This is a genomic window from Pseudoalteromonas sp. NBT06-2, from assembly GCF_002276045.1.
Taxonomy (GTDB): Bacteria; Pseudomonadota; Gammaproteobacteria; order Enterobacterales; family Alteromonadaceae; genus Pseudoalteromonas.
In genome coordinates, this window is record NZ_NQMR01000004.1 from 115344 (window position 1) to 156142 (window position 40799).

General features: G+C 34.3%; 34 protein-coding genes and 1 pseudogene (1 of these 35 only partly in view). 15 read left to right on the forward strand and 20 right to left on the reverse strand.

Features of this window, described 5'->3' with window-relative positions; translation table 11 throughout:
- The 9 genes from CJF42_RS01495 to CJF42_RS01535 form a co-directional block, all read right to left on the reverse strand.
- On the reverse strand, positions 1-106 hold the beginning of the coding sequence (locus tag CJF42_RS01495; protein ID WP_095364965.1) for a hypothetical protein. The gene continues 1181 nt to the left of window position 1, outside the view; 106 of the gene's 1287 nt are visible here — the first part of the coding sequence; it begins with the start codon at positions 104-106; the stop codon falls past the left edge of the window.
- On the reverse strand, positions 107-919 hold the full coding sequence (locus CJF42_RS01500) for a MotA/TolQ/ExbB proton channel family protein (protein ID WP_095364966.1): 813 nt from the start codon (positions 917-919) through the stop codon (positions 107-109).
- Between the two features lie 13 nt (positions 920-932).
- The gene (locus CJF42_RS01505; protein ID WP_095364967.1) at positions 933-1208 is read right to left on the reverse strand and encodes a hypothetical protein; all 276 of its coding nucleotides are present in this window, start codon (positions 1206-1208) and stop codon (positions 933-935) included.
- 11 nt (positions 1209-1219) lie between these two features.
- Positions 1220-3301: a PEGA domain-containing protein gene (locus CJF42_RS01510; RefSeq protein ID WP_170940429.1), complete on the reverse strand. Its 2082-nt coding sequence runs from the start codon at positions 3299-3301 to the stop codon at positions 1220-1222.
- A 4-nt stretch (positions 3302-3305) separates the two neighbouring features.
- The gene (locus CJF42_RS01515) at positions 3306-4823 is read right to left on the reverse strand and encodes a tetratricopeptide repeat protein (RefSeq protein ID WP_095364969.1); all 1518 of its coding nucleotides are present in this window, start codon (positions 4821-4823) and stop codon (positions 3306-3308) included.
- Positions 4824-4979: 156 nt separating this feature from the next.
- A complete protein-coding gene (locus tag CJF42_RS27120) occupies positions 4980-6158 on the reverse strand; it encodes a hypothetical protein (protein ID WP_095364970.1) in 1179 nt (392 codons plus the stop codon).
- A 5-nt stretch (positions 6159-6163) separates the two neighbouring features.
- Positions 6164-7150: a hypothetical protein gene (locus tag CJF42_RS27125; RefSeq protein WP_095364971.1), complete on the reverse strand. Its 987-nt coding sequence runs from the start codon at positions 7148-7150 to the stop codon at positions 6164-6166.
- A 14-nt stretch (positions 7151-7164) separates the two neighbouring features.
- On the reverse strand, positions 7165-8415 hold the full coding sequence (locus tag CJF42_RS01530) for a tetratricopeptide repeat protein (protein ID WP_095364972.1): 1251 nt from the start codon (positions 8413-8415) through the stop codon (positions 7165-7167).
- A gap of 510 nt (positions 8416-8925) precedes the next feature.
- Positions 8926-10140, reverse strand: a complete 1215-nt coding sequence (locus tag CJF42_RS01535) for a M24 family metallopeptidase (RefSeq protein WP_095364973.1) — start codon at positions 10138-10140, stop codon at positions 8926-8928.
- A gap of 157 nt (positions 10141-10297) precedes the next feature.
- On the opposite strand from CJF42_RS01535, the gene CJF42_RS01540 reads away from it, so the two are divergent.
- The 8 genes from CJF42_RS01540 (at position 10298) to CJF42_RS01575 (ending at position 18386) form a co-directional block, all read left to right on the forward strand.
- On the forward strand, positions 10298-11194 hold the full coding sequence (locus CJF42_RS01540) for a cation diffusion facilitator family transporter (protein WP_095364974.1): 897 nt from the start codon (positions 10298-10300) through the stop codon (positions 11192-11194).
- A gap of 93 nt (positions 11195-11287) precedes the next feature.
- Positions 11288-11563: a hypothetical protein gene (locus tag CJF42_RS01545; RefSeq protein ID WP_095364975.1), complete on the forward strand. Its 276-nt coding sequence runs from the start codon at positions 11288-11290 to the stop codon at positions 11561-11563.
- A gap of 98 nt (positions 11564-11661) precedes the next feature.
- A complete protein-coding gene (locus tag CJF42_RS01550) occupies positions 11662-12363 on the forward strand; it encodes a DUF599 domain-containing protein (protein ID WP_095364976.1) in 702 nt (233 codons plus the stop codon).
- A 126-nt stretch (positions 12364-12489) separates the two neighbouring features.
- On the forward strand, positions 12490-12864 hold the full coding sequence (locus CJF42_RS01555) for a hypothetical protein (protein WP_095364977.1): 375 nt from the start codon (positions 12490-12492) through the stop codon (positions 12862-12864).
- A gap of 152 nt (positions 12865-13016) precedes the next feature.
- Positions 13017-13256: a hypothetical protein gene (locus CJF42_RS01560; protein WP_141235456.1), complete on the forward strand. Its 240-nt coding sequence runs from the start codon at positions 13017-13019 to the stop codon at positions 13254-13256.
- 102 nt (positions 13257-13358) lie between these two features.
- Complete coding sequence (locus CJF42_RS01565) at positions 13359-14465, forward strand: efflux RND transporter periplasmic adaptor subunit (protein ID WP_095364979.1); 1107 nt, start codon at positions 13359-13361, stop codon at positions 14463-14465.
- Between the two features lie 75 nt (positions 14466-14540).
- Complete coding sequence (locus CJF42_RS01570; protein ID WP_095365005.1) at positions 14541-17669, forward strand: efflux RND transporter permease subunit; 3129 nt, start codon at positions 14541-14543, stop codon at positions 17667-17669.
- A gap of 141 nt (positions 17670-17810) precedes the next feature.
- A complete protein-coding gene (locus tag CJF42_RS01575) occupies positions 17811-18386 on the forward strand; it encodes a thymidine kinase (RefSeq protein WP_095364980.1) in 576 nt (191 codons plus the stop codon).
- Positions 18387-18471: 85 nt separating this feature from the next.
- Here the strand turns inward: CJF42_RS01575 and rlmF are convergent, their stop codons facing one another.
- On the reverse strand, positions 18472-19413 hold the full coding sequence (gene rlmF, locus CJF42_RS01580; RefSeq protein ID WP_095364981.1) for a 23S rRNA (adenine(1618)-N(6))-methyltransferase RlmF: 942 nt from the start codon (positions 19411-19413) through the stop codon (positions 18472-18474).
- Between the two features lie 140 nt (positions 19414-19553).
- Between rlmF and CJF42_RS01585 the strand changes: the two genes are divergently transcribed.
- The gene (locus CJF42_RS01585) at positions 19554-20462 is read left to right on the forward strand and encodes an alpha/beta fold hydrolase (RefSeq protein ID WP_095364982.1); all 909 of its coding nucleotides are present in this window, start codon (positions 19554-19556) and stop codon (positions 20460-20462) included.
- Positions 20463-20555: 93 nt separating this feature from the next.
- On the opposite strand, the gene CJF42_RS01590 is transcribed toward CJF42_RS01585, so the two are convergent.
- The 3 genes from CJF42_RS01590 to CJF42_RS01600 form a co-directional block, all read right to left on the reverse strand.
- The gene (locus tag CJF42_RS01590) at positions 20556-23090 is read right to left on the reverse strand and encodes a TonB-dependent receptor plug domain-containing protein (RefSeq protein WP_095364983.1); all 2535 of its coding nucleotides are present in this window, start codon (positions 23088-23090) and stop codon (positions 20556-20558) included.
- Between the two features lie 421 nt (positions 23091-23511).
- Positions 23512-26139, reverse strand: a complete 2628-nt coding sequence (locus tag CJF42_RS01595) for a TonB-dependent receptor plug domain-containing protein (protein ID WP_095364984.1) — start codon at positions 26137-26139, stop codon at positions 23512-23514.
- Positions 26140-26336: 197 nt separating this feature from the next.
- Positions 26337-26483: an oxidoreductase-like domain-containing protein gene (locus CJF42_RS01600; RefSeq protein ID WP_095364985.1), complete on the reverse strand. Its 147-nt coding sequence runs from the start codon at positions 26481-26483 to the stop codon at positions 26337-26339.
- Positions 26484-26597: 114 nt separating this feature from the next.
- On the opposite strand from CJF42_RS01600, the gene CJF42_RS01605 reads away from it, so the two are divergent.
- Positions 26598-26972, forward strand: a complete 375-nt coding sequence (locus tag CJF42_RS01605; RefSeq protein ID WP_095364986.1) for a hypothetical protein — start codon at positions 26598-26600, stop codon at positions 26970-26972.
- A gap of 74 nt (positions 26973-27046) precedes the next feature.
- Positions 27047-28411 (forward strand): leucyl aminopeptidase family protein, encoded by a 1365-nt coding sequence (locus CJF42_RS01610; RefSeq protein WP_095364987.1) that lies wholly within the window; start codon positions 27047-27049, stop codon positions 28409-28411.
- Positions 28412-28555: 144 nt separating this feature from the next.
- Here the strand turns inward: CJF42_RS01610 and CJF42_RS01615 are convergent, their stop codons facing one another.
- From CJF42_RS01615 to CJF42_RS01635, 5 genes are all read right to left on the reverse strand, one after another.
- Positions 28556-29626 (reverse strand): ketoacyl-ACP synthase III, encoded by a 1071-nt coding sequence (locus CJF42_RS01615; protein ID WP_095364988.1) that lies wholly within the window; start codon positions 29624-29626, stop codon positions 28556-28558.
- Between the two features lie 103 nt (positions 29627-29729).
- On the reverse strand, positions 29730-29969 hold the full coding sequence (locus CJF42_RS01620) for a MotA/TolQ/ExbB proton channel family protein (protein ID WP_095364989.1): 240 nt from the start codon (positions 29967-29969) through the stop codon (positions 29730-29732).
- 8 nt (positions 29970-29977) lie between these two features.
- Positions 29978-30226 carry a MotA/TolQ/ExbB proton channel family protein gene (locus CJF42_RS01625; RefSeq protein ID WP_170940430.1) on the reverse strand — a complete coding sequence of 83 codons (249 nt, stop codon included), beginning with the start codon at positions 30224-30226 and terminating at the stop codon, positions 29978-29980.
- Positions 30227-30292: 66 nt separating this feature from the next.
- Entirely contained in the window at positions 30293-30505 is a 213-nt protein-coding gene (locus CJF42_RS01630) for a MotA/TolQ/ExbB proton channel family protein (protein ID WP_095364991.1), read from the reverse strand.
- Between the two features lie 9 nt (positions 30506-30514).
- On the reverse strand, positions 30515-31381 hold the full coding sequence (locus tag CJF42_RS01635) for a flagellar motor protein MotB (protein WP_095364992.1): 867 nt from the start codon (positions 31379-31381) through the stop codon (positions 30515-30517).
- 165 nt (positions 31382-31546) lie between these two features.
- On the opposite strand from CJF42_RS01635, the gene CJF42_RS01640 reads away from it, so the two are divergent.
- Both CJF42_RS01640 and CJF42_RS01645 read left to right on the forward strand, forming a co-directional pair.
- On the forward strand, positions 31547-32770 hold the full coding sequence (locus tag CJF42_RS01640) for a sensor histidine kinase (protein WP_095364993.1): 1224 nt from the start codon (positions 31547-31549) through the stop codon (positions 32768-32770).
- Positions 32771-32787: 17 nt separating this feature from the next.
- Positions 32788-33315 (forward strand): response regulator transcription factor, encoded by a 528-nt coding sequence (locus CJF42_RS01645; protein ID WP_095364994.1) that lies wholly within the window; start codon positions 32788-32790, stop codon positions 33313-33315.
- 3 nt (positions 33316-33318) lie between these two features.
- Here CJF42_RS01645 and ppsR read toward each other — a convergent pair whose 3' ends face one another.
- Entirely contained in the window at positions 33319-34128 is an 810-nt protein-coding gene (gene ppsR, locus CJF42_RS01650; protein WP_095364995.1) for a posphoenolpyruvate synthetase regulatory kinase/phosphorylase PpsR, read from the reverse strand.
- A 284-nt stretch (positions 34129-34412) separates the two neighbouring features.
- Here ppsR and ppsA point away from each other — a divergent pair, with 284 nt between their 5' ends.
- Positions 34413-36788 carry a phosphoenolpyruvate synthase gene (ppsA, locus tag CJF42_RS01655; RefSeq protein ID WP_095364996.1) on the forward strand — a complete coding sequence of 792 codons (2376 nt, stop codon included), beginning with the start codon at positions 34413-34415 and terminating at the stop codon, positions 36786-36788.
- Between the two features lie 161 nt (positions 36789-36949).
- A complete protein-coding gene (gene ydiJ, locus CJF42_RS01660; protein WP_095364997.1) occupies positions 36950-40003 on the forward strand; it encodes a D-2-hydroxyglutarate dehydrogenase YdiJ in 3054 nt (1017 codons plus the stop codon).
- 42 nt (positions 40004-40045) lie between these two features.
- Here the strand turns inward: ydiJ and CJF42_RS01665 are convergent.
- Positions 40046-40786: pseudogene (locus CJF42_RS01665) on the reverse strand (tyrosine-type recombinase/integrase); the annotation flags it as partial.
- Between the last annotated feature and the right edge of the window lie 13 nt (positions 40787-40799).

Here is a 40799-nt window from a genome sequence, read left to right on the forward strand (position 1 = left end):
CTACCTGATCTTTTTCAATATGTGCATATGCGCATTGTTCGAAACTATATTCACCGTCATGCACTGTAATTTGAAAATCATTAATTTCAATCACAATTAGATTCATTTAAATCTCCCCAGAGCCTTCGGTTTTTAAGTGATTTAATAAATTCTCATCGCAATAGTCTTGGGTATTTTGCACATGTCTTTCTTGAAATAGCTGAAGCTGGTGAGTAAAAAACATGATAAAAATACTAATAATTAGTGCAATAAATGTTGAATTAAAAGCAACACCCAAACTGTTAGTTACACCTATAATATCACCTTCTACGGCTTTGTGAGCTTGACCTAGCGCTTCGCCTATCCCTCGTACAGTTCCAATAAAACCAATAGAGGGAATAGCCCAAGATATATACCTGATCATTGCTAATTCGCTGTCTAATCGGTCCGCTTCAGAATCACAGGTATCTTTTATAGCTGTTGCCACAGCTGCTATATTTTCTGTCGCAATAAAACGTTTAAGTGCTACTAATATTGTTCTAGGCAATAATAATATTTGTTTGTCTTTTGGTAAGTTCTGAATTGGTCGGCACAAACTGTTTGCATCTTCAGGTAAAACCTTGGTGCCTTGCTGTATATTTAAAACAGACAAATGCAACATCGAGGTTTCATGAACGGTTGTTTTGGCTTTATATGCCATTATCATTAAAACCCAAAACATTAATATAAAACATGTTTCTTGTTCATAATCTTTTAATACAATATAGAGTGATCTTTGAGTGCTAATTTCACTCCCCGCTTTTTGTTGCGCTTCTTGTTGTTGTAAAAGTACTTCTGCGTTGGGTCTAATGACAGCAACATAAACAGCATGCACTATCAGTATTGAAATTAATAAAGAAAATATTTGGTATATAAATTCACTGCCAGAACTTCTTTTCATTATGAATTTCCTTTTAAATATCAATGGGAAACGGAACAGATAAGTCTTCAGAAATAGACTCTGTTGGTATGAACTTTTGATCTTTTTTCGTTTTTTGTACTTTATTTTTATCGATTATATTTTCTATTTTAGATAAGCTAAAAACCCGCTTAGGCTTTTGAGTGATTAACTCTATAGCGCTGCTTATTTTTTTTACTTGTTTATTTGAAATACGATTATCTGTGTTTTCATTAGATAAACTTGATGTTGTTAAAAGTGATAACAAACAAATGCTCAGTTTCATAATCATAAACTAACCTCTTAATTTGCATACTTAGCAATTCTAAAGCCAAGATCTTGCCTCTTACTATTGCCATAATCTCTAAATGAAAGCCTTAATTCAGTTCTTGTTCCATGTGCCCAACTGGAACCTCTAATCACATGATAATCTCCAGTAAGTGGCCCCATAGGGTCAACTTGTATTTTTGAAGACAATCCGGTTTGTATTTCATAGAGATCATGACTCCATTCAGCGACATTACCGGATAAATCATATATCCCTTTTTTATTTTTATTAAATGACGCAACTGGTGCGGATACAGGATAGTTGTCATTATATTTAGCTTGTACATTCCCTAAAATAGCTGCTCCTGAAATGTCAGCAAAGTTCCCTGATTTTTTAGTGGGAGGTAAAGAATCTCCCCATGGGTATTTCAACATTTGGTCATCGATAAATCTTGAGGACCAAATCCATTCAGCTTCTGTTGGTAACCTATAACCTTTTGCTTTTTCATCAAATGAAATCAGTTTATTATCTTTTATGTTATATACATTTTTTAGTTTTTCTTTTAATGAAAGCCAATTACAAAATAAAGCTGCTTGTATCCAAGTTATATTTACAACTGGTTGGTCAATACCATTTAAACTTTTTCCTTTTACATGGCCTGATGAATGCTCACTTTCAAATTGTTTAAATTGTTTGTTGGTCACTTCTGTAAAACCTAAATAAAAAGGGCGAGATAAACTTAAAGTACGTTTAATTTCGTTTGCTCTGCGGCCTTGTTCGCGGCGAGATGCTCCAGCATAAAATATTTTTTTAGGTTTAAATAATTTTAATTTCCCACCCGATGGATCTGAAATAATAGACTTCATATTATCCCATTTAGCTTGTTCTAAAGTTTTAAGTTTGATGTTAAAAGTTTGTGCTAATGTTGCGTTTGGCAGTATGTTTTTCTGATAAGTGACATATCCTGACTTTTCAATTTTTATATTTTGTTGCTTAACTGATAGCGTCAGATCTTGAGAAGCTCGCCCCATAAATATATCATTTATATAAATTAAAGCATCTGAAGGGGTTACTTTAAATTTAACTTCTCCAAGAATAGGTGATAGTGTGATATTTCTTATTACTTTAGTACCTGAACCTACTTTCAACTTTTGATTTTGTTGTTGATAACCTTCTTTAAATATCAATAATGAAGCACTTATATCCGGAAGTACATGCGCTATTATAGGTGTTGTGCCAAGAAACTCTTCACCAAACGTAACACTCGCACCACTAGGTTTGCTTGTGATCTGTAATTCACCTAATAACTTTTCAAGATGGATGTCAGAAATGGTTTGTTTTGTTAATGCTATTACATCAACATCCCTTTCAACATGTTGATAACCTTGCTTTTTAAATATGAGTGAGTGAGTACCTTCTAGTAAATCAAGAGTAATCGGGGTTTTACCTAAAAGCTTACCATTTTCGATGATCTGAACCGCAGAAGGGCTTGAATCGAATGAAATACTAGCCCAAGCAGGGGAGAGTGCAATTGACAGTTTTTGTAGTTGCTGTTTTCCTTTAATAGATAACCTGGTTTTAAAATCGAAAAATTTATCTGATGACACTAACAGTGTATGCTCACCTGCTGAAATATTTGAGATAACCCCATTTTTAATATTGACTGGTTCTGAGTCAATTTTGACTTTTATTTTTACATTTGGATTGACTATTAATTGAAGATCACCAGGCAATTTTAAAAACTTAAAATTAAACTCCTGATTTTGCTTTTGTGTTACTTCAAAACTTTTATTCAATGGATAATAACCTGCTTTGTCAGATTTAAGGGTATAGTTGCCAGGAAGGAGCAAGTAATAATCCGACATTTTAAAATGAAATCCTCCTTCTAAACTGATTTTATTATATTCAGGGCTCGTTTTGAATGTGACTGATTTTGCCGTAAAAACATAAAGTAATGCGATAAAGCTCACACACAATAAAGCTGTTAATATGATATATTTTCCTTTTAATTGAACTTTTTTATCTATGACCGTTTCATTTGCAGGAACGAATTTTAAAGGTTCAATAATATTTTCTATTTGATAATTGCTCTGTTGTTCGTTATTATTTTTATTCATACCATCACCCATTATTCACTTTCTCAATGCACTTAACATGAATTTTATTATTTTGACTTCCAGGTATTAAAGTGACTACTTTTCTAATATCTCTATATCCACTCCTAGAGCCTATTAAAGTATATTCACCGGGTTTTAGTGAAAGGTGTTTATTTGTAAAATGACCTATATCACCTACTCGATAAATTGTTACCGAAGTTAAATCATCAGATAATATTTCGATATCTATTGGCAAGCTACTTTTCTCTAAAAGTTGTTCAACAACTGCAATTTGACTCGCAAGATTCTTATCTGGGTTTTGAATTTTTATCGCGATGTTGTAGGTGTTTTTTGCTTCTTGATATACATTATTATTTGATAACCTCATTGGGTTGTTAATAATATAATTTAGTTTATTTTCTAAATCGGCCTTGGATTTAGTTCTTATAAGTCCTACGCGCGCACTAATAAGACTTGAATCTATTAACAATGCTTTATTATATTGTTCAGCAGAGGCTTCCCACTTAAGTTTCTTTTCAAGCTCAGAGGCCAATTTTAATATTTTTGAAATGTGAGTGAGTGTTTTTTCATTTTTAGATTGTAAAATTGCAGTTTTTGGATCGCTCGATTCCGGATATATATTTTGCGCCCTTGTAAAAAATTTAATAGCGCTATTAAATTTCTTATTATTTAAATTTACATAACCTTGAGACATGACCTTAGAAAAGTCTCTATATTTTATTCTCTCGTTAACAATTTTTATATTTTCTTGCGTTATCTTAGAATTCGCATCCAAAGCTGCTGCCATTAAAAATCGTTTTTGGGCAATATTTAACGCTTTATTTTTTATTAAAGCTACCCCTTCTTTATTTAAAGAAAGTACTTTGTTTAATACGAGTGCACGATCATACTTTTCCTGTGCCTCTATTGCATTTGGTTGTAAATACATCGCTATTTGCAAATTATTTTTTGCTTTTTTAGCATCATTTTTTTCAAGCGCATCTATACCCTGTTTTAAGTATTTATCATAAAAAAGGGGGATTTCAAGTTCTATTTTAGCTAGTTGATTAAGAGATTGATTGTAAAGGGCGATGGCTTTATCAAATTCTTGACTGCGATAAGACAAATCACCCATTTTTGCTTTATCTAATGCGTGTTTAAATTGATCTTTGCGCCATAAGTTCACATGATGATTTTCTAATGTATTTTGTTTTTCTAATACTTTAGCTAATATTGTTTGAGAGGTTTTCCTATGCTTCGCTAATTGTGCTTCATGCCAAGGGGATTCATCTATTGGTTTATTAAGCTCTTTTTCCATAAATACTTTACTATCAGTCTCAAGTGTTGGCTTTGTGATTGTTTGAGGTAAATAAAAAATAACAAAAATTAAAGCCGCGATTAAAATTGTTAACCCGAGTAAATAATAAAGATTAATATTTAATCCTTTTTTTGACGCTCTGCTTTGATTGTTTGAGTTCAAGTCTATGGTTTTAGCGCTATTAAGTATCTGTTTTGGTGATTCAGAAGTATCTTTATGAGTCATCCAGCCTCCGAAGTTAATTAATAACCTAAAATCTTTCTTATGTTTAATATATAGTTTAAAAATTAGTGCATTGCATTTTTAAATCTAAATTTTTTACTTTCAAAAGCAGCTTCCTTACACTGGATTATAATTCGATACTCTCAATCGTAATATTTACTATTTAGTGACATTAATTTTATAAATATCTTTTAAAATATCTCGCCATTGTTCATATTGATTATCAACTGTACCACTTAATGTAATAGTACGATCTTCTAGTTCTATTACATGAGTCTCTAAGTTAGCTTCTAAAGAATCTCCTAACTCTTGTAACGCTTCGATATGTATTTGTGATTCTGCGTCTCTATCAAAACCATCTTTTATAACATAACTGCCGCCAGCTACCGCAACAGCACCAGCAGCGCGAGTTGCCCCACTAGAGTTACCTGCTGCGAATATACCTGCAATTATAGAGGCAGCTCCTATTAATTTTTGATTCCTAGCTTTACGCTGCATTGTTCTCATTGCAATTACTTCATGATAACTTTCTCTTCTCCACGTTTGATAAGGGTTTTTCATTCCTTTTACATAACGACCATAATATTCCTGTAATGTATCAACAAATAAGTAATCTCTTTCTCTTATTTGCCTGATCCTATTCATCATAGGGTCATCTTCTGCAGGGAGGCGGTTTATTGTATAGTTACCCGTTGTATCCTTTGATAAATGACCTGAAAACATATTAGGTGAAAAAGATTTAGCGAATTTTAATTCGGATATTTGTCTTATTTTATTCAGTTGTTTCGGTTGTAATTTTTTTTGGAAAATATATATATCATTGGTTATTTGATTGTAAACATTCTGAAAAGGTTCTTGTAGCAATTGCATGCGTTCATTATATGCGTATTTACTTGCTTTATGCTGATACACTTTTGTATACCAATGCCGACCAGTGGCGTCTGCTACTGTAATATTAAGAGTAAGCAGTTCTCCATCAGATTTAAGAATTCCACCCGTTACTAGCACATCCACTGAGTCATGTTGTAAAGGAACAACTCTAATCGCTCCCCAAGCAGCACTTGTTTGTAATGTTTCCATCAAAAGGTAAGGAAAGTAACTCGCTTCTGCGACTCGAATTTCAGGAAAATAAATTGCATCATCATCTAATTCTTGTAGTTTTTCTAAACCAGGATCAAAGATTTGTATGCCAATATCTAAAAGTTGTGAATCAGGTATTTCATTAGTTTCAAATATGACAGGAATCACCTTAGTCGTTTTCACCTCTGTTGTTGCACAACCAAGCAGTATAAAAATTAAAGGAAGCGCAATTGATACTAATTGATTTAAACTACTCATAATTTTTACTCCTTATCTTGATTTTTGTATTTTCTGTATTCTTGCCATAGTTTTTCCCTAATTATTGGATTTACTTCTTTAAGCGCAGCTTCTCTTATTTGTCTGGCAACAATATCATCATCTTCTCCACTGGAAATATCCGTAGGTGGAGCGTAAATTTGTTGGTTGTTAGAGTGCTTAAAGTCGCCTTGTGATTGCTTATTTGGTATCGGCATGACCCCCACACCAGAGCTTGAGTCATTAGTCATTCCACCTTGCTTTTCTTGATTTGAATCAGTTTCACTATTTAATACGTCGTCATAAAGATTACCATTATTGGCATTTTCTACTTCTTCTTCACTGCCTTCATCATTTCCTTTATTTTGTATATATGCTCTTTCACTCAGTATCATGCCATCATAATCATTCATTGATTTATTAAGTTTCTCCTCAAGTTTTGCAATTGTTTCGCCTCTTGTTGATTGCGCTTTAGTACTATTGGATTTTTTTTCTCCCTCTGTACTACTTTGCGATCTATAAGAAGAATTTGAGCTAGATTCTGAATTTGAGCTAAATTCTGAGTTTGAGCTAAATTCTGAGTTTGAGCTAGATTCTGAGTTTGAGCTAGATTCTGAGTTTGAGCTAGATTCTGAGTTTGAACTAGATTCTTCTTCAGAGAAGTCTATTTCCTTTTTGCTTGATTGACTTTGCTCTTCACTAAATGCATCTTCTGACTGTTGTTCTGACTGTTGTTCTGACTGTTGTTCTGACTGTTGTTCTGACTGTTGCTCTGACTGTTGGGATTGACTGCTTTGAGGCAAAGACTTGGATTGGCTTTGAGAGTTGCTCTGTGATTGAGTTGGTTTGCTGGCTTTTGTTGGGGAAGGCTTCGAAGCAGGAGCAGGCGAGCCAGATGATTGTTCACTTGGAGGTGGAGGCGGTTGGGTAGATTTACACGCTAGTAATATGCAAGATAAAATCAATAAATCAAATAATTTAATCACCGAATTCATTATATAACTCCAATTTATTTAGGAAAAATATGTAATTTCATTTGTTCTGTTCTTATTGGTATTCCCTTAACAAGTTTAGGTCTAAATTTTGTATGCCTCAATGATTTTAATGCAAGAGATCTTAATCTCGTACTTTCCTTCATATTTGAATTCACAACACGTATGTTTTTTGCTCTACCGTGCTTAGTAACATCAAATGATGCCTGAATATATTTTTCATTTGAAAGTAGTAAATCTTTTGAAATTATTTCACGAGTATTAGTTGTTAAATTTGGTAAGTAGGGCAGAGCAATTGGTTTTTGAAATAAGTCTTTTGTAAAGATATGTTCATCATCATTTAAGATTGCAAACTGATAGGCTTCATTATACAAACGCATAGCTGATTGCCGTTTTTCAAAAAGTAGATACCAGTCTGCAAGCTTCAGTTTTACCTTGGATATATTGTAGTAATCAACATCATTTTGATTTTCTAATATTTTAATTTCATTTAATATGGTGTCTCTGCCAGAAGTAAAGCTTGTTCGTTTTAGGGAAATAATTTGGTTTTGATAATTTGAAGTTGTAGTGAAGTTACTATTATCAACTAAGTTTGAGTTTATTGCTGAAAGATCAAAAGTCGCAAAAAAATAACTGATTATCATTTTATTATTTAATATATAGATATTTTGTTTATCAAATGGTCCATATACATTTTCACTGATGTTTAATGCCTGCTTATAAAGATAATAGGCGTTATATAAATCTTGAGCGGGGTTAGGAGAGTAACTCATTGCGTATGAAGTTAAATTCCAATTAGCAATCTTAATTAAAACTTGCAGCATTTGCGCATCTTGCTCAGAAAAATTTCGGTTATTTAACCAATATAAATAGTTGTATTTTTCATGTACTTTTTTCCATTTTTTTTGTTTTTTCAAACTTATTATTATTTTATCTAAAATAGGCAACTGTGCTTTAGAGTACAATCCATCATTGATTCTATTTAGGTGAAGAGAGCGGTTGAATGTCGTTATCGCTAAATCATGTTTTTCTTGTTTTTGATAAATGTCGGCTAAATTTGCAAGCTCTTGTGCTAATTTTTCACTATATACACCTTCCGTTGATTCAAGTTCTTCAATTGCTTTTTCATAAAGGGATATTTGTTCAATGAGGTTTTTAGGTGAATTTATATCGGCAGCAATTTTAAATGGATTACTTGCAGCATTAATGGCTAATGAGAAAGCGGTTAATATCAAAAAAATAATATTCAAATATAAAGCTTTTGTCATAACTAATCTCCATGATTACACCTAAATTGACGAAATCTTTTGAGCAAGTAGTCCCTGACAGAGTATTTTTTAATATAAAAGCTTAAAGCTAAGATATTTAACTTGTTATTATATTTATTTAAAACATTTGAAGTTAAATGTTTATTTAGTTTAAATAAAGTATAGACGATAAAAATTAGATAGTTAAAAATATTATCTTGATTTTAGGGGCTGTTGATCTTTCAGGGTTAAATTTTGTTCGAGATAAAAGCATTTTAGTCGCGGCGAGTAGCCTAGTTATTCTAAGTAAATACGACTCAACAAAGAATAAAATGCTTTTAGCCGAATCCTTCGGACAGCGTTTGTTGAGCATTTTTACTGCGTTATCGCCTTTTTATGTGGCACAACCACATACAAAGCCTCTGCCTTGTATAAATGCCCAACAATTCGCTGCAAAAGTAATTTCGAAAGATCAACAGCCCCTATATTTAATAAAAAAACATCATAAAAATGATGCTTTTTTAAAAGTATTTATGCTTCTAATCCAAAGGGATCATCAATTGAATGCGAAGGGGTTGTAAACCATACTGGTCCGTTATCGTCCATATAAAAATGATCTTCTAAACGAATACCAAATTTTCCAGGAATAACCAACATAGGTTCATTGCTAAACACCATACCTGTGGCCAACTTTGTTTCAGTTCCTTTTACAAGATAAGGCCATTCATGAATATCTAAACCACAACCGTGACCTGTTCTATGAGGTAGTCCGGGTAATTGATAATCAGGGCCATATCCTTGAGACTCTAATATTTTTCTAGCACCATCATCAACATTACCACATGGTGAATTTAACTTAGCTTCATTAAACGCATTTATTTGAGCATCTTTTTCAACTTGCCAAGCTGCTCTTTGCTCAAGAGAAGCTTCACCATAAGCATAGGTTCTTGTTATATCTGAGTTGTAACCATTTAATAAACAACCCGTATCAATTAATACCCAATCATTGTCTTTTAAGATTTGAGGGTCTTTGACACCATGAGGAAATGATGTTGCTAATCCAAATAGTACGATACAAAAAGACGAACCAGATGCACCAACGCGCTTATGTGCTTCATTAATGAATTGTGTCACTTCTAAGGTTGTTATTCCTGGGTGTAGAATTCTAGCAGCAGCTTTATGTACTTCAATCGTCATGTTTTTTGCGCATTGCATAAGTGCTATTTCTGATTTTGATTTAATCTGACGACATAAAGCGGTTACATCAGCACTATTTATGTAATTAAAATTAGGCGCTGCTTTTCTTAAGCCATCAAACACAAAAAATGCTGTAGATTCATCGATTGCAACATTTCCAGATGAAATACCCATATTATTTAAAATCTCTGCAAATAAAGCATATGGGCTTTCATGTTCATGCCAACCATTAAAATGTCCTTGTATTAGCATATGATCTCTTAATGACCCTTCTTCGAAATATGGTGCTATAAACTCTAGTTCTCCTTGTGCAGGTAAAATCGCACCAACGAGTCTTTCACTTTTGTACCATTTCAAACCAGTAAAATAATAAAGGTTAGTACCAGCATCTAGGTACATAACATTTATATTTTGTTGTTTCATCAGCCTTTGTGCTTTATTAATGCGATCTTTAAATTCATTTTTAGATATTGAATTAATATTTTTCGTCATATCTGATAATTTATTTAACTCTACCTCTACGGTAGAACCACCAACGCCTAGTGTCATGTTAAGCTCTTAATTGCATACAATATGTAAAATGTATCATGTAGATATCAAAAATTGAAGATAAGCTAAGTATTTAACTGTAATAATTTAAAATTAAAGTGCTTTTAATCGTAACGGAGGATACAATTGAGACTATATAACATAATATATTTTTTAAATGACCGATATCACAACCCATAAATCTTCTCAAAGACGCTTATTAACAGCACTTGGTATCACCTGCAGCTTTATGTTGATACAGATCATTGGTGCTTTTCATGCTAACTCTCTCGCTGTTTATGCTGATGCTGGACATTTGTTTGTACATAATAGTTCTTTATTTATAGCTTTGATAGCATCAACACTTGCTATTAGACTTGCTACAACCTTTAGCGATGGCTACAGAAAAGCAGAATTAACAGGGGGCTTAATAAACGGATGTTTATACCTATTAATTAGTGGCTTTATTTTATTTCAAGGTTCAGAGCGCTTATTAGACCATGAGCACCATGATAGTCTGGAAATCAATACTTTCATTATGTCATCTATTGCAGCGTTGGGGTTTTTATTCCACGGTGCTTCTGCTTTTGTTTTATATCGAGGAAGAAAAGATAGCATTAATGTGTATGCTGTGTTTCTTCATACTTTTTTTGATTTACTTTCTACTATTATAACCTTTATAACAAGTATCATTATTCATTATACTGATTGGTTAGCCGCTGATTCAATTTCAAGCATGTTAATTTCAATTTTTGTTTTGGTAACAGGCTTAAAGCTAATATATAAATGCGTTATAGGTTTGTTCTTTTGCGGTGTTCGTTTACCTTCAGTTAAAAAGATTGAAAAGGCATTACTTCAGCTTGATCATATCGAAAATATACATAATTTAATTATTAAGAGTGAGAATAAAGAAATTTGTATTGGCGTACATATTGTATTAAAGCATGCGTGCACCTTAGAAAAACACGATGACTTATGTCGATTAGAAGTAGAGACGTTATTAAAAAATAACTTTCAGGTTTCACAATCGGTGTTACAAATTGAAGCCCATGGTTGCAACTCCAGTTTTGCGTAATCTAAAACAATAATAACTATATTTTTACAAAAACTGCTTTTTGTTAAAATATAGTCTAAAATTACAGGTCAAATTAACTTTTCAAGTAATCTTATGACAAAAGAAATGGACAAGTTATTATCCAAACATAAAAAATTAATTCACTCTGAAAACCAAAAAGTTTTATCTCATGTACAAAGAGAAACATCTGATTGGATCCATAATACAGTGATGATTCAAGGGTGTGATGTGCCTTTCAAATATAACAGAAAAAAAAGATATAAAAATTTAAAAGGTTCAATCGTGAATATAACTTATTATCCATCAACCGAAGTCATTGCAGGTTTTGAAATGGAAATAATGAAAACGACACGTATTAAAATCTCTTAATGTAAAAATCCCATATTAATTTGAAGTGAGCACTGTAATTTCATAAGGATAATTTGTAAACTTCATAAATGTATTTTTAGCTTGATTGATTACTCATTATGTTTTTTTCATTTTTAGATACATTTGCCTTAATATCTTTTGTTTTTTGTTGGTCTGGTTACACATATTTTGCACGTAAAAAAGCAAAAACAACAGATTGCATAGCAAGAAGTTTGCATCAACACAGAATTCAATGGATGACGGAGTTAATGCAGAGGGACATAAGGGTAGGTGATGCTGCTCTTTTAGCTAACCTTGAACGGAATATTGCCTTTTTTGCATCGACCACTTTAATTATCATTGCAGGTGTTTTAACCCTTTTTTCTCAGGTTGAACGACTAGAATCTATCATTGCCTCATTACCTTTTGCACTTAATGCCAACCATTTTACAATTCAAATAAAATTAAGCTTATTAGCGTTTATATTTGTTTTAGCATTTTTTCAATTTACTTGGTCGATGAGGCAATATGGCTTTGTTAATGTGATGGTAGGGGCAGCCCCTATCGATTTAGCTAAAAATAATAAAAACTTACTCAATTATGCAAATGAAATGGCGGTAGTACAAGACCAAGCAGCACATTCATATAATTATGGGCTTAGATCCTATTATTTTTCATTGGCAGCTTTATGTTGGTTTTTTCATCCGATTCTATTCATTCTTGCAAGCTTATTCGTATCTTATACCTTGTATAGACGTGAATTTAAATCAAAGGCAGTACGTGCATTGATCAGAGCTAAAACATATTTAAAACAACAGTAAAACAATTGGTTATGTTATATAGTTTCAATAACACAACCAATTGTTTTAAGAAAAAGGCATTGAGAAAAAGGACTTGCTATGATAGAGTTCGTCTGATTTTAAAATCCTATTGAAGGTTTTTTTTAGATGTTGAAAACAAGATTACTATTTTTATTAGTTACATTATTAGTGTGCCAGCCAATGCTGGATTTCATTGATGTGCAACATCATAATGAAAAGGTTAATCAAACATCTCAACTTTTATTTCAACAATCCAAATTAGACTCTCACTGTAAAGAAAATGGTGATCATCAACTTCATAACTTTGAACATAAAATTATATCTCAAGAACTTGATAACCAAAAAGACTGTTCGCACTGTTATAACTGCCATATTGGTATATATCTTCCCTTAGTTATAAATTATACCGATATAGTGTTAAATCCAAACGCATCACAAACTTTAAGAGTTCTTTTTAACTCTGAACATATCGATCCTGAACAACGTCCTCCAATAGCTTAATCAAAGATAGTCTTAATAAGATACTTCTAAAGACTCACTCATAAATTTCAAACTAACTTGTATTTATAAATCAAAATGAACTTTAATGTTTATCCGTTACATCGGATAGATTGCATATTCGTTTTTGGTAATGATTAAGAGAAAAAATGCATATGAAAAATAATATAACCTACTTACTTGGTTTGTTTTTACCTGCTTGTTTTGTATCAAGTGCATTAGCAGAGCACACACAAAAAGTCACACCCCAGATGTGTTTTGAAAACCAGATGGTACAGAATCCAAAAGTAATTGCAGCAAAAGTGAATTTAAATATGAGGTTATCTTTGACAAGCTCTCCTTCTCAGCCGAAATGCAATCCAGAGCTAACAAGTAACTTTAACGATAGCACTTAAATAAAGGGCAAATTTAGCAACTATTGAGTATTTAAAACTAACGCACTATCAGCTTTGTAAAATAAATAATCAATTTATCTAGAATTAATTTAGGAAATAAAAATGAATAAAACAATATTATCCATAATAGTCACAAGTATGTTTGCTTTTACAGCGCTTAATACATTTTCATCTGAAAATCACGTGCATAAAGGTGAAGAATCCGGCACCCGTTTCAGCAAAGAGCAAATGGCAATCAGCAACATAAAAGTAGCAGAGTTATTGCCTCAAGAAGTAAATTTCTCTTTATATGCGCCAGGTGAATTGAAAGCTAATGGATATACAAGCTATTCGGTATCGCCTAGAGTTGACTCAATTGTTATCAAACGCCACGCTATTTTAGGTCAACATATTGAAAAAGGCGTGCCATTAGTAACTTTATTTAGTGTGGAAGTTGCCAATGCACAAGCGGCTTACAGACTGAGTTTAGCCGAGTGGAATAGAGTTAAAAAATTAGGTAGGGCTACAATCACTGAAAAACGATTTTTAGAAGCTAAAGCTGAGCATGAAGTAGCATATAGCACACTTAAGGCATATGGATTATCTGAAGCTGCAATTAAGAAATCAACCGCATCAAAAACTGAAAATCTAGGTCAGTACACTTTATATGCTCAAACACAAGGAGCTGTTTTAGCTGATTATTTTTTACAGGGAAAAAGAGTCATTGCGGGTGATGAACTGATGTTATTAGCAGATGAGCATCAACTTTGGGTTGAAGCACAATTACCTCCGAATAGTTTAATTAATATTCCTGAAGGCACAAAGGCCAATATATTAATTGATAATCAGGAGTTTAAAGCTGTTGTGATCCAAGAAGGTCACACCATAGATCAACAGTCTCGCACTCGCACAATACGATTAGCAGTTAATAATGAACAACATAAATTACATCCAGGTATGTTTACAGACGTTAATTTCTTATTTAATCAACAAGAGCCTGTTATGACTGTCCCAGAAACAGCTTTAATGCGTGGTGCAGATGGAGATTGGTTAGTCTATGTTGAAGATCATCCTGGTGAATTCAAAGTTGTAGAAGTCGCGCTAGGTCGTACCTTTGTTCAAGGGCGAGAGATTATTGGCATAAAACCGGGTACTAAGGTGGTCGTTGTAGGTGCTTTTTTTGTTGCATCACAAATTGCTAAAGGTGGATTTGATCCACACAACCATTAAAACGTGAAAATAATCACTTCCAAATTAGTAAAAGGTGACTCTTTATCTCACAGCCAATTAAATTTAAGGCAATTTATGTTTAACAAAATAATAGAATCGGCCATCAATAATCGTTTAATAATATTATTGGGCCTTATAGCATTAGTAATATCGTCAATATTTGTGATCCCAAAATTAAATTTAGATGCATTTCCTGATGTGACAAATATACAAGTTTCTGTAAATACTGAAGCACCAGGATTAGCAGCTGAAGAAGTTGAGCAACTCATTACTTATCCCATTGAAGCTGTTATGTATGCATTACCAGATGTAGAACAAGTTCGTTCTATTTCTAAGACTGGGCTCTCAGGTGTTACTGTTGTATTTAAAGAAGGCACAGATATATACTTTGCTCGTCAACTCGTTTTCGAAAGGCTTCAATCTGCAAAAGAGTTGATCCCTCAAGGGGTTGGTATGCCTGAAATTGGTCCTAATACATCTGGGCTTGGGCAAATATTTCAGTATTTATTAGTCGCAGATGAAGCATCTGGTTTAGATGCAATGGCATTACGTAGCCTAAACGACTGGGTTGTTAAGTTACTTATTTTACCCGTTGATGGTGTCACAGATGTTTTATCTTATGGGGGTGATGTAAAACAATACCAAGTAAATGTTAATCCTCATAAATTATTAGCCTATAACTTGACTCAAGGAGATGTTGTTAATGCACTAGAAAATAATAATGAAAATGTGGGGGGGTGGTATATGAATCGAGGCCAAGAACAGCTAGTAATTCGTGGCATGGGCTGGTTCAATAGTGGTGAGAAAGGAATGACAGAAATAAGTCAGACTCCTGTGAAAACCATCAATGGAAAAGTTGTTACCGTTTCTGATATAGCTAAAATAGAACTAGGTAGTGAAATAAGGCAAGGCGCTGTGACTATGACGCGCCGAACTGAAGGAAATACTATAGAAAAATTAGGTGAAGTTGTTTCTGGCGTAGTGTTAAAACGTATGGGAGCCAATACAAAGGCAACAATAGATGGTATTAATCAAAGAATGGAATTAATACAACAAGCTTTACCTGATGGTGTCACATTTGAGGTTTTTTATGATCAAGCTGATTTAATTACTAAAGCCGTAAATACTGTTGTTGATGCATTACTATTATCCTTTATTTTCATCGTTGTGATTTTAGCGCTATTTTTAATGGACTTAAAAGCGACAACCCTTGTATTAATTTCTATTCCTATCGCAATTACAATTGCTCTTATGGTGATGTCATGGGCAGGTTTATCTGCAAACTTAATGTCATTAGGCGGTATCGCAGTTGCAATCGGTATGCTTGTTGATGGTTCAGTTGTTATGGTTGAAAATATATATAAACACCTGAGTGTTAAAAATAACCTACAATCAACAAGAGATAAAGTGTTTACTGCAGCAAAAGAAGTTGCAAGACCAGTATTTTTTGCCGCATTAATCATATTAGTTGTTTTTCTTCCATTATTTAGTTTTGAAGGCGTAGAAGCTAAGTTATTTCAACCAATGGCTATTAGTATAATGCTTGCTATTATTGCAGCTGTTTTTGTCGCACTCATTTGTGTCCCAGCACTTGCTGTATTTATGTTTAAAAATGGTATAAAACCGAAAGAAAGTTTGTTATTAAAACCCATTGACACTCTGTATAAGATCGGACTTGGCTTTGCGATGAAAAATGTGAAATCGGTTATTGCTTCTGCTGTCGTTTTAGTCATATTAGCTGTTACGTTAATTCCTCATCTGGGAACTGAATTTGTACCAGAATTAGAGGAAGGTACAATCAACTTAAGAGTCACATTAGCACCATCATCAAGTTTAGAGACCACTTTAAGTGTTGCGCCAAAAATTCAAGCCCTACTACTTGACTTTCCTGAAGTTGAGTATGCACTTAGTCGAATTGGTCGACCTGAACTAGGTGGTGATCCAGAGCCTGTAAATAACATTGAAATTTACATTGGATTGAAGCCGGTAGCACGATGGACAACTGCAACAAATCGTTTTGAATTACAAAATCTAATGGAAGAAAAACTAGAAGTATTCCCGGGGTTACTTTACAATTTTTCTCAACCTATCGCGAGTCGTGTTGATGAATTGTTATCAGGTGTTAAAGCACAACTGGCAATAAAATTATTTGGCTCAGACTTGGATGTTTTAGTATCGAAAGGTCAAGAAATTGAATCTGTTATTAAAACCATAAAAGGCGCTAAAGATGTTGCTATGGAGCAAATTTCAGGTGAAGCACAGCTCGTAATTACACCAAATCGCCGTCAATTATCTCGCTATGGTCTGTCTGTTGGTGATGTAATGGAAGTCGTAAGTGATGGCTTAGGCGGTACAGAAGCAGGACAAGTTATTAATGGTAATGAAAGATACGACATATACGTACGCTTAGAAAATAAATTTAGAAATAACCCGCAAGTTATCTCTGAATTAAGAATAAAATCTCCCAATGGCGCTATTGTACGTTTAGCTGATGTTGCTTCTGTCACAATTGCATCTGGGCCACCACAAGTTAGGCGTGATGATGTTCAACGCCGTGTGGTGGTACAAGCTAATGTTCAAGGCAGAGATATGGGCAGTGTAGTAGCCGAGATTCAGTCTGCAATAGCTCAGAATGTTGATTTACCAACGGGTTATACCACATCAATAGGCGGCCAATTTGAAAATCAGCAAAGAGCCCAGAAAAGGTTATCTATTGTTGTGCCAATATCACTGCTTATGATTGCATTCTTATTATATTTTGCATTTGGTACCTTTGGCCAAGCGATGCTTATTTTAGTAAACGTGCCATTAGCTATTATTGGTGGAGTAGTTTCTTTATATATGTCAGGACAGTATTTATCAGTTCCTAGTTCTGTCGGATTTATAACACTATTTGGTGTTGCTGTGTTAAATGGTGTTGTAATGGTTGAAAGTATTAATCAAAGAATAGCGCTAGGTGAAGACCCTACAGCGGCTGCGTTCAATGGTGCCATTGCTAGATTAAGACCTGTTTTAATGACTGCACTCACATCAGCTTTAGGTTTAATACCTATGTTAATGTCTACTGGCATTGGAGCTGAAATACAAAAACCCTTAGCGACCGTTATCGTGGGTGGTTTAGTAACAGCTACCTTATTAACTTTATTTGTAGTGCCAGTATTATTTACTCAGTTTTCAAAAGCAAAAATAGCTCAATTATCATAATCCTAAAAGACAAGTTGATATTAATTGTCGACTTGTCTTATCATTCATAAGTAAAGCTATACAAGGCAAAATAAGCATAACTTTCATTTAAGTAGTAATTAAAGTAGCATCCACTATTCAATTTTTTTGACCGAGAGTTATATGGCTCAATTGTATTTTTATTATTCAGCAATGAATGCCGGTAAGTCGACAACTATGCTGCAATCTTCTTTTAATTATCAAGAGCGTGGTATGAACCCTGTTATCTTTACTGCAAAGATTGACAACCGATTTGGTGAGGGCAAAGTAAGCTCTCGTATTGGTTTAGAAGCGGATGCGGAATTATTTGCACTTGAAACAAATTTATTTGAGCGGATTGCTACTTTAAATGAAAATCAAAAAATACATTGCGTTTTGATAGATGAAAGTCAATTTTTAACCAAAGAGCAAGTGCAGCAAATCTCGGATGTAGTAGATAAACTAAATATCCCTGTTTTATGTTATGGTCTAAGAACAGACTTTAGAGGTGAATTGTTTATTGGCGCACAATATCTATTAGCGTGGGCTGATAAGTTAATAGAGTTAAAAACTGTATGTCATTGTGGTAGAAAAGCCAATATGGTACTACGTACAGATGAAAATGGTGTTGCAATGGCTGATGGTGAACAAGTAGAAATTGGTGGAAATGAGCGTTATGTATCAGTGTGCCGTAAACACTATAAAGATGCATTAAATTAAAAAATAAGGCCGGTTATATACCCGTACTACTTGAAATGCAGTTTCCATGTTTGGGTATAGGCCTGCTTTGTTCAAAATCGATGAATTATGACCATCTGTCCTTGGCCCAAGTTTGCCTTTTGGCTTTATCATAAAATGTCCAAGCAACAAAGCGGCTTGTTTTTTGGCCTTGAGCCATATCAATTGTGGTAAACTCAGTAACATTCTGTAATTTAAATTCCTTATAAATTGCAGCTAAGTTATTTTTTTTAGATACTAAACAGGTAAACCATAAACACTGCGCTTTATATTCATTGCTTTCATTTATCATATTTTTGATAAACTGCAATTCACCACCAGGACACCAAAGTTCAGCTTTTTGTCCTCCAAAATTCAAATTACTTTTGTCATTTACAACTTTATTGCATGTTTTATTTAAATTTTTCCATTTACGCTCAGACCCTTTGTTGGCATCTTCAATCGAGCTATGAAATGGGGGATTACATAAGGTTATATCAAAAATATCTTTTGATTTAATCAGATTTTTAAAAATATTAGCCTGCTGTTTCTGTAACCTGATATCAATTTTTAAATTATTAAACAGTGCAATTTGTTGTGCAATTTTAACTGATACGGGATCAATATCACTCGCTGTAAAGTGCCATTGATATGTTTTGTTGCCCGTTAGCGGATATATTAAATTAGCGCCAGTGCCTATATCTAAAACCTTTAGCTTTTTTCCTGTCGGAATACTATGGTTGTTCTCTTTGGCCAGTAAATCAGCTAGGTAATGTATATAATCTACTCTACCAGGTACAGGTGGACATAAATAAGTATTAGGGATATCCCAAAAATTAATTTGATAATACGCTTTTAGTAAAGCTTTATTTAACTGCTTGACCGATTGGCTATTAGTGAAGTCGATTGTTTGCCCATTTCTAGCTGATGTAATGACAAAAGGTATTAATTCAGGTGAAGCTTTAATAAGAAAGGAGAAGTCATATCCATTAATATGTATATTTCTTGGATGAAGCTTAGCTTGTTTCATTAATGGCAAATTCACGGTTTAAAGTTAATTAGATGCATATTATAAACTTTAGATATAACAAATGTAAGCTTTGTTCATATCTTTGATTTTAATAGTTTCAACTGGTAGGATGTCAGACCAATTGTAACGGTGATCTCTATATGAATAGCGTTAAACAAAAGTCTATTTTAATACCAATTTGTGAAAAACAAAATCTTCATTTAAGACATATTTATCAAGAAGGTTGTACTGGTTCTGCAGTATTACTTTTACATGGTGCAATTGAAAATGGAAAAATCTTTTACACCGAAAAAAATAAAGGATTTGCACCATTTTTAGCAAAAAATGGCTATAATTGTTTTGTTGCAGATTTAAGGGGGAGAGGTTTAAGTAAACCTGGTATCAGTGCCTATTCCGACTATGGACAGACTGAGGCTATTGTTGAAGATATACCTGCTTTTATCAAGGCAATTAAAAACAGCACAGGAAAAGAGCCTGAATATTGGGTTGCTCATTCTTGGGGTGGTGTTTTAATGAATAGTTTTTTAGCTAGGCATCCTGAGATGATCTCAAAGGTAAAAGCATGTGCGTATTTTGGTTCTAAAAGGTCTTTATATAACACTCATCCGCAAAAATTCTTTAAGGCCAATTTACTTTGGTATTTTTTAGCTCCTAAAATTGTTAAAAATAAAGGTTACTTACCTGCAAAAAGGTTAGGTTGGGGTTCTGATGATGAAACACAAAAGTCTTTAATGCACAGCGTAGCTTGGGCTAAGATTGCGCCTTGGATAGATCCACAAGATAGCTTTGATTATGGACATGCTGTAGCTGAACTCTCATTACCACCAATATTACATATCGCAGCAATTAAAGATAAAGCGTTGGCACAAACAATTGATATACAAAAGTTTATGGATGAATCAGGAAAGGGCACGCAGAAAATGAATTTATATGGGAAAAAATACGGTCATGGTCATAATTATGATCATATTGATATGCTAACCCATGCTAAAGCACATAATGACCAATTCCAAGATGTATTGAATTGGTTTGAGCAATATAGTACATAACTTTATAGCGTTAAATTTTAAACTGAATAAAAATAAAGAGCCTTATCATTTGATAAGGCTCTTTAGCTTTAACTTTATTTCACTTTTATGTTTTTAGAAGTTATAAGTTGCTCTTACGTAGTATGAACCACCATTAAAACCAAAAGGAGAAGTTTCGTAATATTGAGCGCCTAACAAATCACCCGGTAATAAATCACCGCCATCTACAAAATCTGCAACTTCATCTGGGTATTTATCAAATAAGTTTTGAGCGCCAACGCTTACTGCGATATCTTCATTTACATGGTATGTCACGTCTAAATCAAAAGTTACTGCAGCATCAACATCATTAGCTGTTGAACTCCAATCAGCGTGTACACCTTGGAATTCACCAAAGTAATTGGCACGTGCTAACATAGAAACACTATCCCATGATTGTGTCCAAGCTAATGTGCCTTTATGCTTAGGGATGTCATTTTCAATACGTGATACTTTAAAATCTGTTGTTACCTGACCTTGGTTAGTAACTTCAGTTTTATTATAGTTATACGCTAAATTGAAGCTTGCATCTCCACCTAGTAATTGTGTGCGGTAGCCCGCCACAAAATCAACACCTGAAGTTTCAGTATCAAAGTCATTTGTAAAGAAACTGACTTTACCTTTACTTGCGTCATTAGGATCTACAGCAAATTTATCAGATTGTGAAATACGATCAGTTACATCAATTTTATATAAATCAACAGTGAAGTGGAAATCAGAAACATTCCAAACTGCACCAACTGCAAAACTCTCAGATTGCTCTGGTGTTAACTCACTTGCGCCTAGTGCAACAGCAATAGGATCATTTGAAGGAATAAGTGCAGAATCAATCAAAACACCGCCATCTAACGCCGTTTGAACGTTTCGATAGTTTTCTTGACCTACAGTTGGCGCTCTAAAACCAGTACTTACTGAACTTCTTAAAGAAAAATCATCAGTAAGGCTGTATTGTGCTGCAACTTTATAGTTGGTATCTGTACCAAAGCTATCGTAATCTTCATAGCGAATCGCATAGGCCATCATGAAATCTTCAGTATATTGCGCTTCAACATCGATATATAAAGCACTATTTGTACGAGACGATTTACCCGCTGCTTCTGGTTTAAAACCTGGAAAACCATTTGAACCAACACTGAAACCTTGAGTATATAAATCACCTTGTGCATAAGATTCAGCTTGGCCTGCAATTACTTCAAAACTTTCATCGCGATATTCAAAACCACCAGCAACAACTAAAGACTCCATTGAATTAACTTCAAGCTCTTTCACTAAATCGATATTTAATGCTGTTTCACGTTGAATATGAGAACCAGTATAAAAATCAGTTGGTGTTGCAGGACCTAAAGAAGCATTTACCGTGTCACGTAGCCAATAACCTGACTCATTCTTACCTGTAGATAAACTAATATCATAATCTATCTCGTTAAATTTACCTTTAATACCGGCTACAAATGAGCTATCTCTGATTTTACCGGTAAACTGTGGTGTAAAACCGCCTGGGAACATTTCATTAAAGCTGAAACAGTTAGGGTTTGCTGCCATTGCAAGGTACGCAGGATCGTCTAATACATTGTTATCCGTTACTGGTACTTCAGGACAGTTACCAGAACCATCTGATGTTAAATCACCAACTAGAATATTTCCATTTCCATCACCAAATACACCACCTCGATTTAACGGGTTACGGAAATAGTAACCACCTGTTACTTCGCGGTCTGAATAGTTACCAAAAGCATACGCTTGTGTATCGTTGTTAAGTTCAATGCCAGAATTTAAGAAAATAGTTAAATCGTCTTTAATTTTAGGAGAGCCCCATACTTGTGCTGGTGTGGCTACAAATGTATTACCTTCATTTATCATAGCTTGTGCATCAGGGCGTTGCACACTGCGATCTGTTGCATCGGCATTTTTGTATTGGAAGCTTAAATTTGCAAAACCATCATCAGTTAATGGTAAACCTATGTTTCCTGATACTTCAACTGATTGCCCATCACCTTCATAGTATTCACTTGTACGTGCTGTAATTGAACCGCCTTCATCACTATCATTGAGTACAAAGTTAATGACACCTGCGATTGCATCAGAGCCATATTGTGCTGCAGCACCATCACGCAAAATTTCAACTTGTTTTAATGCAATGCTTGGGATAACTGATATATCAGCACCATGTGCACCATCATTGATACCAGCACCTTGTAATGCGATAACAGAAGAGCGATGACGACGCTTACCATTTACTAAAATTAATGTGCTATCTGCAGGTAAACCACGCAGGTTAGCTGGGCGAATAAATGACGCTGCATCACTAATTGGATTTGTTTGAACCGAAAAAGCAGGCACTGTGCTTTTAAGCACTTCTAGCATATCTGTATTACCAGATTTGCTTAATTCATCAACACCTATAACATCAATTGGAACGGGAGAATCATCGATCGATCTTGGTGCACCACGCGTACCTACTACAGCTATTTTTTCAATGTTCGTGTCGGCTTTATTAGTCTGACCATCATCAGCCGCATAAACTGATTGTGATAATAATAAACCAGCGGTAGCTGTACTTGTCAATGCCAATTTAACGGCTTTATGTAGCACATTGTAATTATTTTTCATTGTATATCCCCAGATATATTTTATTTTTATAAATTTTGTGAGAGTAAACTCAGAGCTTTTTAAACTCTTATTTATCAATACAATTTATTTACATGATTATCAATCATTTATTTAATGTTTATAAAATGTAACTAAGCTGCAATGTAACAGACAGGTATAAATTAACTTTCCTCTATTAAATTTTAATAATTATTTACTTTTTTTGTTTTTAAACTGGTAATTAAACAGTAAGTTGTTGTAATTATTATGATTTTAACCATTCGAAATACTTATAAATAAAATTAGTTTCAGTTATGCTTTTATTTTTAAATATTGTGCTTGATGAAATTGCAAACAAAAATATTGGCACAAGGGATGTTCAAGGAGGTGTAAAAAAATAAGCCGGTGTATCATCACCGGCATAATTTATGAGGCGAGGTTTTTAAAAGTTATAAGTTAATTTTGCGTAGTAAAAACCACCGTTGTAATCAAATGGACCACTTTCATAATATTTGGCACCTAATTGACCATATGAACTTTGTGGTAATTCTTCAGCCTCTTGATCAAGGATATTATTACCCCCTATCGATAATGTAAATTGATCTGTCATGTAATAGCTTATTTCAGCATCTAAAGTAACTGCAGTGTCTGCGGTTTGATTCCAACCACCCGCACCCGCATCATCAGCATGTACAGCGAAGTATTCACCAAAATAATTGAACCGTATAAATGAACTTACTTCATCCCAATCTTGTGCTATTGTGAAGGTACCGCGATGATCTGGCATGCCTTCTTCCAAGCGGCGTACTTTGCCTAAATCTACCGTATCTGGATTAAATTTATCTACAGTTGTTTCATTCCAGTTATATGCCAAGCTAAATTTTGTACTGCCATTAAATAAGTCCATTGCATAATTTGCCACAAGATCAATCCCTTGTGTTGTTGTATCAAAATCATTAGCAAAATATGTTACTGCAGAAATCAATTCAGGATTAACAACTCCTAATGCTTCAAGCTCAGTATAGTCTTTAGCGAGTACATCTATTTGACTTGATTGGGCGATGCGATCGGTTACTTCAATGTTATAATAATCAGCAGTTAAAAATACTTCGCCTAAAGTGACCACTATACCCGCAGCATAACTTACGGACTCTTCAGGGTCTAACTCTTTACCTCCATAAAATGCTGAAAGAGGGGCTGTAGGAGGCGCTAAAAATGTTTGAATTAACTCTCCTTCAACGAGAGATGTCTGTGTATTAACCACATTTGCCTGACCAACGGTTGGAGCTCTAAAACCTGTACTGTGAGATGCTCTTAATGATAAATCATCTGTTACGGTATATTGAGCGGTAATTTTATAATTAATGGTAGAACCAAAAGAAGTGAAGTCTTCATATCTAATAGCCGTACCTATTAAAAAATCTTCAGTTAGATATGCTTCTAAGTCTACGTACGATGCAAAACTACGTCGTGTGTTTACACCCTGTGTTTCAGGGCCAAACCCTTTGAATCCGTGTGAACCAATATTAAAACCTTGATCCGCATAAGGTCCCGCTTTCCATGACGCTTCTTCACCTGATACTATCTCAAAGCTTTCTTCTCGCCACTCTAGACCTAAAGCAACATTAACAGGTTCATCCAAACCAAAGTCTATACCTTTAACCACATCGAAATTAAAACTTTTTTCTAACTGTATGTACTTTCCGGTATCAAATTCAGTAGGCGTTTCTAATCCCATAGAAGGATTAAGTGTATTTTTTAAGTTAAATGCAGATTCATTACGACCCACACTACCACTTAAATCGTAATACCATTCTTCAAAAAAACCTGAGCTAATTTCGCCTTTAGTACCTATCGCTAAAGAAGTATCAGTAATATTGCCGCCAAAGGCAGGAGTATAGCCACCAGGCATAATTTGATTCATCGAGAAACAATTAGGATCTGCAACCATAGCGGTATATGCAGCAGTATCTAACACATTTCCAACATTAGAAGGTACTAAAGAGGAGAGTCCATCACCACCCATCATAGTTTTAACGTATGCATTTGAAACAGAACAAGTCGGTACACCATCGTTTGCAAATCCTACATCACCAACTAATAGAGAACCACCACTATCTGTAGAAAATACGTTACCCCGATTATGTGGATTACGATAATAAAACCCACCTGTGACATCTCGTTCAGAGTAATTACCAAACATATAAAATTCTTTATCATTACCAACATCAAAGCCGACATTACCAAAAAATGTTACATCATCTTCAATTTCAGGGTTACCCCATATTTGAGCTGGACTGATCACAGAAGAATTCCCTGCATTAAAAAGGGCATCTGCATCAGGGCGCTGAACACTTCGGCTAGTTGCATCTGCTTTTTTAAACTGAAAACTTAAATTAGCAAAACCATTATCAGTGAAAGGCATACCAATATTACCGTCAACAATAACTTGATTGCCATCACTTTCAAAATACTCACCTGTTTTTACCGATATAGATCCTCCTTCAGAAGAATCTTTTAATACAAAATTCATCACTCCTGCAATCGCATCAGAACCATATTGTGCTGCGGCTCCGTCACGTAATACTTCAACTTGTTTAATCGCTATACTCGGAATAACGGATATATCAGGTCCTTGTGCGCCATCATTAACCCCACCACCTTGAAAGGCGATCACAGAGGCTCTATGGCGTCGCTTACCATTTAAAAGTACTAATGTACTATCAGAGGACAATCCCCTTAGGTTTACGGGACGAATAAGTGTCGCTGCATCACTAATAGGCTGTGCCCTTACATTAAATGATGGGATCGCACCAACTAACATTTCAAGCATATCACTGGAGCCATTTTTTCCTAGTTCATCTCCCCCGATAATATCAATTGGAACAGGTGAATCTGAAATGGAACGTGGTGCGGCCCTTGAACCTACAACAGCAATTTTTTCTATATTTTTATCAGCAACAACTTCGTCTCCTTCTGCGCTGGTTGCTGAGCTTGAATATAATAAACCAGTGGTAATTGTTAATCCCATACTGACGGCAATGCTTAAAGATGAATATTGAGTTTTCATTGTATATCCCAGATATAATTATTGTTAATACAAAAATGTTATGAACATCAAAGATATAAATAGGCTTATTTATATCTTTGCTAATGTCGCTAAAACATTCAGTCAATTAATATTAGAAGGGAATTGTTAATTTTTCCTCTATCTGTGAAAATTATTTAATAAACAAGGGTAAAGGAGGATTAAATGTGATATTTAATTTAATTATTTTCTTGCGCTTTTTTAGCTAACCGCCATTGCGATAATTGCTCGTGATAAGTATCCCATACACAAGGACAGCAACTACCGCCGCCGCAACAGTCATCATCTGATGGTCGTTCTGGTTTATTAGGTTCTTGATTTTTCATTATAATTTATTTGTAGGTTGTATAACTGCCAAAATATTACCATAAAGGTGTTTTTCTTACGATATTTAACACTTTAATTTGGCACTTATGAGTAGAGTGTGTGACAATTATGTGATGAAACTATATTTATTTATTCATAAAGCACCTATTCGAGTCGTAAAAATTAGCCTAAAACGAGCTAGATTACGATTACGTCGCTCTATGCTACAGTTAAAAATTGCTTTAGCTCAAGAAACGCTTGAAACAAAAGAAATGCTTATTATTTATAAGCGTTACACAAAAAAACAAGCCAGCTCAGAAGAATTAAAAATCGCAAATCAGCAGTTTTTAGATGTATTAAAAGGCTTAGGACTTGGTGTGTTTGCAGTTTTACCATTTGCTCCTATCACTATTCCAATAATCGTAAAATTAGGAAAAGTTGTCGGAGTTGATGTATTACCCAGTTCATTCAACTCCCCTAATTCAGACAATACTAAACAAAAAACATAATGCATTAAACTCATACCTTTAAAATAATTTAATTGTTATGATTAAGACAACTTAACTTATTTTTATGAGCTATTATGGAAAATTTTTATTGTGTTGGTGATAAAGGCACACCTTTATTTATTCTACCAACTTGTGAGTTTGACTCGTGGAAAATTCAACAATCAGATTTTATTCAATCTTGGCTAAACTCAACAAGTTTCTCCGGGATAGGACTTACACTAATTCCTGATAATAATACTGGAAATGTGTTGCAAGCAGTTTATTTCGTAGAAGATGTTAATGCTTTTTGGCAATGTGGTGACTTAGCTTCTTTATTACCTGAAGGTAAGTATCTTTTTAAGGGTCACGATAAACATAGAGATCTTGTTGCATTTGGTTGGGCATTGGGCGCTTATCAATTTGATTCATATAAAACAAACTCAAAAATTAAAGCTAAACTTGTCATTCCATGCCAGAAAGATTTAAAAAAATATTCTGACTTAGTTCAAGGTATCGTTTTGGTTAGAGATTTAGTGAATACACCTGCATGCGATATGATGCCTCAGCATTTAGCTGAAACAATGCAAGACTTAGCAAATAGCTTTGGCGGAGAGTTCAACCAATGGGTTGGTGATGAACTGTTAGAACATAACTATCCAACCATTCATATGGTGGGTCGTGCTAGTGAACATAAACCCAGATTAATTGATCTAAGCTGGGGTGACACCAATGCACCAAAAGTTACTCTAGTAGGTAAAGGAGTGTGTTTCGACTCAGGTGGTTTAGATTTAAAACCCGGTGCAGGTATGCGCTATATGAAAAAAGATATGGGCGGTGCGGCCCATGTAATTGGACTTGCGCATTTAATAATGGCATTTAATTTGCCTGTTAGATTACGTGTTTTAGTTCCTGCAGTTGAAAATGCAGTTTCAAACAATGCTTTTAGACCAGGAGATGTTATAAAAACACGTAAAGGCATTACTGTAGAAATAGATAATACGGATGCGGAAGGGCGCTTAGTATTATGTGATGCGCTGACAGAAGCACAAAATGATGAACCTGATTTACTGGTAGATTTTGCAACTTTAACAGGCGCATGCCGCGTTGCTCTAGGTACTGAGTTACCTGGCTTTTTTACAAATAATGATGCTGTTGCTGCGGGTCTAATTCAATCAGGTAAAAAAGTTGACGATCATGTTTGGCAGTTACCATTATATTCACCTTACAAGGATATGTTAAAAAGTAATATAGCTGATTTAACTAATTGTGCTATTTCTGGTTTTGGTGGCGCCATTACCGCAGCCCTATACTTACAGGAATTTGTTGAGCCACATACACCTTGGATACATTTTGATGTAATGGCATGGAATAATAGAAAGCTACCAGGGCGTCCTATAGGCGGTGAAGCATTTGGAGTTCGGGCAATGTTTGAATATATTCAATCAAGGTACACAGACTAACGATTCTTATATTAGGTCTTATTATTAAGACCTTTTTTGGACTAAAGAGAGTTAAAACGTGATCTGCCACTGACATTGCCGGGCATAGTGCCAAATTATCTTGACCACCACAATCAAGTAAGCACTTATAATGATTCGAGTGTTTTAGTTTTTACAGGCAATAATTGCTTGGCTGATTAGCTCTAATCCAGTTTGATTACAATCAGGTAAGGAAGCAGCACTGTCTCTTACAGGTGTAACTCGTTCTCCCCATTGAATATAACATGCAGCCCAAGTTAAACCAGCACCGAATGCGGCTGACATAATTTTAGAGTTAGGTTGAATTAAGCCTTGCTCAACCGCTTCACAAATAGCAATTGGGATTGTCGCTGCAGAAGTATTACCGTAGTTTTGTATGTTAACCATGACTTTATCATCGCTAACAGAAAGCTTTTGCTGAATAGCTTGTATAATTCTGAGGTTTGCTTGGTGTGGGATCAATACATTAATGTCATCTAGTGCTAGCTTAGCCTGTGCTAATACGTCGTCACATGCTTGCGCCATGCCTTTAACTGCACGCTTGAATACTTCTCTGCCTTCAAATAATAAATCTGAAGGTCCAACTGGTTTATCATATTTGTTAATATCAGTACCAAAGTTTGTAATATGTAGGATATCTCGATTACTGGTATCACATCCCGTTTTACTTGCTAATAGTCCAACTTGCTCTTCACATGCTTCAACTACAACAGCACCGGCACCATCACCAAATAAAACGGCACTATCTCGTCTAGACCAGTTCACATACCAAGTCATACGTTCAGCGCCGATGATCACTGCTTTTTTGATCATGCCTGCTTTAATTTGCGCTGTCGCACTTTGAAGGGCATACAAAAAACCTGAACATGCAGCATTGACATCACATGCTGCAGCGCCAGTTGCATTAATATTTTTTTGTACTAAAGATGCCGTATTTGCAACCAAAGTTGATGGACTACATGTTGCTAACAGCACTAAATCTATTTCATCACCACTGATCCCTGCACAATCCATTGCTTGTTGTGCGGCAACTGTTGCAAGTTCAGCAGTTGTAACATGACTAATTCTACGTTCAGAAATACCCGTTCTGGTTTTAATCCATTCGTCATTAGTATCAATAATAGTACTTAAGTCGTCATTTGATAGTTTTGCTGGTGGAATACATTTACCCCAACCTGTAATTTTTGCGTAGTTCATACCATGTTCCAAATTAAATTCATCTAATAGCAAGTCACTACTAGTGGTCTGATGACTTATATCAAAAATACACGTTTAAAACTACATTTTATATCAAAGAACGCTAATTTTTAATGGCTTTCTCAGTGCCCGGTGTCTGAATATTTTCACCTAAATAACTTGCAAGCATATCTAAAATCAATTTAGGGTTATCACCTCGAGAAATGTACATTATACCATCACGAACTAACATCATATGCTGTTTAATTTCATCAGCTCTTTCGCCAAGCTTATTAGCTAAAGGTCCGGTAAAACCATTAGCCAGAAGATCGCCGTATAATGTGGTTAATAATGCAACTGACATTAACGGACCTATACTTTTAGGATATCCATAGCAACTAACATCGCGACTAAGCCTATTAATGTTCCGGCCATTCCCATAGCAGGTGCTAATTCAGTAAAACTATTAAGTACTTTTATGGATTGATTATTTCTTTGACGAGTTTGTAAAATCTCTCGATTAAATGCAAATTCAATCGTCTCTGTATCATGACCATTGAGTAATAAATTCACACCTTTTTGTAAATATTCATCATCTAAAGGTTTATCTTCTATAGCCAAAACCCCTTTTTTTCTGGCTATTTCACTTAGCTCGACTAATTTATCTAAAGTTTCAAATAAATTGGGCTACTTACTACTAAAAGCTAACTTAATATTTGATATACCTTTAAAAAAATGAGTAATACGATAACTCAACATGACAGCGCCAAAGGTACCGCTTATAACAATAAATAATGAAGGCACATTCACAAATATCCCAGGTGAAGCACCACTCATCAAGATAGCAGAAACAATTGCCAATATAATAACGCCGACCCCTAAACCACTTGCCTTATCCACTAAACTTCCTTAATTGATTGATATAGTCTCCATTTCAGTAGGCTTACCTTGATTAATCGCGATTTCTACACGCCTGTTTTGACTTCTATTATAGGCACTGTTATTTTCTACTAATGGACGATTATCTGCTAATGCCTCCATTTTTATTCTTGAGGTATCAAAAGGAACATCTTTGAGTAACTCATTTAATACAGCTGCTGCTCGATTTGCCGATAAATCCCAATTATTGTGATAAAGCTCATTTGATACAGATAAATTATCTGTATGGCCTGATACCGTTATTTCACCTGGGATTTTATTTAATTCTTGTGTTATTCTGGCTAAAAGAGGCTTAAATTTTGGTTGTAGATAACTTGAACCTGATGCAAAAGAACCATTTTCTTTTAACCTAATAATCAGTTGTTGACCTAAAAGTTCAAACTCGATTAGTCCATCAGCAATTTCTTGTGCAAAAACCTCATCTAGCGCTACTTTGTATCTATCATTTTCCTTGGCATTTTTATCCTTAGAATCTTTCATTAGAAGATTATCTTCGGTGGCTGATTGTGTCTTTTGTTGCACAGTATTAATTGGAGTCGGTTCGGGTATTGCAGGAGAGAACTCTGATTTTATCACTGATGTCCCTTTAGGTATATCTTGAACTTTAATCAGGTTTTGAACACCAAAAGCCATTTTCATAGAGCCTGCTATTTGTTTAAATTTCACGACATCCATTTCTGAATATGACAATAGTAATACAAAAAAACACATTAATAACGACATTAAATCAGCGAATGTTGTCATCCAGCTTGGACTTCCTTTGGCTTTAATATCTTCAGTATCTTCAGTATCTTCAGTATCTTCAGTATCTTCAGTATCGTCAGTATCGTCAGTCATACATGACATTTATAAGTTAATAATTTAGCAGTTGATTTTGGGATAATAATTGAGTTTCATATTAGTTGCAATAATTTGAGAAGAATCAAACAACAAATACAATTATTTGATAAAATCTTACTCTATAAAATAAGCTGATAATATAAAAGGAATAGGGGGGGTAAAATGAAAGTATTTGATTTTCAGTCTACAACAGCGATTCAAAGGGTATTTTTACTCAGAACTATAGCAATAATTTTGCAATTATCTATTGTTATTGCTATTAATTTCATCATGTCAATGCAAATTGCATTACTACCTTTGCTAATTATCATTGCAATTGAAACACTATTTCATTTATTAAGTATTTTCTACTTTAAAAATAGACCCGTAGATCATAAAGCAATTTTAATTCAAATATTTGCGGATGTGACTTTTCTTACGATACTTATGTATTTTAGTGGCGGAGCAACAAATTCATTTGTTTCATTATTACTGATACCTATCGTAATTGCGGCGGTGAGTTTACCTACGCGATTTCTTCTTTTAATCTCTGTTAGTGCTGTATTAGCCTATACAGGCCTGTTAATTCAAATGCCAGTTCATACGATACATCATATGGATATGAGTAATCACTTTATAGGTATGTGGGCCAACTTTTTACTCTCTGTGATCCTCATTACTTTTGTGGTTGGCGCTATGGCAAACGCCATTACTAATCGAGAACGTCTTATTGCAGTACAAAGAGAAGATCAACTAAGAAAAGAGCAATTATTAGCACTTGGTGTTGCGTCATCACAAGTTACACATCAACTGGCATCTCCACTGGGGAACCTACAATTACTATTTGATGAACTAATAGAAGACTACCCAAACGATCAAGCTGTGTTGTCAATGAAAAAACCACTTAAGCAATGTACTGAGCAGTTGGGATACTTTCGAACCTTAGCGACATCAATTCGCGAAAATAAAAATGAAATTTATCTTATAGATGAATTATTAGAACAATTAAGAGATTGTGTTCAACTTAATTTTCCGAATATTAAATTAAATACAGTGGCTAGCTTGGCACTAAAAACACAACAAATTGAAACTGATGCAATGCTTTTACCAGCCTTATTGAATTTAGTTCAAAATGGCGTAAAAGCGAATGAAGATAATAGCAGTAATAAAATTGATTTAAATGTATATATAGAAGCTAACTATTTAAATATTGAGTTGCGAGATTATGGCAATGGCATTTCAGTAAAGCGAGCTTCATTAGGACAGAAATTAGTTAAAAGTGAAACTGGTTTAGGTATGGCTATATTATTATCAAACTCGACTTTAGAAAGACTAGGTGGCACGCTTAGGCTATATAACCATTCAGTACAAGGCGCAATAGCGCATGTCACTTTACCTATTATGTAAATTATTGGATTAAAAAAATGAAATTATTAATTATTGAAGATGATAAAGCGCTTTGTACCACGCTTAATCGTAGATTAACGAAACAAAATTTTGAATGTCACGAAGTTCACCAAGCAGATCAAGTATTACATAATTGTCACCTGATAAAACCAACACATATAATCTTAGATATGAAGTTAGCTAGTGATAATAGTTTAAATTTGATAAAACCTATCAGGGCTGCGTTACCCAATGTGAGATTATTACTATTGACTGGATTTGCAAGTATAGCGACAGCTGTTGAAGCAATGCGTTTAGGGGCTGATGATTATTTATCAAAACCAGCAGATACAAAAATGATTTTAAAGTCTCTGTTAGATGAGAGAGAAAAACCACAAGAGCAAGATTTTGAAATGCAAACAATGTCAACAGAGCGCTTAGAGTGGGAGCATATTCAGCAAGTTCTCAATTGTAATGAAGGAAATATATCTGCTACTGCAAGGCAATTAGGTATGCATAGAAGAACATTACAACGTAAGTTACAAAAAAAGCCAATTTTTCAATAAAATTCAATATTTACGTCTCTCTAAACCTGTTTCAGCCAATATTTTAGCAGAAATCTCTTCCACTGAATGTTGCGTTGAGTTTAAGTAGGGAATACGATTTGTTTTATATAACATTTCAACTTCACGTACTTCAATTCTGCATTGTCGAATTGACGCATATTTACTATTAGCTAATCTTTCATTTCGAATTGCAGCCAACCTCTCAGGTTTAATTGTTAAACCAAACATTTTTTTCTTGTGCGGTAATAATGATGGTGGAATTTTTAAATCATCCATATCATCATCAGTAAAAGGATAATTAGCCGCTTTAATCCCATATTGCAATGCTAAATATAAACTCGTAGGTGTTTTACCACTTCTACTGACACCAACAAGTATTATATCTGCTTCTTGGTAGTTTTTAAGATTTGCACCATCATCATTTGCAATTGCATAGTTGACGGCATCGATTCTAAAATCATAACTTTTTTCGTGCATACTATGTGTTCTATGGGTTCTAGGAACAGGCTCTACTTGAATTTCTTTTTCAATTTGGTCGCTAAAAACAGTTAAAAAATCATAGCAAACACCTTGAGATGAATTTATGATATCGGTTAACTCATGATCTACAAAAGTATAAAAAACCAATGGTTTTTCACCTTTCGAACTTATCGCTTTATCTATTTGGTTTTTAACTTCTAATGCTTTTTTCTTTGTCTCTACAAATGGAATTGTAATGTTTTTAAAATCGACAGGAAATAATGACAGTGTTGCGTGGCCAAAAACTTCAGCTGTAATTGCCGTACCATCAGAAATATAAAATGCTGTTCTCACCTGTTTAACCTCTAGTTTCTAAATACCTTGTTTTGTTAAGAATAATATACACTAAATTTTGAATATATATCTAAACAGTAAATATATATATCAAAATCACTTATTTGAGTATTTACCTGAACCTATTTAGCGGTGTAGAATTAAATAGACCTATTTGGAGGGTCTAATTCGTTAATATTGATAGTTGATACTATGTTGTGAGTTTTTATTGGAACGCAGTTCAACTAAAACAGGGTAAATAGCACTTAGTATCAATCATATAACCTGCTTTTGGAGATAGTTCAGTGCAAGAATCCGTTCTCTGGTATCAAGAACTTGGTATGCAAGATGTTCCTCGTGTTGGTGGTAAAAATGCCTCACTTGGTGAAATGATTTCTAACCTAGCAAACGCTGGTGTTCAAGTCCCAGGTGGATTTGCAACAACATCAGATGCTTTTAACGAGTTCCTGGAGCAATCGGGATTAAATGCTCGCATCTATAATGTACTAGATGATTTAGATGTTGATGATGTCAATAAATTAGCACAGGTTGGTGCAGATATTCGTCAATGGATCATAGATACACCATTTCATGAATCTTTTAATTCAGCAATAGAACAAGCCTATACAGAACTTTGTGGTGATGCTGAAGAAAATGCTTCATTCGCAGTCAGATCCTCTGCAACCGCAGAAGATATGCCTGATGCATCATTTGCAGGACAACAAGAAACCTTCTTAAATGTACGTGGCATTGATGCCGTAATGGTTGCAATTAAACATGTTTTTGCTTCATTATTTAATGACCGTGCCATATCTTATCGTGTTCATCAAGGTTATGACCATCGTGGTGTTGCATTATCTGCAGGTATACAGCGTATGGTGAGATCAGATAAAGCATCATCTGGTGTGATGTTTAGCATTGATACTGAATCTGGATTTGAAGATGTTGTATTTATTACCTCAAGTTACGGTTTAGGTGAAATGGTTGTACAAGGTGCAGTTAACCCAGATGAATTTTATGTGCATAAACCAACTTTAGCCGCTGGCAGACCAAGTGTTGTACGCAGAACCTTAGGTTCAAAAGCAATTGAAATGGTTTATTCAGATGATGAAGACCATGGCAAGCAAGTTGAGATCATTGATGTACAACAAAGTTTAAGCGATCAATTTTCAATCACTGATGACGAAGTACAAGAACTGGCAAAACAAGCTGTTATCATCGAAAAACATTATGGCCGTGCGATGGATATCGAATGGGCTAAAGATGGTAACGACGGTAAACTTTATATTGTTCAAGCCCGTCCAGAGACTGTTCGCTCTAACGAAGACGCGAATGTTATGGAGCGCTACAAATTAAATGAATCATCAAAAATAATTGTTGAAGGTCGTGCGATAGGTAATAAAATTGGTACCGGCACAGTAAGAGTGCTTGAGTCAATTGCACAAATGGATCAAGTCCAAGTTGGCGATGTTTTAGTAACTGATATGACAGATCCCGATTGGGAACCTATCATGAAACGTGCATCTGCGATTGTTACAAATCGTGGTGGCCGAACATGTCACGCTGCAATTATTGCACGTGAATTAGGTATTCCAGCAGTAGTAGGTTGTGGTAATGCAACTGACTTAATTAAAGAAAATGATGAAGTAACGGTTTCTTGTGCTGAAGGTGATACAGGCTTTATCTATCAAGGTAGATTAAAATTTGATGTGATTACCTCTCGTGTAGATGAAATGCCTGATTTGCCAATCAAAGTTATGATGAATGTTGGTAACCCAGATCGCGCTTTTGATTTTGCTCGTCTTCCTCATTCAGGTATCGGTTTAGCAAGATTAGAATTCATAATAAACCGCATGATAGGTGTTCATCCTAAAGCACTTATAAACTTTGCCGATCAGGATGATTCTGTAAAAGATGAAATAAAAGAAATGATGGCCGGCTATGAATCTCCGATTGAATTTTATGTGAGTAAATTAGTTGAAGGTATTGCGACTTTAGGTTGTGCATTTGCACCTGAAAAAGTAATTGTTCGTATGTCTGATTTCAAATCAAACGAATATGCAAATTTAGTCGGTGGCCAACAATACGAACCAGAAGAAGAAAACCCTATGATAGGTTTCCGTGGTGCTTCAAGATATATATCTGAAGATTTCCGCGATTGTTTTGCATTAGAATGTGAAGCAATAAAACGCGTTCGTAATGAGATGGGTTTAACTAACATTGAAATAATGATCCCATTTATAAGAACCGTTAATGAAGCAAAGCGCGTTATTGAACTGCTGGAAGAGCATGGTTTAAAGCGCGGTGAAAACGGTTTACGCATTATCATGATGTGTGAACTACCTTCTAATGCGCTATTAGCTGAAGAGTTTTTAGAACACTTTGATGGGTTTTCGATTGGTTCAAATGATTTAACTCAACTTACTTTAGGTTTAGATCGTGATTCAGGTTTAATAGCACATTTATTTGATGAACGTGATTTAGCCATTAAAAAGTTATTATCTATGGCTATAAAAACAGCAAAATCTAAAGGTAAATATGTGGGTATTTGTGGTCAGGGGCCGTCTGATCATGAAGACTTTGCGGCTTGGTTAGTAGAGCAGGGCATTGATTCAGTTTCTTTAAATCCTGATACTGTATTAAAAACTTGGTTATATTTAGCTGAACAGCACGGTAAATAATTCAGATAACATAAAATAAGGAGCTTAATAGCTCCTTATTTTATAAAAATATATAGTCATTATGAATATTTATAATAACGCGCAATAAGATGATCCTGGTTTTATCTTCAACGTGATATAATTACTTTTATCAATTATATTTCTATATTTTTCTAAATACAATGATAAAAAAATTATCGCTAACGGACACAATTTCTGATTTAACTAATCAATTTATTCAACAACTTAAGCATACTTTGTTTTCTGGTGAAATTGATATTTCGTTCGCTACGAGAATTGTATCCTCTACAGATAACAGTATTTATCAAGAAACACCACAGGCTGTTATATTCCCAAAAAATGCCCAAGATATACAAATTGCATGTGAATTATCTAATAAAGATTCATTTAAGTCTTTGTCGTTTGGTCCTCGTGGTGGTGGTACCGGTACTAATGGTCAATCATTAACGCCTGGTATCGTGCTTGATTTATCAAGGCATATGAGAAACATAATTGAAATCAATGTCGAAGAATCATGGGTGAAAGTTGAAGCGGGTGTAATTAAAGACCAACTTAATGATTTTTTAAAACCTTTAGGCTATTTTTTTGCCCCTGATTTATCAACAAGTAATCGTGCTACCATCGGAGGTATGGTTAATACTGATGCTTCAGGTCAAGGCTCATTAGTTTACGGTAAAACTAGTGATCATGTTTTAGCATTAGATGCAATTTTAGTTGATGGTACTGAACTTTCCACCGAAAAAATGTCACTTTCACAAGCGCAAAGTTTAGCAAATGAATCATCAAGTATCGGCCGACTTTACGACACTGTATTAAATATTGGCCTTGATAATAGGGCGCTGATCCTCGAAAAATTTCCAAGATTAAATCGTTTTTTAACGGGTTACGATCTAGAGAATATTTTTAATAATGAATTAACTGAATTTGACTTAGGGCGTGTACTGACAGGATCTGAAGGTTCATTGGCTATTATTACTCATGCAAAATTAAATATTACGCCAATTGCGAATTTCAAAACACTTATTAATATTAAATATGATAGTTTTGATTCTGCTTTAAGAAATTCCCCATTTTTAGTTAAAGCAAGAGCCACATCTGTAGAAACCGTTGATAGCAAAGTTTTAAACTTAGCCAAAGAAGATATTATTTGGCATTCTGTTTCTAAGTTAATTACCAATGTACCAGGTAAAGATATGCAAGGACTCAATATGGTTGAGTTCAACGGTGAAACACAACAAGAAATTGATGACAAAGTAAAAACATTATGCCTTAGATTAGATCAACTTATAACTGATCAACAAGCAGGGTTAATTGGTTATCAGCTGCTGACAAATAGTGATGACATATTAAAAATTTATGCAATGCGAAAAAAATCAGTTGGTTTACTTGGTAAAACTGCTAGTAGTAAAAAACCTTTAGCATTCGCAGAAGATACTGCTGTACCTCCTGAATATTTAGCAGATTATATACAAGAGTTTAGAAATTTATTAGATTCACATCATTTAGATTATGGCATGTTTGGACATGTTGATGCCGGTGTTTTACATGTCAGACCCGCACTTGATATGTCAGATCCTGAACAAGAAAAATTACTCAGAATAATATCTGATGAAGTTGTAAAACTCACAGCTAAATATGGTGGCTTGATGTGGGGAGAACATGGCAAAGGTTATCGTAGTGAATATGGCCCTGACTTTTTTGGCGCTACATTGTTTTCAAAATTAAGAGAAATAAAAACAGTATTTGATCCCTATAATAAATTAAATCCGGGTAAAATATGTACGCCAATAGCGAGTGATTCAAAGCTAGTAAGCGTTGATTCACAAAAAAGAGCATGGTTTGACAAAGAAATCCCAACCAATATAAAAAGCAGCTTTGAAAATGCGATGAACTGTAATGGTAATGGCTTATGCTTTAATTACGATGAAAAATCTCCTATGTGTCCTTCATATAAAGTGACTAAAGATAGACGATTCTCCCCTAAAGGTCGTGCGTCTCTTATGCGTGAATGGTTACGATTGCAAAGTAAAAATGGGGTTGATTTAATTGAAACTGAAAATAATATTAATAAGAAAACGAATGCCCTAACAGATATTAAAGCTTGGTTTGAAAAATTAAAGAATTCAAAAGCACAAATACTAGGTGAATATGATTTCTCTCATGAAGTAAAAGAATCAATGGAAGAATGTTTAGCATGTAAAGCTTGTACCACTGCATGTCCAATAAATGTTGATGTGCCAACTTTTAGATCGCGTTTTTTAAATTATTATCATGATGTTTATGCTCGACCATTAAAAGATTATTTTGTTGCAAATATTGAACAAACTGCACCTATCATGTCTAAGTTTTCAAAAGTAATAAATCCAATTTTGAAAATGAAACTAACAAAAAGTATTATTGAAAAAAAAATCGGTTATGTTGACACCCCATTACTAAGTGAACCTTCGCTTTCTTCACAAGTAAAATCAAAATTCGATTTTAATTTTGATAATTTAAAAAACTTAACTGATAAAGAGAAATCTAAAACAGTCTTAATTGTACAAGATCCTTTCACAAGTTTTTATGAAGCCGAGTTAGTTGTTAGTTTGATAACTTTAGTAGAAAAATTAAATTTAAAACCTGTGTTACTGCCATTTAAACCAAATGGCAAACCACAACACGTAAAAGGTTTTTTAAAAGCATTTACTAAAACTGCAAAGAACTCCGCAGAGTTTTTAAATGAAGTAAGCAGTTTAAATATCAAACTGATTGGATTAGATGCCTCTTTGGTTATGTGCTACAGAGACGAGTACAAAACTATTTTAAAGTCACAAAGAGGGGACTTTGAAGTTTTACTTGCCCACGAATGGTTGCAAGATCAAAAATTTCCACACGCAAAAAATATAAATGATAGAAACTTTATTTTAATTAATCATTGTACAGAAACGACTGCGCTACCTAATACGGTAAATGTTTGGAAAAATATTTTTGAACAATCCAACTTAGTATTAAATTCTGTAAATACCGGTTGTTGTGGTATGGCTGGTACTTATGGACACGAAGCAAAAAATCTAGATAATTCCCGCGCACTTTATGACATGAGTTGGAAACCAGTCATTGAAAATAATCAGAGACATACTATTTTAGCGACAGGGTTTTCTTGTCGAAGCCAAGTAAAAAGGTTTGAAGATTTTAAACCTAGGCATCCAATTGAATTACTAGCTGAAATACTTTAAATAGAAATGCGAACCTTAGGTTCGCATTTTATTTTTACAACTCTATAATTTTCTTTTTAATCCGGACTTAGCTCTTTCTTTAACATTAGTTTGAATATATATTTGATCTGTTGTGGCAATTTTTGAATGACCTAAATCTTCAGATAAATGTTTTAATGGGCGAGTTTGTGCATCATGAGTTGCACCTGTATGCCTTAACCAATGTGCAGTTGCTGCTTTTAATTGCTCTGCATCTTCAGTAAACCCGTCCCTAAATAATGAGTCTTGCGCCAAGTCAAAACTTTGTTGTACTAATCTTCGTAATTGGCGCACAGTCGGACCACCTTGGCCTCTTAACTTATGAATAATTGGATTAGATTCATCGGGACGAGGTAGGGGACTTAAACCTCTAAATATCCTATATCGTTTTAAATAATCTAAAAAATCATCAGATAAAGTAACATCTCTTAGTTTATTTCCTTTACCCATAATCCTTAAAAACCAAAAATTATCATTGTCTTGCCAAAAATCAGACATAACGGCCGACCATTGTGACCGCTCTGATAATTCTGAAATTCTTAAATACAATCCTTTTAGGCAAGCCAAAATAAATAAGTTCCTTTCTAATCTTTCATCTTTTTGACATTTATCTTTTGTTATACCTAAGACATATTCCCATTGAATATCACTTAAAGTATCAGGCATATTTATTTGAGATTGAACAACTAAATATGGGCTATTTTTTTTAACAACAGGTACATAATTAGTAAAAGTTTTTTCTTCCAATATTGCAAATGCATAATAACCTCAGCTTTGA

Bases quoted from the DNA above. Each gene is read 5' to 3' on its own strand.
- CJF42_RS01500 (WP_095364966.1), bottom strand. From the start codon at position 919: ATGAAAAGAAGTTCTGGCAGTGAATTTATATACCAAATATTTTCTTTA.
- CJF42_RS01505 (WP_095364967.1), bottom strand. From the start codon at position 1,208: ATGATTATGAAACTGAGCATTTGTTTGTTATCACTTTTAACAACATCA.
- CJF42_RS01510 (WP_170940429.1), bottom strand. From the start codon at position 3,301: ATGAATAAAAATAATAACGAACAACAGAGCAATTATCAAATAGAAAAT.
- CJF42_RS01515 (WP_095364969.1), bottom strand. From the start codon at position 4,823: ATGACTCATAAAGATACTTCTGAATCACCAAAACAGATACTTAATAGC.
- CJF42_RS27120 (WP_095364970.1), bottom strand. From the start codon at position 6,158: ATGAGTAGTTTAAATCAATTAGTATCAATTGCGCTTCCTTTAATTTTT.
- CJF42_RS27125 (WP_095364971.1), bottom strand. From the start codon at position 7,150: ATGAATTCGGTGATTAAATTATTTGATTTATTGATTTTATCTTGCATA.
- CJF42_RS01530 (WP_095364972.1), bottom strand. From the start codon at position 8,415: ATGACAAAAGCTTTATATTTGAATATTATTTTTTTGATATTAACCGCT.
- CJF42_RS01535 (WP_095364973.1), bottom strand. From the start codon at position 10,140: ATGACACTAGGCGTTGGTGGTTCTACCGTAGAGGTAGAGTTAAATAAA.
- CJF42_RS01540 (WP_095364974.1), top strand. From the start codon at position 10,298: ATGACCGATATCACAACCCATAAATCTTCTCAAAGACGCTTATTAACA.
- CJF42_RS01545 (WP_095364975.1), top strand. From the start codon at position 11,288: ATGACAAAAGAAATGGACAAGTTATTATCCAAACATAAAAAATTAATT.
- CJF42_RS01550 (WP_095364976.1), top strand. From the start codon at position 11,662: ATGTTTTTTTCATTTTTAGATACATTTGCCTTAATATCTTTTGTTTTT.
- CJF42_RS01555 (WP_095364977.1), top strand. From the start codon at position 12,490: ATGTTGAAAACAAGATTACTATTTTTATTAGTTACATTATTAGTGTGC.
- CJF42_RS01560 (WP_141235456.1), top strand. From the start codon at position 13,017: ATGAAAAATAATATAACCTACTTACTTGGTTTGTTTTTACCTGCTTGT.
- CJF42_RS01565 (WP_095364979.1), top strand. From the start codon at position 13,359: ATGAATAAAACAATATTATCCATAATAGTCACAAGTATGTTTGCTTTT.
- CJF42_RS01570 (WP_095365005.1), top strand. From the start codon at position 14,541: ATGTTTAACAAAATAATAGAATCGGCCATCAATAATCGTTTAATAATA.
- CJF42_RS01575 (WP_095364980.1), top strand. From the start codon at position 17,811: ATGGCTCAATTGTATTTTTATTATTCAGCAATGAATGCCGGTAAGTCG.
- rlmF (WP_095364981.1), bottom strand. From the start codon at position 19,413: ATGAAACAAGCTAAGCTTCATCCAAGAAATATACATATTAATGGATAT.
- CJF42_RS01585 (WP_095364982.1), top strand. From the start codon at position 19,554: ATGAATAGCGTTAAACAAAAGTCTATTTTAATACCAATTTGTGAAAAA.
- CJF42_RS01590 (WP_095364983.1), bottom strand. From the start codon at position 23,090: ATGAAAAATAATTACAATGTGCTACATAAAGCCGTTAAATTGGCATTG.
- CJF42_RS01595 (WP_095364984.1), bottom strand. From the start codon at position 26,139: ATGAAAACTCAATATTCATCTTTAAGCATTGCCGTCAGTATGGGATTA.
- CJF42_RS01600 (WP_095364985.1), bottom strand. From the start codon at position 26,483: ATGAAAAATCAAGAACCTAATAAACCAGAACGACCATCAGATGATGAC.
- CJF42_RS01605 (WP_095364986.1), top strand. From the start codon at position 26,598: ATGAAACTATATTTATTTATTCATAAAGCACCTATTCGAGTCGTAAAA.
- CJF42_RS01610 (WP_095364987.1), top strand. From the start codon at position 27,047: ATGGAAAATTTTTATTGTGTTGGTGATAAAGGCACACCTTTATTTATT.
- CJF42_RS01615 (WP_095364988.1), bottom strand. From the start codon at position 29,626: ATGAACTACGCAAAAATTACAGGTTGGGGTAAATGTATTCCACCAGCA.
- CJF42_RS01620 (WP_095364989.1), bottom strand. From the start codon at position 29,969: ATGTCAGTTGCATTATTAACCACATTATACGGCGATCTTCTGGCTAAT.
- CJF42_RS01635 (WP_095364992.1), bottom strand. From the start codon at position 31,381: ATGACTGACGATACTGACGATACTGAAGATACTGAAGATACTGAAGAT.
- CJF42_RS01640 (WP_095364993.1), top strand. From the start codon at position 31,547: ATGAAAGTATTTGATTTTCAGTCTACAACAGCGATTCAAAGGGTATTT.
- CJF42_RS01645 (WP_095364994.1), top strand. From the start codon at position 32,788: ATGAAATTATTAATTATTGAAGATGATAAAGCGCTTTGTACCACGCTT.
- ydiJ (WP_095364997.1), top strand. From the start codon at position 36,950: ATGATAAAAAAATTATCGCTAACGGACACAATTTCTGATTTAACTAAT.